The 56229-nt window shown below is 60.3% G+C and carries 53 protein-coding genes and 1 pseudogene (1 of these 54 only partly in view); 23 read left to right on the top strand and 31 right to left on the bottom strand.

Features of this window, described 5'->3' with window-relative positions; genetic code table 11:
• Window positions 1-13 carry the 3' end of a DUF4123 domain-containing protein gene (locus IB250_RS24020; protein ID WP_192345840.1) on the top strand. 785 nt of this gene lie to the left of the window's left edge, so 13 of the gene's 798 nt are visible here — the last part of the coding sequence; its start codon lies beyond the left edge, outside the window; it ends in the stop codon at window positions 11-13.
• A 19-nt stretch (window positions 14-32) separates the two neighbouring features.
• On the opposite strand, the gene IB250_RS24015 is transcribed toward IB250_RS24020, so the two are convergent.
• Both IB250_RS24015 and IB250_RS24010 read right to left on the bottom strand, forming a co-directional pair.
• A complete protein-coding gene (locus tag IB250_RS24015; RefSeq protein WP_192345838.1) occupies window positions 33-1373 on the bottom strand; it encodes an MATE family efflux transporter in 1341 nt (446 codons plus the stop codon).
• A gap of 162 nt (window positions 1374-1535) precedes the next feature.
• On the bottom strand, window positions 1536-1829 hold the full coding sequence (locus IB250_RS24010; protein WP_063341672.1) for a hypothetical protein: 294 nt from the start codon (window positions 1827-1829) through the stop codon (window positions 1536-1538).
• 292 nt (window positions 1830-2121) lie between these two features.
• Between IB250_RS24010 and IB250_RS24005 the strand changes: the two genes are divergently transcribed.
• The 5 genes from IB250_RS24005 to IB250_RS23985 all read left to right on the top strand — a co-directional run bounded on the left by IB250_RS24005 (window position 2122) and on the right by IB250_RS23985 (window position 6667).
• Window positions 2122-2424 carry a MazG-like family protein gene (locus tag IB250_RS24005; protein ID WP_095634107.1) on the top strand — a complete coding sequence of 101 codons (303 nt, stop codon included), beginning with the start codon at window positions 2122-2124 and terminating at the stop codon, window positions 2422-2424.
• Window positions 2424-3173, top strand: coding sequence for a methyltransferase domain-containing protein (locus IB250_RS24000; protein ID WP_030128232.1), 750 nt, complete (start codon window positions 2424-2426; stop codon window positions 3171-3173). The genes IB250_RS24005 and IB250_RS24000 overlap by 1 nt, the downstream gene beginning before the upstream one ends.
• 12 nt (window positions 3174-3185) lie before the next feature.
• Window positions 3186-3803: a DUF4136 domain-containing protein gene (locus IB250_RS23995; RefSeq protein WP_192345836.1), complete on the top strand. Its 618-nt coding sequence runs from the start codon at window positions 3186-3188 to the stop codon at window positions 3801-3803.
• Window positions 3804-3856: 53 nt separating this feature from the next.
• On the top strand, window positions 3857-4420 hold the full coding sequence (locus IB250_RS23990; protein ID WP_192345834.1) for a DUF4136 domain-containing protein: 564 nt from the start codon (window positions 3857-3859) through the stop codon (window positions 4418-4420).
• 264 nt (window positions 4421-4684) lie between these two features.
• Window positions 4685-6667, top strand: coding sequence for a pilus assembly protein TadG-related protein (locus IB250_RS23985; RefSeq protein WP_192345832.1), 1983 nt, complete (start codon window positions 4685-4687; stop codon window positions 6665-6667).
• Here the strand turns inward: IB250_RS23985 and IB250_RS23980 are convergent.
• Window positions 6637-9405: an ATP-binding protein gene (locus IB250_RS23980; RefSeq protein ID WP_192345831.1), complete on the bottom strand. Its 2769-nt coding sequence runs from the start codon at window positions 9403-9405 to the stop codon at window positions 6637-6639. The two genes, IB250_RS23985 and IB250_RS23980, sit on opposite strands and share 31 nt — an antisense overlap.
• Window positions 9402-9842 carry a TadE/TadG family type IV pilus assembly protein gene (locus tag IB250_RS23975; protein ID WP_192345830.1) on the bottom strand — a complete coding sequence of 147 codons (441 nt, stop codon included), beginning with the start codon at window positions 9840-9842 and terminating at the stop codon, window positions 9402-9404. Before IB250_RS23975 ends, IB250_RS23980 begins: the two co-directional genes overlap by 4 nt.
• Window positions 9843-9917: 75 nt before the next feature.
• Between IB250_RS23975 and IB250_RS23970 the strand changes: the two genes are divergently transcribed.
• The 3 genes from IB250_RS23970 to IB250_RS23960 all read left to right on the top strand — a co-directional run bounded on the left by IB250_RS23970 (window position 9918) and on the right by IB250_RS23960 (window position 12196).
• Window positions 9918-10388, top strand: coding sequence for a prepilin peptidase (locus tag IB250_RS23970; protein WP_192345829.1), 471 nt, complete (start codon window positions 9918-9920; stop codon window positions 10386-10388).
• Between the two features lie 113 nt (window positions 10389-10501).
• A complete protein-coding gene (locus IB250_RS23965) occupies window positions 10502-11290 on the top strand; it encodes a response regulator (RefSeq protein WP_192345828.1) in 789 nt (262 codons plus the stop codon).
• A gap of 528 nt (window positions 11291-11818) precedes the next feature.
• Window positions 11819-12196, top strand: coding sequence for a DUF6124 family protein (locus IB250_RS23960; RefSeq protein WP_192345827.1), 378 nt, complete (start codon window positions 11819-11821; stop codon window positions 12194-12196).
• A 177-nt stretch (window positions 12197-12373) separates the two neighbouring features.
• Here the strand turns inward: IB250_RS23960 and IB250_RS23955 are convergent, their stop codons facing one another.
• The 5 genes from IB250_RS23955 to cpaB all read right to left on the bottom strand — a co-directional run bounded on the left by IB250_RS23955 (window position 12374) and on the right by cpaB (window position 17661).
• A complete protein-coding gene (locus IB250_RS23955) occupies window positions 12374-13267 on the bottom strand; it encodes a type II secretion system F family protein (protein WP_192345826.1) in 894 nt (297 codons plus the stop codon).
• Complete coding sequence (locus IB250_RS23950) at window positions 13264-14148, bottom strand: type II secretion system F family protein (protein WP_063341665.1); 885 nt, start codon at window positions 14146-14148, stop codon at window positions 13264-13266. The genes IB250_RS23955 and IB250_RS23950 overlap by 4 nt, the downstream gene beginning before the upstream one ends.
• 11 nt (window positions 14149-14159) lie before the next feature.
• Window positions 14160-15440, bottom strand: coding sequence for a CpaF family protein (locus tag IB250_RS23945; protein WP_192345825.1), 1281 nt, complete (start codon window positions 15438-15440; stop codon window positions 14160-14162).
• Complete coding sequence (locus tag IB250_RS23940; protein WP_123500938.1) at window positions 15437-16642, bottom strand: AAA family ATPase; 1206 nt, start codon at window positions 16640-16642, stop codon at window positions 15437-15439. Before IB250_RS23940 ends, IB250_RS23945 begins: the two co-directional genes overlap by 4 nt.
• A gap of 89 nt (window positions 16643-16731) precedes the next feature.
• Window positions 16732-17661, bottom strand: coding sequence for a Flp pilus assembly protein CpaB (cpaB, locus tag IB250_RS23935; protein ID WP_192345824.1), 930 nt, complete (start codon window positions 17659-17661; stop codon window positions 16732-16734).
• A gap of 324 nt (window positions 17662-17985) precedes the next feature.
• Between cpaB and IB250_RS23930 the strand changes: the two genes are divergently transcribed.
• Window positions 17986-18183: a Flp family type IVb pilin gene (locus IB250_RS23930; protein ID WP_192345823.1), complete on the top strand. Its 198-nt coding sequence runs from the start codon at window positions 17986-17988 to the stop codon at window positions 18181-18183.
• 84 nt (window positions 18184-18267) lie between these two features.
• Window positions 18268-18678, top strand: coding sequence for a response regulator (locus tag IB250_RS23925; protein WP_192345822.1), 411 nt, complete (start codon window positions 18268-18270; stop codon window positions 18676-18678).
• 142 nt (window positions 18679-18820) lie between these two features.
• On the opposite strand, the gene IB250_RS23920 is transcribed toward IB250_RS23925, so the two are convergent.
• Both IB250_RS23920 and IB250_RS23915 read right to left on the bottom strand, forming a co-directional pair.
• Window positions 18821-19675: a MaoC family dehydratase gene (locus IB250_RS23920; RefSeq protein WP_192345821.1), complete on the bottom strand. Its 855-nt coding sequence runs from the start codon at window positions 19673-19675 to the stop codon at window positions 18821-18823.
• Between the two features lie 2 nt (window positions 19676-19677).
• On the bottom strand, window positions 19678-21030 hold the full coding sequence (locus tag IB250_RS23915; RefSeq protein ID WP_192345820.1) for a 3-oxoacyl-ACP reductase: 1353 nt from the start codon (window positions 21028-21030) through the stop codon (window positions 19678-19680).
• A 265-nt stretch (window positions 21031-21295) separates the two neighbouring features.
• Between IB250_RS23915 and IB250_RS23910 the strand changes: the two genes are divergently transcribed.
• On the top strand, window positions 21296-22573 hold the full coding sequence (locus IB250_RS23910; RefSeq protein ID WP_008069695.1) for an acetyl-CoA C-acetyltransferase: 1278 nt from the start codon (window positions 21296-21298) through the stop codon (window positions 22571-22573).
• 14 nt (window positions 22574-22587) lie between these two features.
• Here the strand turns inward: IB250_RS23910 and IB250_RS23905 are convergent, their stop codons facing one another.
• A complete protein-coding gene (locus tag IB250_RS23905; RefSeq protein WP_192345819.1) occupies window positions 22588-23616 on the bottom strand; it encodes a bile acid:sodium symporter family protein in 1029 nt (342 codons plus the stop codon).
• Window positions 23617-23700: 84 nt separating this feature from the next.
• On the opposite strand from IB250_RS23905, the gene IB250_RS23900 reads away from it, so the two are divergent.
• On the top strand, window positions 23701-24492 hold the full coding sequence (locus IB250_RS23900; protein WP_192345818.1) for an AraC family transcriptional regulator: 792 nt from the start codon (window positions 23701-23703) through the stop codon (window positions 24490-24492).
• 102 nt (window positions 24493-24594) lie between these two features.
• Here IB250_RS23900 and IB250_RS29105 read toward each other — a convergent pair whose 3' ends face one another.
• Together IB250_RS29105 and IB250_RS29100 are read right to left on the bottom strand one after the other, a co-directional pair.
• Window positions 24595-25323, bottom strand: coding sequence for a methyl-accepting chemotaxis protein (locus tag IB250_RS29105; RefSeq protein ID WP_371917492.1), 729 nt, complete (start codon window positions 25321-25323; stop codon window positions 24595-24597).
• A 129-nt stretch (window positions 25324-25452) separates the two neighbouring features.
• Window positions 25453-26541: pseudogene (locus IB250_RS29100) on the bottom strand (cache domain-containing protein); the annotation flags it as partial.
• Between the two features lie 445 nt (window positions 26542-26986).
• Here IB250_RS29100 and IB250_RS23890 point away from each other — a divergent pair.
• Window positions 26987-27880 carry a PA4780 family RIO1-like protein kinase gene (locus IB250_RS23890; protein ID WP_007907116.1) on the top strand — a complete coding sequence of 298 codons (894 nt, stop codon included), beginning with the start codon at window positions 26987-26989 and terminating at the stop codon, window positions 27878-27880.
• A 251-nt stretch (window positions 27881-28131) separates the two neighbouring features.
• Window positions 28132-29346 (top strand): MFS transporter, encoded by a 1215-nt coding sequence (locus IB250_RS23885; protein ID WP_192345816.1) that lies wholly within the window; start codon window positions 28132-28134, stop codon window positions 29344-29346.
• On the opposite strand, the gene cueR is transcribed toward IB250_RS23885, so the two are convergent.
• From cueR to IB250_RS23870, 3 genes are all read right to left on the bottom strand, one after another.
• A complete protein-coding gene (gene cueR, locus IB250_RS23880; RefSeq protein ID WP_007907120.1) occupies window positions 29300-29713 on the bottom strand; it encodes a Cu(I)-responsive transcriptional regulator in 414 nt (137 codons plus the stop codon). The genes IB250_RS23885 and cueR overlap by 47 nt on opposite strands.
• Window positions 29710-32103, bottom strand: coding sequence for a heavy metal translocating P-type ATPase (locus tag IB250_RS23875; RefSeq protein ID WP_192345815.1), 2394 nt, complete (start codon window positions 32101-32103; stop codon window positions 29710-29712). Before IB250_RS23875 ends, cueR begins: the two co-directional genes overlap by 4 nt.
• A gap of 170 nt (window positions 32104-32273) precedes the next feature.
• Complete coding sequence (locus IB250_RS23870) at window positions 32274-32657, bottom strand: hypothetical protein (RefSeq protein ID WP_192345814.1); 384 nt, start codon at window positions 32655-32657, stop codon at window positions 32274-32276.
• 148 nt (window positions 32658-32805) lie between these two features.
• On the opposite strand from IB250_RS23870, the gene IB250_RS23865 reads away from it, so the two are divergent.
• Both IB250_RS23865 and IB250_RS23860 read left to right on the top strand, forming a co-directional pair.
• A complete protein-coding gene (locus tag IB250_RS23865; protein WP_008069687.1) occupies window positions 32806-33003 on the top strand; it encodes a heavy-metal-associated domain-containing protein in 198 nt (65 codons plus the stop codon).
• 107 nt (window positions 33004-33110) lie between these two features.
• Window positions 33111-34307, top strand: coding sequence for a multidrug effflux MFS transporter (locus tag IB250_RS23860; protein WP_192345813.1), 1197 nt, complete (start codon window positions 33111-33113; stop codon window positions 34305-34307).
• Window positions 34308-34315: 8 nt separating this feature from the next.
• On the opposite strand, the gene IB250_RS23855 is transcribed toward IB250_RS23860, so the two are convergent.
• Window positions 34316-34486, bottom strand: a complete 171-nt coding sequence (locus IB250_RS23855; protein ID WP_185022254.1) for a hypothetical protein — start codon at window positions 34484-34486, stop codon at window positions 34316-34318.
• A gap of 254 nt (window positions 34487-34740) precedes the next feature.
• Complete coding sequence (locus tag IB250_RS23850; protein ID WP_192345812.1) at window positions 34741-35754, bottom strand: zinc-binding alcohol dehydrogenase family protein; 1014 nt, start codon at window positions 35752-35754, stop codon at window positions 34741-34743.
• Window positions 35755-35871: 117 nt separating this feature from the next.
• Between IB250_RS23850 and IB250_RS23845 the strand changes: the two genes are divergently transcribed.
• The 3 genes from IB250_RS23845 to IB250_RS23835 all read left to right on the top strand — a co-directional run bounded on the left by IB250_RS23845 (window position 35872) and on the right by IB250_RS23835 (window position 39368).
• On the top strand, window positions 35872-36801 hold the full coding sequence (locus tag IB250_RS23845) for a LysR family transcriptional regulator (RefSeq protein ID WP_192345811.1): 930 nt from the start codon (window positions 35872-35874) through the stop codon (window positions 36799-36801).
• A gap of 316 nt (window positions 36802-37117) precedes the next feature.
• The gene (locus IB250_RS23840) at window positions 37118-37852 is read left to right on the top strand and encodes an ArsR/SmtB family transcription factor (protein WP_192345810.1); all 735 of its coding nucleotides are present in this window, start codon (window positions 37118-37120) and stop codon (window positions 37850-37852) included.
• A 133-nt stretch (window positions 37853-37985) separates the two neighbouring features.
• Complete coding sequence (locus tag IB250_RS23835; protein WP_192345809.1) at window positions 37986-39368, top strand: MFS transporter; 1383 nt, start codon at window positions 37986-37988, stop codon at window positions 39366-39368.
• 120 nt (window positions 39369-39488) lie between these two features.
• On the opposite strand, the gene IB250_RS23830 is transcribed toward IB250_RS23835, so the two are convergent.
• From IB250_RS23830 to IB250_RS23805, 6 genes are all read right to left on the bottom strand, one after another.
• Window positions 39489-40442: an adenosine deaminase gene (locus tag IB250_RS23830; protein ID WP_007907140.1), complete on the bottom strand. Its 954-nt coding sequence runs from the start codon at window positions 40440-40442 to the stop codon at window positions 39489-39491.
• Between the two features lie 81 nt (window positions 40443-40523).
• Window positions 40524-41489, bottom strand: coding sequence for a 2-oxoglutarate and iron-dependent oxygenase domain-containing protein (locus tag IB250_RS23825; protein WP_192345808.1), 966 nt, complete (start codon window positions 41487-41489; stop codon window positions 40524-40526).
• Window positions 41490-41641: 152 nt separating this feature from the next.
• The gene (locus IB250_RS23820) at window positions 41642-42724 is read right to left on the bottom strand and encodes a BMP family ABC transporter substrate-binding protein (RefSeq protein ID WP_192345807.1); all 1083 of its coding nucleotides are present in this window, start codon (window positions 42722-42724) and stop codon (window positions 41642-41644) included.
• Window positions 42725-43068: 344 nt separating this feature from the next.
• Window positions 43069-44427 carry an 8-oxoguanine deaminase gene (locus IB250_RS23815; RefSeq protein ID WP_192345806.1) on the bottom strand — a complete coding sequence of 453 codons (1359 nt, stop codon included), beginning with the start codon at window positions 44425-44427 and terminating at the stop codon, window positions 43069-43071.
• Between the two features lie 254 nt (window positions 44428-44681).
• Complete coding sequence (locus tag IB250_RS23810) at window positions 44682-45368, bottom strand: SDR family oxidoreductase (RefSeq protein ID WP_192345805.1); 687 nt, start codon at window positions 45366-45368, stop codon at window positions 44682-44684.
• A gap of 25 nt (window positions 45369-45393) precedes the next feature.
• Window positions 45394-45744 (bottom strand): MerR family transcriptional regulator, encoded by a 351-nt coding sequence (locus IB250_RS23805; RefSeq protein WP_192345804.1) that lies wholly within the window; start codon window positions 45742-45744, stop codon window positions 45394-45396.
• A gap of 82 nt (window positions 45745-45826) precedes the next feature.
• Here IB250_RS23805 and IB250_RS23800 point away from each other — a divergent pair, with 82 nt between their 5' ends.
• Window positions 45827-46258 (top strand): hypothetical protein, encoded by a 432-nt coding sequence (locus IB250_RS23800; RefSeq protein ID WP_192345803.1) that lies wholly within the window; start codon window positions 45827-45829, stop codon window positions 46256-46258.
• A 73-nt stretch (window positions 46259-46331) separates the two neighbouring features.
• Here the strand turns inward: IB250_RS23800 and IB250_RS23795 are convergent, their stop codons facing one another.
• The 6 genes from IB250_RS23795 to IB250_RS23770 all read right to left on the bottom strand — a co-directional run bounded on the left by IB250_RS23795 (window position 46332) and on the right by IB250_RS23770 (window position 52882).
• Window positions 46332-47258, bottom strand: a complete 927-nt coding sequence (locus tag IB250_RS23795; protein ID WP_192345802.1) for an ABC transporter permease — start codon at window positions 47256-47258, stop codon at window positions 46332-46334.
• On the bottom strand, window positions 47258-48364 hold the full coding sequence (locus IB250_RS23790) for an ABC transporter permease (RefSeq protein WP_192345801.1): 1107 nt from the start codon (window positions 48362-48364) through the stop codon (window positions 47258-47260). The genes IB250_RS23795 and IB250_RS23790 overlap by 1 nt, the downstream gene beginning before the upstream one ends.
• Before the next feature lie 11 nt (window positions 48365-48375).
• Window positions 48376-49941 (bottom strand): ABC transporter ATP-binding protein, encoded by a 1566-nt coding sequence (locus IB250_RS23785; protein ID WP_192345800.1) that lies wholly within the window; start codon window positions 49939-49941, stop codon window positions 48376-48378.
• 584 nt (window positions 49942-50525) lie between these two features.
• Window positions 50526-51107 carry an IMPACT family protein gene (locus IB250_RS23780; protein WP_192345799.1) on the bottom strand — a complete coding sequence of 194 codons (582 nt, stop codon included), beginning with the start codon at window positions 51105-51107 and terminating at the stop codon, window positions 50526-50528.
• Window positions 51108-51114: 7 nt separating this feature from the next.
• Entirely contained in the window at window positions 51115-51765 is a 651-nt protein-coding gene (locus IB250_RS23775) for a TetR/AcrR family transcriptional regulator (protein ID WP_192345798.1), read from the bottom strand.
• A 196-nt stretch (window positions 51766-51961) separates the two neighbouring features.
• Window positions 51962-52882, bottom strand: a complete 921-nt coding sequence (locus IB250_RS23770; RefSeq protein ID WP_192345797.1) for a LysR family transcriptional regulator — start codon at window positions 52880-52882, stop codon at window positions 51962-51964.
• 124 nt (window positions 52883-53006) lie between these two features.
• On the opposite strand from IB250_RS23770, the gene IB250_RS23765 reads away from it, so the two are divergent.
• Window positions 53007-54356, top strand: a complete 1350-nt coding sequence (locus tag IB250_RS23765) for an aspartate aminotransferase family protein (protein ID WP_192345796.1) — start codon at window positions 53007-53009, stop codon at window positions 54354-54356.
• Between the two features lie 68 nt (window positions 54357-54424).
• Entirely contained in the window at window positions 54425-55918 is a 1494-nt protein-coding gene (locus IB250_RS23760) for a CoA-acylating methylmalonate-semialdehyde dehydrogenase (RefSeq protein ID WP_192345795.1), read from the top strand.
• Window positions 55919-56229: the final 311 nt, after the last annotated feature.

Here is a 56229-nt window from a genome sequence, read left to right as displayed (position 1 = left end):
CGATCAACCCTGAACGTGAAGGCCGGCCCTCGTTATCCTTTGAACCAGCCATCGTGCTTGCGCAAGTACCAGGCGAATGCACCAAGGGTCAGGCTGCGCAGCAACATGAACAACAGGAAGGTTATCCACAGTCCATGATTGCCCAAGCCTTGCAGCGCCCAGGCGAAGGGCAGCAGCAGGATCACCGTCAGCAGCATACCGTTGCGCATTTCCCGGGCGCGGGTGGCGCCGATGAACAGACCGTCGAGCAGATAGCTCCAGACGGCAATCAGCGGCAGCACCGCGAGGTAAGGCAAGTAAAGGAATGCGGTATCGCGCACGCTCTGGATGTCCGTCTGCATCTGGATGAACAGGTGCCCGGCGAACAGAAACAGCAAGGCAAACCCCACACTCGCCAGCAACGACCAACCGCAGGCCACCACCAATGAGCGACGCATGGCTTCTCGGTCGCGAGCACCGATGGCGTGTCCACACAGGGCTTCTACGGCATGAGCCAGACCGTCCAGCGCATGGGCGGTCAGCAGCAGACCGTTGAGCAGCAACGCGTTGGCGGCGACCGTGGCATCGCCCAGCCGCGCGCCTTGCACGGTGATCAGGAAAAACACTGACTGCAATGCCAGGCTGCGGATGAAGATGTCGCGATTGACCGCCAGCAATGGGCGCCAGCTCTGCCACAACGCCAGCGCTGCCCAGGCGATATGGCCGGGATAGGCGCGCAGAGCCTTGCGGGTCATGAACAGGCCGATCAGCGCGCCGGTCCATTCGGCGATCACCGAGGCCCGGGCCGCGCCGACCACGCCCCACTCCAGGCCGAGGACGAACCAGAGGTTCAGCGCGATGTTGACCAGGTTGGTGCTCAGCAGAATCGCCAGCGGAGCCCGAGCGTTCTGAGTGCCGAGGAACCAGCCCACCAGCGCGTAGCTGGCCAGTGCCGCCGGCAAGCCAAACAGCCGCGTGTGGAAGAACTCGCGGGTTAGCTGATCCAGCTCGGCCGACGGTTGCATGAAATGCAACGCGACCCCGCTCAACGGCACGCCCACTGCGCCCAAGACGATGGCCAGGCCCATGGCCAACAACAGACCCTGGAGCAAAATCTGCCGCAACGCTGCGCCATCCCCGCGCCCGGCAGCCTGGGCGGCGAACCCGGTGGAGCCCATGCGTAGAAAGCCCATGGCCCAGGCAAGAAAGGTATACAGACTGGCGCCCACCGCGACAGCGCCGAGTTGATGAGCATGGGGCAGGTGGCCGATGACAGTACTGTCGACCAGCGCTACCAGCGGTACGGAAATGTTCGAGAGAATCATCGGGGCGGCGAGCGCCCAGACTCGACGATGGGTCGGACGGTCGCGCCAGTCGGCAATCAGGTTGGACATGCAGGCTCCTTGGGGGCGCCTGCATTGTAGCGACACATTCGCAATCTACATCGATCCATTGTGGGAGCGAGCCTGCTCGCGATAGCGGACTGACAGTCAACTTGGATGTTGAATGTGCCGGCGTTATCGCGAGCAGGCTCGCTCCCACAGGGGATGGTGGGGTTAGTGAACAATCCAGCTCAGCAACCACAATCCCAGCAGCAACCAGATAATCCCCATGATGATCGACGCGTTCATGAAGGCGCGGATCGCTGCCCACAGCAACATCAGCCCGATGATCAGCGTGATGATGCTGATGATCGAAGTGTCCATGCCCAGCGCCTGGGCCAACCCTTCGACAAAATTGCTGCCGGCGTTGCTCAACAGGTTGAACAGACCACTGAGGGCATCGATGATGAACCGGATGGCCGAACCGATTATCTGGCCGAGCCATTCGAAAAAGCTTTCTACCTGCATGTGTACGTCCTGATGGAGTGGTGGCGTGGTTGCCGGATCCGAGCATTGGGCTATTGATCGTGCTGCCGAGTTCCCGACCGTCCAAGTATGGCGCAAACATCTCTGTAGCAGCTGCCGAAGGCTGCGTTCGGCTGCGAAGCAGTCGTCAAACCGGAAATTGCGGTACGTCAGGCAGAGCGCGTCAGCCATATTCACGACTGCTGCGCAGCCGAACGCAGCCTTCGGCAGCTGCTACATAGATCTTGCCTTCACCCGCCATCCCCCTGAAGCTATACGACTTCAGGAGAGCCCGATGAACCTTGTTGAACTGACCGAACGCCTGCACGCCATTCGCGACCGCAATGACTGGCGGCAATTTCACAGCCCGAAAAACCTGGCCATGGCCGCGAGCGTGGAAATGTCCGAGCTGGTGGAGATTTTCCAGTGGCTGACCGAAGACCAGTCACGCCAGTTGCCGGCGGACAAGCTCGCCCATGTCGGGCAGGAAGTCGGCGACATCGTGTTGTATCTACTGCTGCTGTGCAGCGAGTTGGGGTTGGACATGAATGAAGTGGTGCGCAGCAAGCTTGCGGACAGCGAACGGCGGTTCAGCTGATGAGCGACCGTCATTTCGATCAACTGGCGACCCGTTTCGCCGAAAAAATCTACGGTGGCGCCAAAGGTGCGATCCGGCTCGCGGTGCTGCAAGCCGACCTGGCCGAAACCCTGCCGGACCGCCCGTTGCGCGTCCTGGACATCGGCGCTGGCCTGGGCCACATGTCGTTGTGGCTGGCCGAGCGAGGTCATCAGGTGACCCTCGCCGAACCTGCCGAACCGATGCTTGAAGGTGCCCGCCAACGCTTCGCCGAAGCCGGGCAGACGGCGACGTTCATCCAGGCGCCGTGGCAGGATCTGCTCGGTCAGCTCACTGAACCTTACGACCTTGTGCTGTGCCACGCCGTGCTGGAATGGCTGGCTGAACCCCATGCGATTTTACCGGTACTGCATCAGTTGACGAAGCCGGACGGCTGGTTGTCCCTGGCGTTCTACAACCGCGATGCGTTGATCTACCGCAACCTGCTCAAGGGGCATTTCCGCAAGATGCGCAAGAACGACATGGCCGGCGAAAAGCAGAGCCTGACGCCGCAGCAGCCACTGGATCCACGGGAACTGGCGGCGCAACTTGAGAGCATGTGGCAGGTCGAAACCCAGAGTGGGGTGCGGGTTTTTTATGACTACATGCCAGTGGAATTCCAGGCCCGCGTCGAACTGCCGGACTTGCTGGAAATGGAACTGGCCCACCGCCGTCACCCAAGCTTCGCCGGGCTTGGGCGCTACCTGCACTGGATCTGTCGGCCGATCTGAGCGGAGCGCGAAATGAAAAGTCGTTCAGGGTTACTGGTGATCTGTCTCGGGTTGGCGGCCTGCCAAGGCAGCAACCCTTATGTCGCGACGTCCAATCCCCTGCCGCCGGCACCGCCCCAGGCCGCCACCACCTTCGACCGCAGCGCCTACCCGGCGCCGCCACGCGATTACGGCCGCTATCGCAGCTGGGCCTGGCTCAACGGGCGTCTGCCACCGGACACTGCCTGGGCCGACTCGGCGCAGGTGGCCGAAGCGGTCAGCAATGCCCTGGATCAACGCGGCTTGCGCCCTCTGCACGATAACCGCCCGGCGGACCTGTTGGTCAGCGCCGATTTGCATCTGGAAACCCGCTTGCGTCAGGTGCAGGACGACTATGGTTACGGCGGGGGTTATTACGGCGGCGGTTACAACCGCTACGGCAACGGTTATGGCATGTACAACACGGTGCCGGTCATTCGTACCTATCAGGTACAAGTCGTGGTGGTGCGTGTTGAACTGTTCGACGCGAGTACTGGCCAGCCGGTATGGAGTGCCAGTGCTGAAACCAGCAGCCAGGGCAGCCAGAGCGAACGTGCCGATGCCATACGCAAAGCTGTCGAAAAGGCTATGTCGGCGTATCCTCCTAGTTAGCTTCCCATACAGGAAGCCTCCCGCAGGTGCATGTCTTCTTTCGGAGAAAAATCATGTTCCGCCGTCTCGCTTTACTGGCCATGGCCGCGCTGCTCACTGCCTGCGCCGCCAACCAGGTCAATCATGACTTCGATGCCAGCCGCGACTTTGCTGCCTATCGTAGCTGGAGCTGGAAAGAGCCCGCCGTGCAATACCGTCCCGATGATCCACGGATCAAGAGTGACCTGACCGAACAACGCATCCGTCAGTCCATCGCCGATCAGCTGGATCAGCGCGGTTTGCGTCCGGCCGCCGCCGGCGCCAGTCCGGATCTGAAGGTGCAGGCTTACCTGATCGTCGAAGATCGTCAGCAGCAGGTGACCACTCACTATGGCGGTGGTTATGGTGGCCCATGGTACGGCTACTGGGGCGGGCCGATGTACAACGAAACGCGCAACATCAGCTACAAGGTGGCGACCATTCAGGTCGACCTGCTCGATGGCAAGGACGGCAAACTGGTGTGGCGCGGCAGCGACGAGCAGACGCTCAGCCGCACACCGAACCCGCAGGATCGTAGCAATAAAATCCACGAGACGGTCGGGCGGATATTGGCTAACTATCCACCGCGCTTGAACTAACCGACACCACAGCCCCTGTAGGAGCGAGGCTTGCCCGCGAAGAACGATAACGCGTAATGAATGAAAAACTGCGGTGTTTTATTCGCGGGCAAGCCTCGCTCCTACAGGATCTTCGTCGTCACACAAGCCCACAATAAGCCCATTCCGACATTGGGTTTTTGTTGTCTCGGATGGCTAGTTGCCAGCAATCTGGCCAACCCTTGTCTACACTGCTTCTCACCAATGGAGGTAACCCTCGCCAGTGCGCCGGCAAAGGAGTGCGCCATGTCTCCCTGCTTGCAGTTTCGTAGCCCGGCCCGGCAACGGGGAGCGATTGGTTTGATGGCGGTGCTGACCTTGGGCATGGCCTTGGTGTTTCTGCTGATCTTGGTCGACAGCGGCCGCCTGTACCTGGAAAAGCGCAGCTTGCAGCGGGTGGCGGATATGGCCGCGCTGGAGGCTGCCACGCGCAACGGTGATTGCGCCGTGGGTGCCACCGCTACCGTCTATGCCACCGCCAGTGCCAACCGCAACAACTTCTCCCTTCCTGACTCCACCCGCAGCTTGGCGGTAGCCTGTGGCACCTTGAGTCTGGACGCCAATAATCTTCGGGTTTTTACGGCTGATCCGAGCAGCAGCGAAGCCATTCGGGTGACCGTCAGCCATTCGATCCTGCAGAGTTTCGCGGGTGGTATTGGTGCCGTGTTCGGCGGTGCTCCAGCCGGTGCGACCCTCAACCTGACCGCGACCGCCGTCGCAGCGTTGCCACCTCCGCTGGCATCGCTGACCATTCGCAGTACGGTGCTGACTATCGATACCAGCAAGTCGGCCACCCTCAATGGACTGTTCGGTGGTTTGCTGGGCGGCAATCTGAACCTCTCCGTGGCGGGCTGGAACGGTTTGGTGAATACCAACATCAGCCTGCTCGGTTACCTCGATCGATTGAAGGTCGACCTCGGCCTCAACGCCGCCGGGTATAGCCAGGTGTTGGGCACTTCGGTGGCCGTCAGCCAGTTGATCCAGACTGCCGTCAACGTGCTGGACCCCGGCGGCACTCTCGGCGCGACGGCGACCATCGTCGGTCTGCAAGCACTCAAGGTTGCCGCAGGCTCCACGACCGTGGTGCTGGGCAATTTGTTGCACGTCGAGAATGGCAGCAACATGTCGGCGTTCGCGACTAACGTGAGCGTGTTCAACCTGATCGAAGGCATTGTGCAACTGGCCAACAAGAAAAACGGTCTGGTGGCGACGCTGCCGATCAATCTGGCGGGGCTGGCGCAAATCACGGCCCGGGTGCAGGTCCTGGAGCCGCCGCAACTCTCGGCAATCGGCAACCCGAAAAACGCGGCGCTGGATCCACTGGGCCCCAATCGGATCTACGTGAGAACTGCGCAGGTTCGCACATTGCTGTCGATCGACTTGCCGGCACTCGACGCCATCGTGGCGCTGGTCAATGCGGTAACCGATCTGGCAGGACCGCTGACCAACACCCTCAACGCCTTACTCAATCTCAACCTGGTGGCGGTGCTCAATTCACTGACTTGTGCCTTGGGCGTGCCCTGCCAGACGCCTGACATCATCGTGTTGCCGGGGCCGATACGGCTCGACGTGGCGCTGGAGGTCGCCAGCGCCAGCAGTTACGTCACGGCCTACAGCTGCGTCAGTAACACCAGTAAAACCCTGACCACCAACACCAGTACATCGCTGGTGAACCTGAAAATCGGCCGGATCGATGCGGCCAGCATGTTCGGCAGCAACACCACACCGCCGGCGGTCACGGTGCAGCCGTTGAAGGTGATCGATATCGGGATCAAAACCTGTCGCAGGCTTTTGTTCTTGCCCATCACTTGCGATCCGCGGGTGCCCGGTGTCGGTGGCGGCATCGATATCGTTGCCGACACCAGCGTGGCGGCGAACGCCAACATTTCCCACGTCTACTCCGCACCACCCGCCAGCAGCCTGCCGGAAATCAATCAGCCGCCGTTCTACTACTCGTTTACCACCAGCAGCATCGTCAGCAGCCTGCTCAATACCCCGCTTAATATTCACGTGGACATGTATGGCCCATCGGGCAGTCTCGTCAGCGGTCTGGGGGCGATCCTGAGCAATGTGACCACTTTGCTGGTCAGCGCGATCAACAGCGTGCTCAGCTCGTTGCTCGACAGCTTGATCAACACCGTGCTGGTAAGCCTGGGGATCGATTTGAACAAGGTCGACGTCGGCGCCAACCTCAGCTGTCACTCGGGGCGTGCGACGCTGGTGATCTGATCGTCTGTGGCAATCGGCAACTCGATACAAAACCGCGCGCCCTCGGTCGAGTTTCTTACACTCAACTTACCGCCCATGTTTTCGACGATGCCGTAACTCACCGACAACCCGAGCCCGGTGCCGATACCCACCGGTTTGGTGGTGAAAAACGGTTCGAAAATCCGCTCCAGCAGCCGTGGATCGATACCGCCGCCGTTATCCTCGACCCACAGTCGCACCGAGTATTCATCACGTTCGGCGTACACCGAGATCCACGGTTTGAACTCCCGGTCGGCCTCGCGCTTACTCAGCAGCGCATCCCTTGCATTGACCATCAGATTGATCAACACCTGTTCCAGCTGATCGACGTAACCACGCACCTGCACCTCGAATCCGGTCTGGCTCACCCGCAGCTCGACCCCTTTGCCGCGCATGCCTTCGGACAGCAGCGACAGCGTGCCCTCGATGGCTTGCGCCGGATTGAACGGGTGTTGCTCGATCTCCGAGCGCCGACCGAATACCCGCATGTGATCCACCACCCGCGCGGCGCGCTGGACTTGCGCGTCGATGCGGTTGAGCTTGTCTGTCAGGTAATCGATTTGCGCATTGCCGTTGCTCAGACGCTTGAGCACATTGACGATGGCCATGCGCATTACGTTCAGTGGCTGGTTGATTTCATGGGCCAGCCCAGTGGCCATTTCGCCGAGGGTGGCCATTTTCGCGCTCTGGGTGAGCTGTTGCTGGGCGCGCCGGACTTCGGTGTTGTCACGGCCCACGGCTTGAATCTCCAGCAAGCGACCCTGCTCGTCGAACACCCCGCGATCCGACCAGACCCACCAGGCGTGTTCCCGTCCCGGCAGTTGCAGGTTGATTTCCGCAGTGCTGACCGGGAACTCCGGGCTCAGGTGACTGAGCCGCTGGAGGAACGCTTCGCGCTGTTCCGGCGACATCCAGCTGCCCAGGTTCACCCCAGGCAGTTGCTCGGGCTGGCATTCCAGGTAGGTCGCCAGCGGGCGGTTGCCGAAGGTCAGCGTCAGGTCTGGAAGGTAGCGGCAGATCATCGCCGGGGAATCTTCCACCAGGATCCGATAGCGCTCTTCACTCTGTTTTACTTGCTCGGCGGCCAGGGTCGCTTCGGTGACATCCAGCCACAGGCCCACAGCTTCTACCGGCAGCCCGAGGTCATCGCGCAGCAGTTTGGCTTCGTCGAGCAGCCAGTGGTAATCGCCGCGACTGTCGCGCAGCCGATAACGGGCTCGCACCGAACCTTCGCGCAACAGTTGCCGGGTGCGCTCGAAATAGCCGTCGCGGTCCTCGGGATGGACCCGTTCCACCAGCGCGCCGGCGGCACAATCGGCGAGCGACCAACCGAGTAGCGGCAACAGGCTGTCGCTGAAAAATGTCGGTTGCAGCGCACCTTCGACATAGCGCTGTACGTAGATCACCGCCGGTGAACTGGCGATCAGGTTGTCCAGCCGGGCATGGGCGGCAGCGGCGTTCTGCTCCTGATTTTTGATGTCGCTGATGTCGAGCATGAAACCCACCAGCCGCCGGTTTCTGCCGATGCCCAGGGCCTGACCTTGCAGTCGATACCAGATCGGCGTTTGTGCCGCGTCGGGACGATGCAGGCGTACGCACAGCAGCAACGGCGCGCCTTCATCCTGCAAGGTTTGCAGGCGAATCGTCAGCTCTTCACGGTCGGCGGGGTGGATCTGTTCGAGCCAGTCGTGCAGCGGCAAACGCGTGCTCGCAAGGTTCAACGTACCGGCCAGCGATGGCGCCAATTGCACCTCGGCGTTGTCACTGAAGACCTCCCACCAGCCGGTGCCGAGCAAGGCTTGCAGAGACTCCAGCCGCTCCAGTTGCAGATGGTGCTGATGCTCGCGCAAGCGCTCAAGCAGCGGGCCGGCCAGGGCGGCGGTGAGTTGCAACCAGTCGCGCTCGCTCAGGTCGGGAGCACGCTGTTGCACCGGGTAGAAACCACAGAGCAACCAGGCCACCACGCCCAGGGCATTGTGGTAAGGCACCGCGAACCCTTCGGCATTGCCGAAGATGCCTTGCAGGCGCGGGTGTTCGCTGGGAATCAGTTGCTGAGGGGCGGAGCCATTCAAACTGTCGAGACCGGTGCCCAGGCGTTGATCAATTTCCCACAATTGTGGCGCATCGAAGGCTGCGTAATGCTGGTGAATCAGCCAACCCTCGGCCTGTTCATCGAGCAAAGCCATGGCGATGCAGGGGATCTGAAAGCGCTGGGCCAGACCTTGCAGTTGCTCCGCCAGCACCTCGGGCAAGCGCGTCAGGCTGCAGAGGCGCAACTGTTCACTGACCTGCGCCGCGAGCAACTGGCATTGTTCACGGCTGCGCGCTTGTCGACGTTCGAGCAGCAGGTCGCCGATGTCGATCAACTGCAACAGCCAGTTTTCGCCCAACGGCTGCACCCAGCCACGCAGATGCAGCGGTTGTTCGCCGAGGCTGAAAAAATCCAGGTCCAGGCTTTGTCCCTGCCACTCGGCAGGCGCGCCTTCGACCGACAGGCCGCTATGGGGCATGAGGTAATCGAGCAGATGCGGTGTCTGCGCGCCGGGCATCTGTTGCGCCAGCAGATGCCGCAGCGGGCCGGTCAACTGAATCACCCGGCCTTCGTCATCCAGATGCAGCTGCAAACCGACACGTTGCACGCTCGGAGGGTCAGCACTGGTCGAGGGCTGCTGCGGTTGGCGATTGAGCAGGCGCCCGAAGAGTTTGTCCCCGGAACTCAAAATTGCAGGCTCGAGCGGGCGGTAAGGGTCGCCGGCAGATTGGGCACCGAGCCGATCCCCGGCAGCACCAGGAACGGCAGGACCTGATTCAGTTTGCTGGTGGGGTAATGGATGGTGACCGTCAGCACGCCACCGATGTAGGTGGCACTGGCGTCAGTGGCCACGTTGAAGTTCAGCGCGGCAGGAATCCAGGCCAGCTGCCGGGTCAGTTCGGTGGTCGCTATGTTTCTGACGGCGGTGTCGTAATTGGCGGTGCTTGGGTCCAGCGCCACACTGCGGCGCACCGCTTCGGCCGTCGATTGATTGAATGATTGCATCAGCAGCAGTGGCAGGCTGTAACTCACCAGCCCATAAAATACGGCGAAAAAGATGATGAACACCAAAGCGAACTCAATCGCCACGGCACCTTTTTGTTTGCGGGGGAGGCCTGTTTTCATGAGTGCGTCTACCCTGACCATCACGACGTAGTATCAGCATAGAATCATTCAGCCAAAACGGACGTTTTTTACCGGATGCAGAACTTTGTCCTACTTATCTGGCTGACGCTCTGCGCAGCACAGGATGTCCGAGAGCGGCACATCGCCAATGGCCTGACCCTTGGCGTGGGTGTATTGGCGCTGACGTATCTGTTGTGGACGGGCACCACATGGTTGGGGGCCGAGGCGGTGCAGGGCGGCTGGGCTTTGTTGTTGGCATTGGCCTTCACCTTGCCTGGTTATGCATTGAAACGCCTGGGGGCGGGCGACGTGAAACTGATGGCGACGCTGGGCCTTGCGACGGACGGTATGCACCTGCTCGGCGGTTTCATAGGCGCCGGATTGGCCAGTGCGTTCTGGCTGCTGTTGGCGCCAAGACTCTGGCTGTATATGGGGCAGGGGCTTAGGGAACGTCTTCGTTACCTGGGACCAGGAACGTCAAAAAAGCAGCCCTTTGCGCCGTTCGTGCTGGTGGGCATGTTGCTTACTCTGGTCTGGCTGCATTAGTCGCCGGGCGCCACTCGTTCTATGTACATAGTTGGAAAGTGCGTCTACTTTCAAAACAGTTGTTGTACAGCCTTCGGAAATGGGTACAGGAACGGTCAAGCCTGGAGTGACACGTGAACAAGCGTATCTCGGCAATAAAAGTCCTTGTGGTCGATGACGAGCCATTGATTGTCGAAGAACTGTGCGAGTTCATCGAGCGCAATGGTTATCGCTGTGTTCCTTGCCAGTCCGGCAAGCAGGCGATCGAGCGTTTCACTGAACACGAGAATATTGGCCTGGTGCTCTGCGATTTGCAGATGCCTGACATGGATGGCATTCAGCTCGTTCAGACGCTGCAACAGTTGTCCGGCAAGCATCGGGCGTTCGAGGCGATCATGCTCACCGGCCGCGCAGACAAGCAGGACGTGATCAAGGCCTTGCGCGCCGGGTTCGCTGACTACTATCAGAAACCGATTGATCTGGCTGAGTTGCTCGAAGGTTTGCAGCGCCAGGAAGTGGTCTTGCAGGAGCGGCAGAAAAACCTGCAGTTGGGGCATTTGAGTCAGAAGCTGCAATACCTTTGTGAGTCGATCGACGAGTTGTATCAGGATCTGGACAAGGTTCGTCGGGGGCCGTCCTCTGTGCCTTTGCCGGATTCGGCTGGCGGTGCATTCAGTGAGGCGGAGCGGGTGGAGATGCCGGCGGTTTTCAATCAGCTGTCGCCGCGGCAGCTGGAGGTGGCGCGGTTGGTGGGCAAGGGGCAGACCAATTATCAGATTGCCTGTGAGTTGGGGATTACCGAGAACACGGTGAAGCTTTATGTGTCGCAGGTGTTGCGGTTGACGCATATGCATAATCGCACGCAAGTGGCGTTGGCGTTGTCGCCTGGTAATGCTGGTGTGCGGCGGCTTACTGCGCACTAGTCGAGTACGCTGATCAACTGCGGGCTTGCCCGCGATGGCGGCCTGACAGCCGCCCGATCCCTCGCGGGTATACACAACCCCACGTAGGAGCTGCCGAAGGCTGCGATCTTTTGATCTTGGCGGCCTGACAGCCGATCAATCTCCCCCAGACATACGCTGACCCACTGTGGGAGCGAGCCTGCTCGCGATGGCTGCCTCAAAGGCAGCGATGTTTATCGATCAGTAAAAACATCAGAACCTTCCCACATGTTTTTCAGGTTGCCCGTCGGACGCTGCGTCTCTAGCCTTTGTCCGTCGCTGACAATTCAGCGACCGGGCGTCGCGGCTCGATTCTTGAGGCATAATCGCTCCACCAAACCACAACACTTTTGGGTGTCTGTCGTTTCGTGTCATGGCGACTGTGCGCGGGATACCTTCGGGTATGCCGAGCTGCCTCGGGGATCGGTCCGCGAACCCGCGTACAGCTGCCACCCCAAATTGCGTCGCGGCAATTTGGAAGTGGCTCCATTTCATCCCAGAGGTGTAATCATGTTCAAAGCAACCCCGAATCCCCCAGAAACTGACAACGTTTCCCCTTACGAATCTGCTGATTCAAAAAAACTCCACGACGCCGCTAACCGCGCGCTCGATCACTACCTCAACCCCTCCGCCCTCAAATCCCCCGCGGCCCGCAAGCCGAGCACGATGTATATGGTCGCGCCGGATATCAAAGACGAAGACCTGTTGGCCCACACCTGTGAATCGTTGGCCCAGGCCAGTGTGATGGCGAGTGATTTTGCGGGGTATCTGGAAGGGCCGAACCGGCACATGGCGATGGCGATTCAACAGATCGTCATGCTGGCAGAACTGGCGGTGAACCGGATGCTGGATAACGTGGCCATACCAAAACCCGCGCCACACAGCTGATCCCTGTAGGAGCGAGGCTTGCCCGCGAAGACATTCAACATTGATGTCGACTGACACGCCGCTTTCGCGAGCAAGCCCGCTCCCACAGTTGAATCGTGTGCATCTGCGAGGGATTGGTTGGCTGTCAGGCCGCCTTCGCGGGCAAGCCTCGCTCCTACGGGATCGCCGCTGTGCCTTTCAATGATGAAAGGCCCGGGCCAACGCGCTGAAGCTGGGGCCGGCCAGTACGATCAGCAGCGCCGGGAACAGAAACAACATCATCACCACGGACATTTTCGCGGACATCTTGGAGATGTATTCCTGCAAGCGTGTCAGGCGCCGGTCATCGAGCAGCAGTTTGAGCCCCAGCAGTGATTTCATGGCGCCGCCGCCCTGGTGGATCAATTGCTGAAGTATCACGCAGGTGTCGGTGAATTCGTCCACTGCCAGTAACTGGGTGGCCTTGTTCAGTTCTTCGCCCAGTTCCAGGCCGGAATCGACCCGGGTCAGTATCAGGCGCAGTTCATGGGTCAGGGCCGGCAGTAATTGTTTGCCTTCGATGCTCAGTACTCGCAGCGACTGCTCCACCGCCATGCCGGATTCGAACAGGATGCGCAGCAGTGGAATGAAGGTCGAAATCTCGATCGCCAGTTGTCTTTGCCGACGGTGTGCGGCAGCGGCCAGCAAGCGTTTGGGCAGCAAGTAACCAAGAGCGGTGGCGAAGGCCGGAGTGATCCAGTGGTTGTTCACCTGCGGGAAGAACACGCTCTGGATCAACAGACTCAGGACCAACGCAAGCACCGGTGTGCCGATCTGGCAGGCGGCGAACAGAGAGCGTTGCCGGGCGCTGCGCCAGCCGAGGCGGTTGAGCAATAGTTGGGTTTCGTTGTCCAGTTTGACCGAGCGCTGACCGATGCGGCTGTCACCCAGCACTTGCAACCAGTGACGAACGCGATGGTCGTTCAGCGGTTTGCTGCCGTCCAGTCGTTGAGCCACTTGGCGAGCACGCCGATGTTGGTCCAGCAGCCCACTGAGCAGCAACAGCGTGGCCGCCAGAAACAACAGTGCGCTGATCATCAGGGCTATTTTCATACGCTACGCAACATGCGCCACAGCGCCAGGCAACCCACGACCTGCAGGCCAAACGCGGTCGCGAGCATCATTTGCCCCGAGCTGCTGTTCCACATGGCGAGCAGGTATTTCGGATTGGACAGCAAGAAGTAGCCGGCGAGCCCCACAGGCATCAGGGCCAGCACCATCGCTGTGATGCGGGTTTCGCCCGTCATGGCGCGCAGTTGGCGCGCAGCCTGGTCGCGTTCACGGACCATTTTGATCAGGTTCTCAAACAGCTCACTGGCATTACCGCCGTAGCGGTGATTGACCTTCAGGCCCAGCGCAAACAAGCGAAACTCGTCTTTCTCGTACAGCTCGGCGAAGTCCGTGACAGCGTCAGGCAGGCTGACGCCCAGGTGCACATTGCGCTGAACCCGGCCCATGGCGTTCTTCAGTGGGTCTTCGGCGGCGTCGATGGCGACCAGCACCGCATCGGCCAGGGTGCGTCCGGACTTCAGACTTCGCACGGTGTGATCGAGCAACGGCGGCAGTTGTTCGATCATGCGCTTGAGCCGGCGCTGGTAGCACCAACTGATGTACAGCCGCAGAGCCAGAGGTGGCATCAGCAACAACGCCAGCAAACCGATCCAGCTGGCGAGGGCAAACCCCAGCAAAATGCCCACGGCCCAGAGCAACAGCCACAACCTCAGGCGCTCGGTGGGGCGACCGAGGCCGGCGCGTAGAAAGGCCCGTTCCAGGCCAGCCCAGGATGATTTCGCCACCGCCAGTTGCGGTTGCCCCTGCATCAAGCGACCGAGGGTTCGATCGATGCCGGTCTGGCGCAGACCGTTGTAGAACAAACGGATCGACAGGCCCAGCAATGTCAGGCAAATCAGGATGAGCAGCGCCGGTTTGAGCATGCAGTGATCCTTTAGTGCGACAAGGGAGAGAGCGCCGACTCGCGACGCAGCTTTTCGCCGGCGGGGTTGACCGCCTCGCGCAGAAAACCGAAACCGGTGCGTCGGTCGAAGCGGAACAGCGTATTGGTCACATAGATGTCATCACGAATACCCACGACCTCCACCACTTCACTGACGCAGCGGCGGCCATCGGGCAGGCGCGTCAGTTGGATCACCACGTCCAGCGCCGCACAGATCATTTGCCGCAGTGTGCGCTCAGCGATGGTGCGTCCGGTCAGGCCCACCAGGGTCTCCAGGCGCAATAGCGCATCCTGGGCATTGTTGGCGTGCACGGTGCTCATGGAGCCGTCGTGCCCGGTGTTCATCGCCGTGAGCACGTCGACCACTTCGACGCCGCGAATCTCGCCGAGGATGATCCGGTCCGGGCGCATCCGCAGTGCGTTGCGAATCAGATCGCTGGCCTTCACTTCGCCGTGGCCTTCGGCATTCGGCGGTCGGGTTTCCAGGCGTACCACGTGAGGATGACCGAGTTGCAGTTCGGCGACGTCTTCAATGGTGACCAGGCGTTCGTGAGGCGCGATCAACTGGCTGAGAATATTCAGCAACGTGGTCTTGCCGGTGCCGGTACCGCCGCTGACAAGGATGTTGCAGCGCTTGCCCACGGCCTCCTGAATAAATTCAAAGATCGCCTGATCGATGGTTTGCATCGCCATCAGGTCGGAGCTTTTGAGCATGTCCTTGCGGAATTTTCGAATCGACAGGCACGGGCCATCGAGGGCAATGGGCGGGATGATCGCATTGACCCGGCTGCCATCTGGCAAGCGCGCATCGACCATCGGTGAAGACTCGTCGAGCCGTCGGCCCAGGGGCGCGAGAATCCGTTGCATCACCCGCTCGACGTGGTGGTCGTCGATGAATCGCAGGTCACTCAGGTGCAACACACCCTCGCGTTCGACGAACACCCGGTGCGGGCCGTTGACCAGAATTTCGGTCACCGTCGAATCACGCAGCAACACCTCCAGCGGACCGAAACCGGTGAGCTCGTCGACGATTTCCTCAGCCAGTCGCTCCATCTCGTAACGGGAAATCGCCAGGTGCAGACGGGCGATGTACTCGGCAACTTTGTCGATGACGAACTGCGACAGCATTGGCCGCGAACCTTCCAGCAGGTTTTTTCCGGACTCTTCGATGGCGTCGATGATGTAGCGGTGCAGCACCAGTTTCAGGCCTTCGTGGTCGGTATTGCCGGCCGGCCCGTGGGAGGGCGCACCGAAAAGTTTTTCCCCGCTCATGGCGCGCCCCTCAATCGGTCGAACCAGCCAGCCTTGGGTTTGTCCAGGTCTTCGGAGCGTTTGGCCAGGCGTTCACCGAGTGCGCGCAGGCTTTGGGTCAGGTTTTCGCGCGGGGCCAGCTCGAACAGGCTCACCCCCTGATTCTTGGCGTTGAGCCGTACTTCCGGGCTGTAGGCAAGGACCGCCATAACCTCCATGCCGAAGCTTTTGCTCAAGGTATCGGAGTCTGGCGCGACGTTGCGCAGATAGCGGTCCACCAGCAACCTGGCGTGGTCGAGCTTGAGGCCTTTTTCGCGCCAGCGGCCGAGCACCTCAAGGTTGCGTCGGCAGTCGAGCACATTCTGATCGGTGTACCACAGCAACTTGTCGCAATGGCTGACGAAGGTGCGCAACGCTTCGCTGTCCGACTGGCCCGTGAGGTTCACCACGATGTGCTGGAAATGCTGACGCAAGGCGCTGAGCAGCATGTACAGCTCGGCGGCACTGGTCTGTTCCAGTGGTTCGTCGTTGCTGGCGTAGGCGAGAATCCGCAGCCCGGCGTCACACGTGGTGAAGGCACTGTCGATCAGCGTCGCGTCCAGGCGCCGCAGATGGCGCAACGCATCGCCAAAATGAAACGAGCTCTCCAGCCCCAGCAACGCAAGGCTGTCGCCGCGCGGCAGGCCCAGATCCAGCAACAGCGTCTGCTGACCGCTCTTTTGCACCACGTGCGCCAGGTGGTTGGCGAGCAATGCGCCGTCGGCATTGCTCTGCGCACCGTAAAGCACGGTCAGGCCACCCTGTTGACTCTGTTGCATATTCGGCGTCACGGTCGGCAGGCGTTTGCTCAGGCGTCGCACCAGCCCGGCAACTTCACTGGAACGCGAGCCGTAAGAGACGAAATCCCGCGCACCGGCGCGCATGGCATTGAGCACGAGTTGGTTGTCCATGCCGTCGCCCAAGGCAACGATTGCCAGCATCGGTTTGGCTTCCAGAGCACCCTCGATCAACGCGCTCTGGGCCACCACATGCTCCCGGTCCAGACCCACGAACACCAGGTTGGCGAAGGTCACGTCCACCAGCGTCAAGAGTTCATCGAGGTTGCCGCCACCGGCGCTGATCACCCGGCCCAAAGGGGCAAGCGCACCTTGCAGCCACTCGAAGTCGGTGCTGTTGCGCGTGATCGCGAGGAACGTCTGACTCAGGTTCTGGGGTTGGCTCATAGCGATAATCCGCCGCGTTTATCGAAGTGGCCGTTGTCGAGGAAGTACCGCGTGAAGCGTCTGCGCATGGAGAAGCGTCCTCGCTGGTTTCAGGGCGTTTGTTGGGTGACTTCATTGCCGCGGATGACCTCCACACTCGTCTTGCGCGGTGCTGCGCCGCCGCTTATGGGTTTTGGTGTGCCGGCCAGGGCCAGTTGACTGAACTGCACCAGTTCGCGATTGGCACTGGCCAGGCTCGCCTTTGAATCGCGGTTGCCGGCCCAGTATTGGTTCAGGCGTTTTTCATCGGCGCTGCGCACGGCCAGGCGCAAAACCCCGACCTGAGCCGCGAGCATCAGGCGACTCAATAGGGCTTCGGGGACGGCGAGCAAAACGGTGCGGGCGCTGGCGCGCTGCTGTTCCTGCTTGAGTCTTTCTTCGTTGCTGCGCGCCGGGTTGGCAGGCTGCCCATCGTTCATCAGTCCCAACTGGTCGCCGACACCCAGCACCCGCAACGCCGGGACCACGACCTGGGCCGATTGCTGGAGGTTGTTGGTGTCCATGCGCAAAAACAGCAGGACGTCGACATAGTCGCCGGGGCTCAGTTGACCGCCGACATTGATCACGTCATCCGCTGCCACAGCGAGGGCGCGCTCATCAGGGCGGATCATTCGCGCCAGCGCCCCGCCGGTTTCGAAACTTTCATCATTGAGCCAACTGCCGGCAGTCAGCGTGCGCCAAGGCATACGGCCAATGGCTTGATCGAGATGGGACAGGCTGCCGGCCGGAGCGGTACGGAGTTTTTCCAGGGTCACGTCGGCGGCGGTGATTTGTTCGTACGGTGCTATGTCACGCAGCAACACAACCACTGGCTGGCGGGTCGGGTCGTCCGCCGACGCCAGTATTGGGGTCGATGATGTGCCGGGTTGCGCAACGGATTCGGGTGCCGGTTGGCGACTCAACGCTAGCCCCCAATAACCGGCAATGATGGCGCCTACCAGAAACAGCCCGGCCAGGCCCATGGTGACGCGACTGTTCATGAAGGCTCTCCCTTTCCTGCTGCGTAACGCCCCCCAAGAGTTCTAACGAGATGACTTCGCAATCAGGCAGCTATGAACATCGAACTATTTCGCTATTTGACGGTAGCGCAGGTAGAGCAAAAAGCCATTACAGAGCAGTAAATATCTGACAAAAGTAACGGGCTGAAGCCAAAAGCACTGTTTTATGACGTCAGTGAACCGGTTACTACTTAAGTATTAATAGGTTTTTACAGTTGTTGGTCTTGGGTTTGCCGACAATGCTGATGCTGGCATAGGGGAATCATGTTGCGGCCGTGCAACATCCGCTGTCATAGGAGACACGTCATGTCCATTATTAAAGTTGTTCAGAAGATCAAATCCGAATTCGTTTTTTACAGAGGTCTGGCCAAAGACACTGAAGGTGCTTCGGGTATCGAGTACGCGATTATTGCGGGTATGGTGGCCGTTGCGCTGGCAGCATTTGCGACACCCATCGCCACGAGTGTCACCGCCATGTTCACCACCATTTCAGCCGCGCTTTGATTTTAAGGCTGGCAATAGGCAGTCATTTGCCAATCCCGCAAAGGGCTTCTAACGTCAAGGCTTAGTCCATTGCAGGTGTTACCCATGAACGCTCCAGCGCTCCTTCGCCAACAGCTTCTTCTGGTCGACGATGAGGAGGATGCGTTACTGGAACTGGCCGAGTTGCTGGAGGGCGAGGGCTTTACTTGTTTTACGGCAACGTCGGTCAAACTCGCCCTTCATCATTTGACTTGTCATCCTGATATCGCGCTGGTGATTACTGATTTGCGGATGCCGGAGGAGAGTGGCATGTCGTTGATCAAGCGGTTGCGTGAGCATACGGCTCGCCAGCATTTACCGGTGATCGTGACGTCGGGGCATGCGGATATGGATGATGTGAGTGATATGTTGCGGTTGCAGGTGCTGGATTTGTTTCGCAAGCCGATTTATCACGTGCGGTTGTTGGAAACGTTGAATAATTTGTTTCCCCAGCCTCGGGATTTGGTCAGTTCCTGATCTTCACCCAAGATCAAAAGATTTGATCGTTCCCACGCTCTGCGTGGCAACGCCTCTACGGACGCTCTGCGTTCGGCTCTTGGGACGCGGAGCGTCCCGGCTGCATTCCCACGCAGAGCGTGGGAACGATCAGACCGAACCATCAGGCAACAGGCCGCCACTGCCCCACCATATGTTCAATCTCCCCCGCACCCATCAACTGAAAATCCCCGCTGGACCCCGCCGCGCAGGACATCAGCGTCACTTCACTGGGAAGGCGCACCGGTTTCCTGAACTGCACCGCAATCTCGACGTTGGCCATCGGCAAATGATCGGTCAGGGCTGCCAGCGTACGCGCCTTGTTCCACAGGCCATGGGCGATGGCGCTAGGGAAACCGAAGAGTTTCGCGCTGATCGCACTCAGGTGGATCGGGTTGTAGTCCCCGGACACCTTGGCGTATCGGCGGCCAATGTCCGTGGGTGCTTTCCAGTGGGCCACTTCGGTCAGCGACAGCGTCGATGCCAACGCTTCCTCGACCGGCTCGCCTTCCAGTTTGACGCCGCGACAGAGCATCTGGCTTTCCGCCTCCCACAGCACGCCCAACTGATCGTCGAGTGTCGTCACCAAATCGAACGTCGCCCCCTTGGCATGAGGTTGCAGGTTCTGCACGTTCACGCTGACCCGCACCCGGTGTACGCCGCCCATGGGGCGCAAGACGCGGATGCGATTGCTCAAGTGAATCAGCCCCAGCAGCGGGAAAGGAAACGCTTTGGCGGTAAGCAATTGCATCTGCAAGGCAAACGCCAGGATGTGTGGATACGTCGGTGGTAGCAGCCCGTTGTCGGCGAAACCACAGACCTTGCTATAAGCCTCCAGGCGTTTCGGATCGACATTGACCCAGCAGTGATAACCCAGGTCAGGCAGCGTGGTGCCGGTGATTTTGCGGCGCGTTGCCGCCTTCACATACAGCGTTTGCAGGCCCGGTTCGCTATCGAGTGTTTGCCAGTGGGTGGTCATGGTCAGGCTCCCAAAACGCTTTGCCCGCAGACGCGCAACGCCTGCCCGGTAAACGCTCCGGTGCCCGGTTGTGCCAGCCAGGCCACGGCTTCGGCGACGTCTTGCGGCAGGCCGCCCTGGCCCAGCGAACTCATGCGCCGCCCGGCTTCGCGCAGGCCGAAGGGCAGGTGCGCAGTCATCTGGGTTTCGATGAACCCTGGCGCCACTGCGTTGATGCTGATGCCGCGCTCACTCAGCAGCGGCGCCCAGGCCTGGGCCAGGCCGATCAATCCGGCCTTGCTCGCGGCATAGTTGGTTTGCCCGCGATTGCCGGCGATGCCGCTGATGGACGCCAGCAGAATCACTCGGCCGTTGTCGCGCAAGGTGCCACTGTCGAGTAACGCCTTGGTCAGTACTTGCGGCGCGTTGAGGTTGACCGCCAGCACCGCGTCCCAGAATTCCGGGGTCATGTTGGCCAGGGTTTTGTCCCGCGTAATGCCTGCGTTGTGGACCACGATGTCGATGCCGTCGGGCAAGTGTTCAATCAATTGTGCTGCGGCGTCTTCGGCGCAAATGTCCAGGGTGATGCCGCGCCCGCCGAGGCGTGCGGCCAGGGCCTCTAGATCGTTCTTGGCTGGTGGCACGTCGAGCAGGATTACCTCGGCGCCGTCGCGGGCCAGGGTTTCGGCGATCGAGGCGCCGATGCCGCGCGCCGCGCCCGTCACCAGTGCCTTGCGTCCCGACAAGGGGCGACTCCAGTCCATCACCTGCACCTCACACGCTTTCAGGCGAATGACTTGCCCGGAAATGAACGCGCTTTTGGGCGAGAGGAAAAACCGCAGTGGGCCTTCCAGTTGATCTTCGGCACCTTCGCCGACATAGATCAGCTGCAACGTGCCGCCGCTGCGCAGTTCCTTGGCCAGCGAACGGCTGAAACCTTCAAGGGCGCGTTGGGCACTGGCGGCGAACGGGTCGCTCAAGGTCTCCGGCGCCCGGCCAAGGATCACCACATGCGCATGGTGGTCGAGGTTTTTCATCAGCGGCTGGAAGAACTCGCGCAGCTGTTTCAACTGATCGACCTGCACCAGGTCACTGGCGTCGTACACCACGGCTTTGAGTTTCTGGCCGTGGCCGGGAATCCACGCGGTGGCCAGGGTCGGATCGGTGCCGTAGCTGTAGATCGTGTCGGTCAGGCGGTTGGCGAGGGTGCTGACTTTTTCCGCCAGCGGGCCACCGCCAATCAACAGCGCCCCCTCGATAGGCCGCAGCCGGCCTGCTTGCCAGCGTTCCAGTCGTACCGGCGACGGCAGACCCAGGGCACCGACCACACGATGGCCGATGGACGAATTGGCGAAGTCGATATAGCGGTCAGACATGGATCACGCTCCAGCAGCTGGGGTTAAAAGTGTGGACCAGGAATGGCAATTAGTCGTTCGACCCACGAGATACGGCCTACGCTTGATCATTGCAGGTTAGTTTGTAATGGGACTTTCGGGGAGCGCAGACCTGTGGGAGCGGGCTTGCCCGCGATAGCGGTGTGTCAGTCAGCAGAGATGTTGAATGAGCCGGCCCCTTCGCGGGCAAGCCCGCTCCCACAGGGGTATGTGTTCACAATTGAATATCAGGAAGGAGAGCTTTTTCATGACTCAGCTGCGTCGCGTCGCGATTATCGGTGGTAACCGTATCCCCTTTGCCCGGTCCAACGGGCCATACGCCACTGCCAGTAACCAGGCGATGTTCACCGCAGCGCTGGAAGGCTTGATCGAGCGCTATAACCTGCACGGTGTGCGCATGGGTGAAGTGGCGGCTGGAGCGCTGCTCAAGTATTTGCGTGATTACGGCCTGACCCGCGAATGCGTGCTCGGCTCGCGGTTGTCGCCGATGACGCCGGCCTATGACATCCAGCAAGCCTGCGGCACGGGGCTGGAGGCGACGTTGTTGGTGGCGAACAAAATCGCCCTGGGTCAGATCGAATGTGGCATTGCCGGCGGCGTCGACACCGCCTCGGACGTGCCGATCGGGGTCAACGAAAGCCTGCGCAAGATCCTCTTGCAGGCCAACCGCGCCCGAAGCACCGCCGACAAACTGAAAACCTTCCTGCAACTGCGTCCCCGCCACTTGATGCCCGACTTTCCAAGCATCGGCGAGCCGCGCACCGGCCGGTCGATGGGCGAACACTGTGAAATGATGGCCCAAACCTGGAGCATCCCGCGTGACGAGCAGGATCAGCTGACCCAGCAAAGCCATCAGAAACTGGCCGCGTCCTACGCCGAAGGCTGGCATAACGATTTGATGACACCGTTCCTCGGCCTGACCCGGGACAACAACCTGCGCCCGGACCTGACCCTGGAAAAACTCGCCTCACTGAAACCGGCCTTCGAGAAAAGCGCCAAGGGCACCCTGACCGCGGGCAACTCCACGCCACTCACCGATGGCGCGTCGGTGGTGTTGCTGGGCAGTGAAGAATGGGCGAAAGAGCGCGGCTTGCCGATCCTCGCTTATTGGCGTGACGGCGAAGCGGCGGCGGTGGATTTCGTCAACGGTGCCGAAGGCCTGCTGATGGCGCCGGCTTATGCCGTGCCGCGGTTACTGGCGCGCAATGGCCTGACCTTGCAGGACTTCGATTACTACGAAATCCATGAAGCGTTTGCCGCGCAAGTGCTCTGCACACTCAAGGCCTGGGAAGATCCGGAGTTCTGCAAAACCCGCCTCGGCCTCGACGCACCGTTGGGCTCCATCGACCGCAGCCGCCTCAACGTCAAGGGCAGCTCACTGGCCGCCGGGCATCCGTTTGCCGCCACCGGTGCGCGCATCGTCGCCAACCTCGCGAAGTTGCTGGACGCGGCGGGCAAGGGCCGAGGGTTGATTTCGATCTGCGCAGCGGGCGGTCAGGGCGTGACGGCGATTATCGAGCGCTGATTGCTGATTGCTGATTACTGGGGGGTGAGCACTGCCGCGCGTTGCTGCGCGGCCATTTCCCGGTTGCGGTTGGCGTAACCCTCTGCCATCACCGAGCAGACGATCAGCTGCAACGGGTGATAGATCATGATCGGCAGCAGGATCAAGCCAAGGCCGGGGTTGGCGCCGAAGATCAGCGCCGCCATCGGTGCGCCGGCCGCCAGGGATTTCTTGCTGGCGCAGAACACCGCGGCAATCTCATCGGCAGGGCTGAACTTCAGCACCCGAGCGGTGCGGGTGGTCATCCACAGGATGATTGCCAGCAAAATCGCACTGCCCATCAGTGCAGTCAGAATCACGCTGTTGCCCTGTTGCTGCCACATCCCCGACACCATCGAGTTGCAGAACGCCGAGTACACCAGCAGCAGAATCACCAGTTTGTCGGCGATGTTGGTGTAGCGCTTGTGCCGAGCGAAAAACTTGCCCAGTAACGGCCGCAGCAATTGCCCGAGCACCAGCGGCAATAGCAGCATGGCGCACAAGTCGAGCAGGGTTGCACCGAGGTCGATACCGCCAGCGCCGCTGCCGACCACGAAACTCAGCAGCAACGGTGTCAGAAAAATCCCCAGCACGCTGGACAGGCTCGCGTTGAGAATCGCTGCCGGTACGTTGCCGCCCGCGCTGCCGGTGAGCGCCACGGACGAGGAAATGGTCGAGGGCAGGGCGCAGAGGTAGAGGAAGCCAAGCATCAGCAGCGATGGAAGGTGCGAGCCCAGCAGTTTGTCGCTCAGCAGCCAAATCAACGGAAACACCGCAAAGGTGAAGGCCTGAACCATCATGTGCAGCTTCCAGTTCTTCAGCCCGTGGCGGATCTGCTCGCTGGAGAGGTTGATCCCATGGAGGAAGAACACCAGAAACACGCCGATGTTAATCACATACTCCGCGTGCATCCCGCCGCCGGTGGCGCCGAAGGTCGGGAAGACATACGCCAGCAGCGTGGCGAGCAGCATGCCGCACAAGAACCAGTCGGTGACCACGCGTTTGAGGTGTTTGAAGGCATGCATGATGGGCACCGAATACGTTTGTAAGAATTGATGACTTAGCCTAACGTCGGCTCCATCAGCCGTCTTGCGACATAAGGCCAATCAATGCCGACTAACGGACAACTTTCCCTCGAGCGGACCATCCCGGCACTGACGGCGTTGCCGCGTCCGTTGTATGCGCGGGCGGAAAGTCTGAACGCCGGTTCATGGACGTCGCCGCATCGTCACGATTGGGTGCAGTTTTCCTACGCCATCAGCGGCGTTCTCGGTGTGCATACCGCCGAGGGCAGCTTCTTTGCGCCGCCGCAGTGGGGGATCTGGATTCCGGCGGATCTCGAGCATCAGGTCGTGACGTCGATGCGTGCCGAGATGCGCAGCCTTTACGTGCGCCGCGAGGACTGCGAATGGGCGGAGGGGCGTTGCCGAGTGCTGGAAGTCACGCCATTGGCGCGGGAGCTGATCAAGCGCTTTTGCCTGCTTCCCGTGGAATATCCACAGGGCGACAGCCAGGAAGCGCGATTGGTGGGCGTGCTGCTGGATCAGTTGGCGAGTCTGCCGGAGGTGGGGTTTTCCCTGCCGCTGCCCCGGCATGAACGTTTGCTGGGTTTATGCAACGAGCTGATCGACAGCCCTGAGCGCAATGCGACCTTGCAGGAATGGGCCGAGCGTTTGGGTACGTCGGAAAAAACCCTGATGCGCTTGTTCCAGCGTGAAACCGGCTTGAGCTTCCGCGGTTGGCGCCAGCGCATGCGGCTGCTGTCGTCGCTGAGTTTGCTGGAGGAGGGGAACAGCGTGACCAATGCCGCGCTGTCTTGCGGGTATGACTCGACGTCGGCGTTTATTGCGGCGTTCAAGGGGTTGTTCGGGTTTACCCCGGGGGAGTTGTTTAGACAGTGACGGCCTCATCGCGAGCAGGCACGCTCCCACAGGGTTTTGCGCTGTCCTTGTGGGAGCGAGCCTGCTCGCGATTGGCCGCGAAGCGGCCACCGGGATTCTGGATCAGGTTCTGAACCGCCGAACCAACCCATCCAGCTCATTCGACAACCCCGCCAGACTCTGCGAATCCAGGCGCGCCGAGTTCGCCAGTTCTGCCACCAACTGCGCATCGCCATGAATCTGGCTGATGTGGCGATTGATGTCTTCCGCCACTTGGTGCTGTTGCTCCGCCGCCGTGGCGATTTGAGTGTTCATGTCGCGAATCACATCCACCGATTCACGAATCTGCCCGAAGCTGCTGCGCGCCTCGCCGATACGCGTCACCGATTGCTGCGACACTTCCAGGCTGGCATGCATCTGCTGCGTCACCTGGCTGGTACGCTTGGCCAGGTTGCCCAGCAGGCCGTCGATTTCCGCCGTGGAGTCGGCAGTCCGTTTGGCCAGGGCGCGAACTTCATCCGCCACCACCGCAAAACCACGACCCTGTTCACCGGCCCGGGCCGCTTCGATGGCCGCGTTCAGGGCTAGCAGGTTGGTCTGTTCAGCGATGGAACGAATGGTCCCGAGGATCGACTGAATGTCGTTGCTATCGCGCTCAAGCTGTTGCATCGATTGCGCCGACTGTTCGATTTCCTGGCTCAAGCGATCAACACTGCTCACTGCGGCATCGATCTGCTGCTGACCTTCGCGCGCCTGGCGCTGGCCGCTGTCGGCCGACTCGGCGGCCTGGCTGCAGGAGCGTGCGACTTCGTTGGCGGTGGCGACCATTTCGTGGAATGCCGTGGACACCATGTCCACCGCTTCACGCTGGCGCCCGGCGGCTTCGGCCATGTCGCTGGACACCTGCGTCGAACTTTGGGAGGTGGCGAGGATCTTGGTCGCGGCGCCGCCGATGCTTTGAATCAGGTTGCGAATCGCCGCCAGAAACTGGTTGAACCAGTTGGCCAATTGAGCCGTTTCGTCGCTGCCACGGATTTGCAGGTTCTTGGTCAGGTCGCCTTCACCCTGGGCGATGCCTTCCAGACCGCTGGCCACGCTGCGGATCGGCCGCACGATCAAGCTGGCGAAACTGGCGCCGACGATGGCGAAGAACACCGCCAGTACCGCCGCGATGATCGCGATCAGCCAGGTCAGTTGAGTGGCCGAGCTCATTACGTCGGTCTGCTTGATCAGGCCGATAAAGGTCCAGCCCAGTTGTTCCGACGGCCAGACGTTGGCCATGTAACGCTCGCCATTGAGCTCGACTTCTACCAGGCCTTTGCCGGCCTTGGCCAGTTGCGCGTAACCGTCGCCGAGACTGGTCAGGGCTTTGAAGTTGTTTGCTGGTTGCTTCGGATCGACCAGTACCGTGCCGGTGTTTTCCACCAGCATCAGGTAGCCGGTTTCTCCGAGTTTGATCTGTTTGACGATTTCAGTGAGCTGCTTGAGCGTCACATCAATGCTGACCACGCCGCCGTTGGTGCCCAGTTTGTTGTCGATGGTGCGCACGGTGCTGACGTAAGTCGCGTCATCCTGAGCCCAGTAATAGGCCTCGGTGCGAAATGGTTTGCCGGGTTTGGCCTGCGCGGCTTTGTACCAAGGGCGCTGGCGCGGATCGTAATTGCTCAGCTTCGCATCGTCCGGCCAGGACACGTAACCGCCCGCCGCCGTACCGAGGATGGCATAGGCGTAGGCCGGGTGGCTGTTGCCCAGGTCCTGAAGGAGGGCAAAAACCTTTTTGTCCGACTCGCCTTGGGGAATACTTTCGGCGTTGGCGCTCATGTAGGTCTTGAGGCTGTCGTCGGAGTTCTTGATCAGCGGTTGGGTGGCCAGGTAATCGACGTTCTGGCTGATGCCGTCAAAAAACAACTGCATGGCATTGCTGACCTGACGAATCTCGCGGCCGCTGCCGTCGACAAAATTATCCTTGGCATCGCTGCGCAAGTTCAGCACCACGAGGGTGGCGACCAGCACCACGGGCAAGCAGGCGATGATTGCAAACGCCCAGGTCAACTTCTGTTTGATGTTCATCCGCGCTCCAGTTTTTTCTTGTAGGCCCACGCAGTGCAGATGACTCGCGGATTATTGGCAGCCGAAAACGTTCGATACCCCGATCCTTGAGTGCGCCCTCGTTATCATTGTCGGGGCGATTGTCGGACAATTCCTTTTCTCTCTCATGACTTCGGCTGAGGAACGTGGAAATTGAGGCCTGTTGAGAAAAATCCGGCGAAGGGTAGGGATCTACGTGTCAGATTCTGTCGCAAATGCCCTTGTAGCCCTTCGTCAACAAGTGGCGCAGGCTCAGCTATGATCCTGAGCGGTCGATGAGTTGTGTCTGATTAATCCGGCACATTGTGTGCTTCTTGATGTTCATGGGAACGTTCATAGGTCGGCAACCCCTCCCGCGAATGAGTGGATTGCCGTATAACGAATGACTTTCGCGTGTTTGGTAATAAAGGACCCACAATAAAAGCTGATGAAGACTCCAAAACGCATTGAACCCCTGATCGAGGACGGTCTGGTCGACGAGGTGCTGCGCCCACTCATGAGTGGTAAAGAAGCAGCTGTTTATGTGGTGCGCTGCGGCAACGAGCTGCGTTGTGCCAAGGTCTACAAGGAGGCGAATAAACGCAGTTTTCGTCAGGCGGCCGAGTATCAGGAAGGCCGTAAGGTGCGCAACAGCCGGCAGGCTCGAGCGATGGCCAAGGGCTCCAAGTTCGGCAAGAAAGAAACCGAAGACGCCTGGCAGAATGCCGAAGTGGCGGCGTTGTTCCGCCTGGCCGGTGCCGGTGTGCGAGTCCCCAAGCCGTATGACTTCCTCGAAGGCGTGCTGCTGATGGAGCTGGTGGCCGACGAGTACGGCGATGCCGCGCCGCGTCTGAACGATGTGGTGCTGGAGCCGGACCAGGCGCGCGAATATCACGCGTTTCTGATTTCGCAGATCGTGCTGATGCTGTGTACCGGTCTGGTGCATGGTGACCTGTCCGAGTTCAACGTGCTGCTGACGCCGACCGGCCCGGTCATCATCGACCTGCCGCAAGCGGTGGATGCGGCGGGCAACAACCACGCGTTCAACATGCTGGAGCGGGACGTGGGCAACATGGCGTCGTACTTCGGTCGTTTTGCACCGGAGTTGAAACGCACCAAGTACGCCAAGGAAATGTGGGCATTGTACGAAGCGGGCACTTTGCACCCGGCCAGTGTGTTGACCGGCGAGTTCGACGAGCCGGAAGAACTGGCAGACGTCGGCGGGATCATGCGCGAGATCGAGGCGGCCCGTCTTGATGAAGAGCGTAAGCAAGCGATCCGCGCTGCGGACGACGCGCCACCGAGCAAAGCCGAAGAACCTCCTCCACCCTGGATGCAGTGATCGGTTGACCCATAACCCGGCTTCGGCCGGGTTTTTGTTCATAGGATCACCGAATACCAAAACTTGACGAAGATCCAATGTGGGAGCGGGCTTGCTCGCGAAGGCGGTATGTCAGCCGACATCACCGTTGACTGACATACCGCTTTCGCGAGCAAGCCCGCTCCCACAGTAGATTTTTGGTGTAAGTGAAACAGTGCTCACACCCTGCCCACATGCAGGTATCTTCAAACCCCCACACTCAAGGACTGAATGTGAACTCCACCTGCAATGCCCGACTGATCATCGCCGCCCGGCTGATTTCGGACTTCGGCGCTTTCCTCAACATGGTTGCCCTGGCCACCTACGTCTATCTGCTCAGCAACAGCGCGATGAGCGTCGGCATCTTCCTCGCCAGCCGTGTCGCCGGGGGGATTTTTGCCAGTTTGATCGGCACCCGGTTCTATCGCTGCTGGGCCGGGCGTCTGCCGCTGATTGCCTTCGACCTGCTGCGCGCCGGTTTGCTGGGCCTGCTGTTGGTGCTACCGGTCACCCAACAAACGCTGCTGTTACCGCTGATCGCGTTCGGCCTGGGGTTCGGCAATTCGATGTTCGCCATCGGCCTCAACAGCCAATTGCCGCACATGATCGATAAGGCGCAACTGCTCACGACCAACGCCTGGATAACCTCTGCATCGTCTGCGGCGATGGTCGGTGGGAGTCTGGTGGCGGGATTGTTGGTGGCGGGGTTTGGCTTTGAAACGGTGTTTGCCCTGAACGTGGCCACTTACCTGTTGGCGGCGTTGTTGATTGTGCCGCTGCGGTTTTCCAGACCAGCACCCAGTGATGAACCCCTTCACCAACAAGGCGAATGGTCAGCCCTGCGTCAGGGCTTGCGTACGGCGCCGGTGCTGACGGCGATGCTGGCCGTTGCCATGGCCGACACTTTGGGCAGCGCCGCGCACAACGTCGGCCTCCCGATCATTTCAAAACTGCTGACACCCGAGTCGCCCAGCACCACCCTGGGCCTGATGCTGGCGGTCTGGGCCATCGGAAAACTCATCGGAGCGCGGATCGCCAGTCGCCTGAAAGGTACGGACAACGCGCACCTTGAACGGCGATTTTTCTTCGGCGTGTTGCTGATGTCCTGCGGCTTCATCCTGATGTTCCAACAGCAAACCCTTTATGGCTTGCTGCTGTTTTCGTTGCCCGCAGGCTTGGGCGACGGGTTCTCGGAAGTCGGCCTGATGTCGCGTCTGCAACGTGAACCGGACAACCTGCGCCTGCCGATTTTCAGCTTTTTGACGCTGCTGCAAATGACCGGGTTCGGCGTTGGCATGTTGATCGCCGCGCCGTTCTATTCCTGGTGGACGCCCGGCGCGGTGGTGTTGTTGTTCCATGGCATTCCCCTCACCACGTTGCTGGTGGCGAAGGGGTTGGCGCTCAGGAATGGGCGGGTTCGGCGCAGCAGCCTGACGCCAGCTCCTTGAGGATCGGGCAGTCCGGACGGTGGTCGCCGTGGCAATGTTCTACCAGGTCTTGCAGGGTGTCGCGCAGTTGGCCGAGTTCGCGAATCTTCTGGTTCAGCTCGTCGATGTGTTGACGGGCCAGCGCCTTCACATCAGCGCTGGCTCGCTGACGGTCCTGCCAGAGGGTCAGCAGTTTGCCGACCTCTTCCAGCGAAAACCCCAGATCCCGAGAGCGCTTGATGAACGCCAGGGTGTGCAGATCGTCGTCGCCATAAACCCGATAGCCACTGTCGGTGCGATGGGCCGCCTTGAGCAGGCCGATGGATTCGTAGTAACGAATCATCTTCGCGCTCAGACCGCTCTGGCGGGCCGCTTGGCCAATGTTCATCGGTGATCCTCCAGGTCTTTGGGTTTCCAGGTTTTCAACAGTAACGCATTGCTCACCACGCTGACGCTCGACAGCGCCATGGCGGCGCCGGCCAGCACCGGGTTGAGAAAGCCGAACGCCGCCAGTGGCAGGCCGATCAGGTTATAGACGAAGGCCCAGAACAGGTTTTGGCGAATCTTCGCGTAGGTCTTGCGGCTGATCTCCAGCGCCGCCGGCACCAGCCGTGGATCGCCGCGCATCAGGGTGATCCCGGCAGCGTGCATGGCGACGTCGGTGCCGCCACCCATGGCGATGCCGATGTCTGCCGCGGCAAGGGCCGGTGCATCGTTGATGCCGTCGCCGACCATTGCCACCACACCGGTTTTTTTCAGTGCGGCGACGGTGGCGGCTTTGTCCGCCGGCAATACTTCGGCGTGGACATCGCTGATGCCCAGCGCCTCGGCGACCACCTTGGCGCTGCCGCGGTTATCGCCGGTCAGCAGGTGGCTGCTGATGTTTCGTGCGCTCAGTTGTTGCACCGCTTGCAAGGCGCCGGGTTTGAGCGTGTCCCCGAAGGCGAACAGGCCGAGCACTCGCGGTTCAGGGCTTTGTTCGATCAGCCAGGACAGGGTCCGGCCTTCGGTTTCCCAAGTGGTTGCGGAGTCAGCCAATGGCCCGGCGCTCAGGCCACTTTCTTCCAGCAGGCGCCGATTGCCCAAAGCCAGTCGCCGACCATCGAGACTGCCGGCAATGCCGCGTCCGGTCAGCGATTGACTGTCGCTGACATCCGCCACGGTCAGGCCGCGCTCGGTGCAGGCATCCAGCATCGCCTTGGCCAGCGGGTGTTCACTGCCGCGTTGCAGCGCACCAGCCATTTGCAGCAAGGCGGCTTCGTCACCTTCGAGGGCACTCAGGTGCGCGATGCGCGGCGTACCTGACGTCAGCGTGCCGGTCTTGTCGAACACCACGGCGCTGACTTCATGAGCGCGCTCCAACGCTTCGGCGTCCTTGATCAAAATCCCGTAGCGCGCCGCCACACCGGTACCGGCCATGATTGCCGTTGGCGTGGCCAGCCCGAGTGCGCAAGGGCAGGCGATCACCAACACTGCGACGGCGTTGATCAACGCGGTTTCCAGAGGCGCGCCGTACAGCCACCAACCGAGCAGGGTCGCCAGGGCGATCAGCAGAACCACAGGCACGAACACCTGGCTGACTTTATCCACCAGTTTCTGGATCGGTGCTTTCGCCGCCTGCGCGTCTTCGACCAGGCGGATGATCCGCGCCAGCACGGTTTCTGCGCCGAGCGCCAAGGTCCGAACCAGCAACCGACCTTCGCCATTGATGGCGCCGCCGGTGACCTTGTCACCTGGTTGTTTTGGCACCGGCAGGCTCTCGCCGCTGATCAATGCTTCGTCGGCGTGACTCTGGCCTTCCACAACGATGCCATCCACCGGGAAGCGTTCGCCGGGTTTGACCATCACCAGATCGTTGAGGCGCAAAGCGCTGATCGCAACGTCCTGCTCGCGGCCATCGATCACCTGAATGGCCCGCTCCGGACGCAAGGCTTCAAGGGCGCGGATGGCGCTGGCGGTCTGGCGCTTGGCGCGGCTTTCCAGGTATTTGCCCAACAGCACCAGAGCGATCACCACCGCCGAGGCTTCGAAATACAGGTGCGGCATGCGACCGGCAGCGGTGGCCCACTCGTAAACGCTTAGGCCATAGCCGGCGCTGGTGCCCAGGGCTACCAGCAAATCCATGTTGCCGGCACCTGCGCGCACGGCTTTCCACGCAGCGACATAGAAGCGCGCGCCGAAGATGAACTGCACCGGCGTGGCCAACGCAAACTGCACCCATGCCGGGAGCATCCAGTGCACACCGAAAGGTTGCAGCACCATCGGCAGCACCAGCGGCAAAGCGAGGGCGATGGCCGCCAGCAAGGCCCAGCGTTCGCGATGCAGGCGTTGCTGTTGAATGTCGGCTTGCGGGTGTTCGACTTCCCAGACGCTGGCGGAGTAACCGGCCTTGGTCACGGCGTCGATCAGGGTTTGCGGATCGACCTGGCCGAGCAGTTCTAGGTGCGCACGTTCGTTGGCCAGGTTAACGCTGACACTTTTGACCCCCGGCACTTTGGCCAGCGCCCGTTCGACGCGGCCGACGCAGGACGCGCAAGTCATGCCGTCGATGCTCAATTCCAGGGTCTGCTGTGGCACGCTGTAACCGGCCTGCTGCACCGCGTCCATCAAGGCAGGCAGGCTGTCACTGGGCGCTTGAACCCGAGCCTGTTCGGTGGCCAGATTGACGCTGACGGCCGTGGCGCCGATGACTTTGCTCAAGGCACGCTCGACACGTCCGGCGCAACTGGCGCAGGTCATGCCGGCAATCGGCAGATCGAAAGTGGTGGATTCGGACATCGGTCACGCTCCCTGTAGAAATTACCTACAGGATCAACCTTGCCATGCGGGCAAGGTCAAGCGCCATGTTTCAGATCAAAAGATCGCAGCCTTCGGCAGCTCCTACGGGATCGGGTTAACACGCGGTCAATGTAGGAGCTGCCGAAGGCTGCGATCTTTTTACAGACGACTCAATACTCGAGGGCGGCAGGCTTGAGGTACATCCCTTCCTGCGTCATTGCAATCCGGAACTTCAACACATCCCCGGCTTTGAGCGTGATGTCCTGCGAACCCGGCGCGAGCATGCCCGGGTTGCAACCCGGCACCTGGCCCGGCAGCAGTTTGAGGCGCAGGGACACATTGCCCGGCGGCAGGTTGAACGAGGTGCTCTGTTCCTGGAACAGTCGCGCCGATAGCTGATCCTGGATGTACACGCCGATCTCGCAGGAAGTCGAAACCTCCAGGCGCTCGCGGGAAATGATCAGCACGCCGTAGTCCTCCCCGGCGGCTTGAACCGAAGGTGTCGCGGCAAATAGGCTGAGGAAGCCAAACAGGCTGAGAGCTGACCAGCGCATGGCTGAATCTCCTGATGTCGAGTCATAGATGGACGCAGCTTGGCCGAGCACGACGCCGATTGCCAGCCCGGCAGCTTGCTTGAGAACTTGACCTTGCCATGGTGGCAAGCTCGAGACTGACCTCAACCCTCATTAAAGGAGTTGTCCCATGCAAGTGTTCAATGTTGAAGGCATGTCCTGCGGTCACTGCGTCAAGGCCATCACTCAGGCGCTGCAAGCCAAGGATCCCGCGGCCAGCGTGCGCATTGATCTGGCGGCAAAAGAAGTCGGCGTTGAAAGTGCGCTGACGGCCGATCAGGTGATCGCCGCGATCAGCGAAGAGGGTTATGGCGTCAAACTGGCCTGAGTTTTTTAATAGTTAGCGACCTAACGGAATGTTCAAGGCGTCCACGCAAGGCTAGACTGTCGGCCTGCCGATCCATGGCCAACCCGCATGCCTAACCTGGACGCCTGATGAACTTGCGCGCAATCCTGATTCTCGGCGCCTTGAGCGCTTTCGGTCCGCTGGCGATCGATTTCTATCTGCCGGCGTTCCCGGCGATGGCGTTCGCTTTCGGCACCGACGAAAAACACGTTCAACTAACCCTTGCGGCCTATTTCCTTGGCCTGTCCATCGGCCAACTGGCGTACGGCCCGGTGGCGGATCGCTTTGGACGACGGATTCCCTTGCTGACAGGTGTCGGCTTGTTCACCGTCGCTTCATTGGTCTGTGCCTATGCGCCGACGCTGGAGTGGCTGATTGGCGCACGTTTCGTCCAGGCGCTGGGCGGGTGCGCGGGCATGGTGATTTCGCGGGCGGTGGTCAGCGATAAATGCGATGCGGTGGGGTCGGCGAAGGTCTTTTCGCAGTTGATGCTGGTGATGGGCCTGGCGCCGATTCTTGCGCCGATGCTGGGCGGGTTGCTGGTCAATACGACGGGCTGGCAATCGATCTTTCTGGTGCTGACCGGTTTCAGTGCGCTGGCAGGGTTGGCAGTGGCCCTCGGGCTGCCGGAAAGTCTGCCGGCCCATGTGCCGCGCCAACCGTTGTCGGGCGCGCTGCGTCAGTATGGGCGGTTACTGGCGGACCCGATCTTCCTCGGCCATGCCCTGACCGGCGGTGTCGCCATCGCCGGGATGTTTGCCTACATCGCCGGTTCACCGTTCGTCTTCATCAAACTCTATGGCGTGCCGGCCGAGCATTTTGGCTGGCTGTTTGGCATTAACGCGGCGGGTTTCATTCTGGTGGCCCAGGTCAATGCCCGGATGCTGGCCAAGCGTGGTCCAGCCTTTTTATTGGCGCGTACCGTCTGGCTCTATCTGGCGGGTGGTCTGGCCCTATTGGCGGTGAGTGCGTTGCACACGGCGCAGTTGTGGCCGTTGCTGATTCCGCTTTTCCTCTGCATCGCCAGCCTGGGTTGTATTGTGCCCAACGCCTCGGCCTGCGCCATGAACGGTCAGGGCGCGCGGGCGGGCAGTGCCTCGGCGATGCTCGGTTGCCTGCAGTTCAGCGTTGCCGCCGGGGCCGCAGCATTGGTGGGGGTTTTGCATGATGGCAGCGCCATGCCGATGGCCATGGTCATCAGCCTGTGCGGGATTCTGGTGGTGAGCGCGGCGACGCTCACCCGACGTTTGCAAACTGCCCGGGCGCTGACGCAAGCCCAGGTCTGAGGACGGACTCAGCCAGCAGCGCGATGCTGACGGTCGGGAATCTGATGGGGCGCGTGCAAGCGCGCTTCAAGCGTTTTAGTGAAAGCCAGGGCTTCGGCCTCACTGCGGAACGTCACAGCGTGTTGATCCAGTCGGACCTGCCAGCAGGATGTTGCCACTTCTTTTATCAGGATCTTCATTGCTGAACTCCTTTCGTAAAAGACGTCTCGTAAAAGACATCACGTAAATGATTGTTCGCAGAGTTTTCGATTGTAGACCCGAATACGATCGCAATTGTGACAACGGTCAATTCTCTGACTGACGGCAACAGGGATCGACGTACATCCCGGATATTTCGGCCGTACCCTGTAGGAGCTGCCGAAGGCTGCGATCTTTTGATTTTGCTTTTAAAACACAAGATCAAAAGATCGCAGCCTCCGGCAGCTCCTACTCTTCAGAACCCTTCAAGCACAATTTTGCCCTTGGACTTGCCGCTCTCCAGCAGAGCATGGGCACGCCGCAGGTTGGCCGCGTTGATGGTCCCGAAGTGCTCGCCGACCGTGGTTTTCAGCGTGCCCGCATCGATCAGCCCGGCGACGCGGTTGAGCAGGTTGTGCTGCTCGATCATGTCTGCTGTTTCGAACAGCGAGCGGGTGTACATGAACTCCCAGTGCAGCGACAGGCTCTTGCGCTTGAGCTTGGTCACGTCCAGCGACTTCGGATCATCGATCAGCGCCAGTTTGCCTTGCGGCGCCAACGCCTCCACCAATTGATCCAGGTGTTGATCGGTCTGGGTCAGGCTGGCGACGTGGGTCACCTGCTCGAACCCCGCACGTTTGAGTTCTTCACTCAGCGGCTGGCTATGATCGATCACCTGATCGGCGCCCAGGTCACGCACCCAGCTCTGGGTCTGTGCACGGGAAGCGCTGCCGATGACCTTCAGCCCGGTGAGCTGGCTGGCCAATTGCGTGAGGATCGAACCCACACCGCCAGCGGCACCCACGATCAGCAGGCTCTGGCCCTCATCGGTTTTGCCTTCGCGCACTTGCAGGCGTTCGAACAGCAGTTCCCACGCGGTGATGGCAGTCAGCGGCAGGGCGGCAGCTTCGGCGAAACCGAGGGTTTTCGGCATATGACCGACGATTCGCTCATCCACCACATGCAACTCGCTGTTGCCGCCGGCACGGGCGATGGAGCCGGCGTAGAACACCTTGTCGCCAGCCTTGAACAAGGTCACTTCGCTGCCGACAGCCTTGACTACACCGGCCACGTCCCAGCCCAGCACCTTTGCCGCGCCGCCTTCCGGCTGGACGTTCTGGCGAACCTTGGTATCCACCGGGTTGACCGAGATGGCTTTGACCTCCACCAACAGGTCGCGCGGGCCGGCGACCGGTTCTGGCAGTTCGATGTCTTGCAGGGATTTTTCGTCGCTGATGGGCAGGGAGTCGTAGTAGGCGATGGCTTTCATATGGGTTCCTGAGCGGGAATAATTTCGATGGGGCAGATGATTGGTTATTTCCCGGCAAGATAAAACCCGCTAAAAGAGCAGTCTCTTTCAATATTTTTTTGATAATCGAGGCTGACGATGTTGCGTTTCGATGACTTGCAGTTGTTCGTTCGGGCTGCAGACCTGGGCAGCCTGTCGGCGGCGGCGCGGGTGATGGATATGTCGGCGGCGGTGGCCAGTGCGGCGTTGAAGCGCATCGAACAGCAACTCGGCGCCCGCTTGCTCGCCCGTTCTACCCGCAGCCTGCGCCTGACCGCTGAAGGCGAGGGCTTTCTGGAGTACGCCCGGGCAGCCTTGAGCAATCTCGATGAGGGCCGCCGCTTGCTGGCCAGCGGGCAGGATCAGGTCAGCGGGATTTTGCAGTTGTCGGCGCCTTCGGATTTCGGTCGCAACCTGCTGTTGCCATGGCTCGACGAGTTCCAGCGCGAGCATCCGAAGCTCACGGTCCGGTTGCTGCTGGGCGACCGCATCGCCGACCTGTTCCGCCAACCGGTGGACATTGCCCTGCGATATGGCGAGCCGGAAGACTCGAGCCTGGTGGCGTTGCCCATCGCCCCGCAGAACCGTCGTGTACTCTGCGCGGCGCCGAGTTACCTGGCCCGGCATGGCGAACCTCGGTATCTGGAGCAATTGGCTCAGCACAATTGCCTGTTATTCATGCTTGGTAGTCGGGTTCACGATCACTGGAGTTTCCACGATGGCAAACGCGAAATGAGCCTGACGGTCAGTGGTGATCGCTTCAGCGACGACGCCGATGTTGTGCGTCTGTGGGCCGTCGCGGGGGCGGGGATTGCGTATAAGTCCTGGCTCGATGTCGCCGCCGATGTGCTGGCCGGTCGGCTGAAAGTGCTGATGCCGGAGCTGCTCTGTGAGCGCGCCCCGCTGAATTTGCTGTGCGCCCATCGCGCACAATTGAGTAAGCCGGTGAACCTTTTGCGGGAAATGCTTGCCAGCCGATGCGCTCGAATAAGCAGTCAATTTCCGACGATTTCGGGTGTCGATCATTAGTCGCAGGCAAATAGCGAAATTTCTGTCAGGAACTATCACCACCAATGGATTCCCAAGGGCAGGAACCAGCGGTTAACCCGCTTATACTAGCGCCCGCCTCATGTACGCACCGTCGACCTCGCAATGGCGAGTCCAGGTTCGATTCGGTCATACCCGATGGTCATCACCGGACCTTCGTTGCCCCCACGAAGCAATGGCTTGGGTGAGTGGGTGGCTTTGCCCGGTCCATGGCGGTTTTCGCGTCTTGGCCGACGACACATTACTGGTCAAGATATCTCTGAGCAGTAGACGAAACGATTCAACAGGGAGTGAATACATGGAACATGCACCTTGCATCAGCCAGATCGCCACATTGCTGGCTGACCCCAAGCGCAGCGCGATGATGTGGGCCTTGATGGACGGCTCGGCGCGGCAAACCGAAGAGCTGGCGTTGCTGGCCGGCCTGTCGCCGTCTTCGGCCAGTGCGCATTTAGGGCGTTTGTCCGCCGGAGGTCTGTTGAAAGTCGAAACCCGTGGCCGCAAACGGTTTTTCCGGCTTGCCGCGCCCGAAGTCGGCGCCGCGATAGAGGCCCTGGCCAGCGCGACCCTGGCCAGCGCGCCTCAGGACATTCCAGAGGTTTTCAAACGCACGAGCCCTATCGCCAAACCTCAGGCGGCGCCTTCGTCATTGTTGCGGGCCAGGCTCTGCGACGACCATCTGGGCGGCACCCTGGCCGCCGACCTCTACCAGCGCCTGCTGGATGCGGGCTGGATAGAGCAATTCGATCAGCGGGTCATGATCACTCACAAGGGCGCCACACAATTGGCAACGCGCGGTGTGTTCATCCAGGCGCTGGCTCATCGCAACAGCAGAGTCGCCTGCGCTTGCCCGGACTGGAGCGAAAGACGCCCGCACATGGGTGGTTCATTGGGCGCGGCGTTGTTGCAGCTGTTCATGCAATCGGGCTGGTTGAGCCTGCCCAACGATTCGCGAGCGTTGCAAATCACCGCTGTGGGGCAACAGGAAATCCATCGCTTCGCCAAGGAAACCGAACTGGAAATGGCGTTTTAGAGTCATTGAGGGCGACGTCCGGGATTTGTTTCAGGCGTCGTTCAGAGCTGTGGACAGGTCGCATCCAGCAATAACCCCCAGCCACTATCGCGCACACTCGATCCGGGGACTTTCAGGATTGGGGGAATGTGGCATGGAAACACGAAGCTTCAGCGCGGCAGAACGATTGGAACGGCTGCCCATCAGCGGTTATCACCGCATCATTTTCATCATCATTGCCCTGGCGTTTTTCTTCGACTCCATGGACCTGGCGATGATGACCTTTCTGCTCGGCTCGATCAAAACCGAGTTCGGCCTGAGCACGGCGCAGGCCGGGTTGCTGGCCAGTTCGAGTTTTTTCGGCATGGTTCTGGGCGCATCGCTGTCGGGTATGCTGGCCGACCGCTTCGGGCGCAAACCAGTGTTCCAGTGGAGCATTGTGCTGTGGGGCATCGCCAGCTACCTGTGCTCCACGGCGCAAAACGTTGAAACGCTGACGCTGTTCCGAATCCTGCTGGGGATCGGCATGGGCATGGAGTTTCCGATTGCTCAGTCGATGCTGTCGGAGCTGATTCCGGCAAAGCGACGTGGGCGTTACATCGCGTTGATGGATGGTTTTTGGCCGCTCGGCTTCGTCGCGGCCGGGGTGCTGTCGTACTTCCTGTTGCCGGTGGTTGGCTGGCGCGACATCTTTCTGGTGTTGGCGGTGCCGGCGGTGTTCGTCCTGGCGATTCGTTTTTTCATTCCCGAGTCTCCGCGCTGGCTGGAGCAGGCCGGACATCATGACGCGGCGGATAAGGTCTTGCTCGGCATCGAAGATCGAGTCCGGGCTTCATTGGGCCGTGCGGATTTGCCTGAACCGATTCGTCTGCCCCGGGTGGCGAGTCAACCGGGCACTTTCTTCTCGGCGCTAGGGGAGATCTGGTCGCCGCAGTATCGCCAGCGCACGATGATGATCTGGAGCGTGTGGTTCTTCGCCTTGCTGGGTTTCTATGGCCTGACGTCCTGGCTCAGTGCGTTGTTGCAACAATCGGGTTTCGCGGTGACCCAGTCGGTGTATTACACGGTGCTGATTTCCCTCGGCGGGATTCCCGGTTTCCTCATGGCTGCCTGGCTGGTGGAGCGCTGGGGGCGTAAACCGGTGTGCGTCGTGACATTGCTCGGCGGCGGCATCATGGCGTTTCTTTATGGCCAGAGTGCAGTGTTCGGCGGCAACGTCAGTCTGTTGATTACCTCGGGGCTGCTGATGCAGTTCTTTCTGTTCGGCATGTGGGCGGTGCTCTACACCTATACCCCTGAGTTGTACCCGACGTCGGCACGCGCCACGGGCTCGGGGTTCGCGTCCGCCATCGGCCGCGTGGGGTCGTTGCTCGGGCCATTAGTGACCGGGTTGGTGTTCCCGATGACCGGGCAAGGCGGGGTGTTTGCGCTGGGGGCGATGTGTTTTGCGATTGCGGCGGGGGTGGTGTGGATGTTCGGGATGGAGACCCGGGGCAAGACGTTGGAAGAGTTGAGTGAGCCGGTGATCGTCCGTTAATCACCGAACGAATGTGGGAGCGGGCTTGCTCGCGAAAGCGGTATGCCAGTCGACATCATCGTTGACTGACACGCCGCCTTCGCGAGCAAGCCCGCTCCCACATGGGTTGTGCGGTGAACCTTAAGGTTTCACCAACCGCGCATCCAGGCTGTTCTGCGCCAGGCGCTTGGCCTGATCCTGGGTCATGCCCAGATCGGTGTACAGCGCGTGGAAGTTCTCGGTGACATACCCGCCGAAATACGCCGGGTCATCGGAGTTCACCGTGACTTTCACACCGCGCTCGAGCATGTCGAGGATGTTGTGCTGGGACATGTGATCGAACACGCAGAGTTTGGTGTTCGACAACGGGCACACGGTCAGCGGGATCTGCTCGTCGATGATCCGCTGCATCAAACGCTCGTCTTCGATGGCGCGTACGCCATGGTCGATGCGCTGGATTTTCAGCAGGTCGAGGGCTTCCCAGATGTACTCGGGCGGGCCTTCTTCACCGGCGTGGGCCACGGTCAGGAAACCTTCGCTGCGTGCACGATCGAACACCCGCTGGAACTTGCTCGGTGGGTGGCCCATCTCCGAACTGTCCAGGCCCACGGCGACAAATGCATCGCGGAACGGCAGCGCCTGGTCGAGGGTTTTCTGCGCTTCGTCTTCGCTCAAATGACGCAGGAAACTGAGGATCAAACCACTGGTGATGCCCAGTTGCTGCTCGCCATCCTTCAGTGCGGCGGCGATGCCGTTGAGCACTACTTCGAACGGGATGCCACGGTCGGTGTGGGTTTGCGGGTCAAAGAACGGTTCGGTGTGAATCACGTTCTGCGCCTTGCAGCGCAACAGGTAGGCCCAGGTCAGGTCGTAGAAATCCTGAGACGTGCGCAACACATCGGCGCCCTGGTAATACAGGTCGAGAAACTCTTGCAGGTTATTGAAGGCGTAAGCCTTGCGCAGCGTTTCAACGTCGCTCCACGGCAGGGCGATCTTGTTGCGTTCGGCCAGGGCGAACAGCAGCTCAGGCTCCAGCGAACCTTCCAGGTGCAAGTGCAATTCTGCCTTGGGCAGAGCGTTCAGCCAGTCGTACATTTTTGAAATCTCATCAGGTGCAATGAGGGCATTCTACAGATGCCCGCAGAAACAATGAGCAAAACCTGACCAGCCGGTTCATTACACGGCTTCCTGTTGCCGTCGATAGGCGTAGGTATCAGCGAAGCGCGACAACAGGAATTCGGCGCAGGTGGTGGCCGGATACTTGGCCGGATGCCCTTCGTCCTGACAACCGGGCAGGCATTCAATGACGGTGTCGGGGTGCGGTTCGGCAAAGAACGGCATCGAGTAACGATCCACTCCCAACGGGCTGATTACCCGGTGCGGCGTCGACAGGTAACGGTCGTTGCTCCAGCGCGCCATCATGTCGCCGAGGTTGACCACGAACGTGCCTTCGATAGGCGGCGCATCGATCCATTCGCCCCGCACATTGCGCACTTGCAGTCCGCCAGCGGCATCCTGATAAAGCAGGGTGATGCAGCCGTAATCGGTGTGAGCGCCGGCACCTTGCTGTTCTTCGGAGCTCGCAGTGTGGCGTGGCGGGTAATGGATCATCCGCAGCACGCTGACCGGTTCTTTGAAACGGCTATCGAAGAAATCGCGCTCAATGCCCAGCGCCAGGGTCATGGCCCGCAACAGGGTTTGAGCGAGCGCCTGCATGTCGATGTAGTGTTGCTCCATCAGCGATTCCCAACCGGGCATCGACGGATGACGGTTAGGCCCGCGCAAAGGTTTTTCCGCCAGCACCTCGGGATGATCAGCCGGCAGGTGCAGGCCCATGTCGAAGGTTTCTTTCAGGTCGCTGGGTTTACTCGGGTCGAGTTGCTCGGTGGCGATGGCGCCATACCCGCGGTGGTGGCGGGTTTGGGTGATGTCGATCTTGAGTTTTTCGGCGGCGGGTAGGGCGAAAAAACGTTGGGCATGCTCGAGCACGGCGGCGATACGCAACGGGGCGATCGGGTGGCCCTTGATATAGAAAAAGCCCCATTCGCGGCAGGCATGGTCGATTTGTGTGGCGATGGATTGCCAGGCGTTTTGGTCATCGCTGTAGAGTGGGGCGATGTCGATGATCGGGAGTTGGTTCATGTTGCTGTCCTACGCTGGCTGAAGAGTACCGAAGATCCATTGTGGGAGCGGGCTTGCTCGCGAAGGCGGTGTGTCAGTCGACATCAATATCGCATGACACACCGCCTTCGCGAGCAAGCCCGCTCCCACAGGGTTTTGTGTTCGCGCCGGAATTACTTCGGTATCTCGGCCTTCATGCCTTCGACGTAGTAGTTCATCGACGCCAGCTCCGCATGGGTTGCCGTCGCGCCCGCCGGGATTTTCTCCACGCCGGCCTGGTCCTTGATCGGTCCGGTGAACGGATGCAACGCACCGCTCTTGATGTCGGCAATGATCTGCTCGGCTTCGGTTTTTACCGCAGGCGGCACCAGGTCGCTGATCGGCAGCTCAACCGTACCTTCCTTCAGACCGCCCCAGTAATCCTGGGATTTCCATGTGTGGTCGAGCACGCTTTGAGTCGCCTGAATGTAATGCGGCCCCCAGTCATTGACGATAGACGTCAGCACCGCTTTCGGCCCGAAATGCGCCATGTCCGATGCATAACCGACGGCATACACGCCACGCCGTTCGGCCGCCTGGATCGGTGCCGGGCTGTCGGTGTGCTGGAACACCACGTCCACGCCCTGGTCGATCAGCGCATTGGCCGCGTCGGCTTCCTTGCCCGGGTCGAACCAGGAATTGACCCACACCACTTTGATCTCGGTGCCCGGGTTGTACTTGTTCAGGGCCAGTTGAATGGCGTTGATGTCGCGGATCACTTCCGGGATCGGGAACGAGGCGACGTAGCCGACTTTCTTGGTCTTGGTCATCTTCGCCGCGAGAAAACCGCCGACGTAGCGGCCCTCATAAGTGCGCGCCAGGTAAGTGCCAAGGTTCTTGTCTTGCTTGTAGCCGGTGGCATGTTCGAAGGTCACCTTGGGAAATTGCTTGGCGACTTTCAGGGTCGGGTTCATGTAGCCGAAAGACGTGGTGAAAATCAGGTCGTACTTGTCCTTGGCCATGTTGCGGATCACCCGCTCGGCATCGGCACCCTCGGCGACGTTTTCCACGTAGTTGGTGGTGATCTGCTCGCCGAATTTTTCTGCCAGCACCTTGCGTCCCTGTTCATGCTGATACGTCCAGCCGTGGTCACCGATCGGGCCGATATAGACGAAGCCGACTTTCAGCGGGTCGGCAGCACTGGCGGTCAGGCTGGCGCTCAGACCGATGGCTGCGGCGACAGCGCAGAGCAGCTTTTTCAACGGACGTTTATGCATGAACGGGAACTCCATTTTGTTGTGAGGTAGGTCAGGGCAATGCAAATTACTGACCAACAGGACAACTAATGGATCGGAATCGCGTAGCGGCCATCGCGGGCAAGCCCGCACAAGACCTGCGCAAATCCCGTAGGAGCGAGGCTTGCCCGCGAAGAGTCCCTGACGACCACCACAGAACCATCCCGGTGCACCGTCTCGAATCCACGCCATCCACTGGTGCGGGCGCCTCACACAAAACTGTGGGAGCGGGCTTGCTCGCGAAGACGGTATGTCAGCCGACATCAATGTTGCATGACACACCGCTTTCGCGAGCAAGCCCGCTCCCACATTTGTTTGGTGTTGTGTCAGGTGCCGGCGATCAACTGCCGAGCGGCCTGGCTGTGATCGGCAATCAACCCTTTCAGATCCAGCCCCTCAACCTGACCGTCGATCACCCGCCACTTTCCGCCGACCATCACCCGGTCCGCCCGATCCGCGCCGCACAGCAGCAGCGCCGACACCGGATCATGGCTGCCGGAGAAGCGCAGTTCATCCAGTTTGAACAGCGCCAGATCCGCCTGCTTGCCCACCGCCAGTTCACCGATATCGGTGCGCCCGAGCAAACTCGCCGAACCCTTGGTCGCCCAGCCCAGTACCAATTCTGGGGTAATCTTTTCCGCGCCATAACGCAGCCGCTGGATGTACAACGCCTGACGGGTTTCGAGGATCATGTTCGACGCATCGTTGGACGCCGAACCGTCCACGCCCAGACCCAGCAGCGCCCCCGCAGCGGTCAGGTCCAGCGTCGGGCAAATGCCGGAAGCCAGGCGCATGTTTGAACTCGGGCAATGGCAAATGCCCGTGCCGGCCGCGCCGAGGCGCGCGATTTCGTCGGGGTTGAAATGAATGCCGTGGGCCAGCCAGGTACGCGGCCCGAGCCAGCCGACGCTGTCCAGGTAATCAACGGTACGCAGGCCGAAACGTTGCAGACAGAAGTCTTCTTCGTCGAGGGTTTCCGCCAGGTGCGTGTGCAGGCGCACGTCGAGGGTGTTCGCCAGTTCGGCGCTGGCGGACATGATTTGCGGGGTCACCGAGAACGGTGAACACGGTGCCAGGGCGATTTGAATCTGCGCCCCATCACCGCGCTCGTGGTATGCGGCAATCAAACGTTGGCTGTCATCGAGGATCACTTCACCTTCCTGGACGGTCTGCTGCGGTGGCAGGCCGCCGTCTTTTTCGCCAAGGCTCATGGAACCGCGAGTGAGCATGGCGCGCATGCTCAGTTCGCGGACGCTCTCGACCTGCACGTCGATCGCATTTTCCAGACCTTCCGGAAACAGGTAATGGTGATCGGCCGCAGTGGTGCAACCGGACAGCAGCAACTCGGCCAATGCGACCTTGGTGGCGAGGGCGAGTTTTTCAGGGGTGAGACGAGCCCAGACCGGATAGAGGGTTTTCAGCCACGGGAACAACGGCTGATTTACCACCGGCGCCCAGGCACGGGTCAGGGTTTGATAGAAGTGGTGATGGGTGTTGATCAGCCCTGGCAGGATCACGTGTTCGCGTGCATCGAAAACGTGGTCACAGGGCGCGGCCGGTTGCTGGCCGGCGCTGAGCACTTCGACGATCAAACCGTCTTGCAGCACCAGACCGCCACGGGCATCGAGCGCGTTGGCCGTGAAAATGGCGAGGGGGTTTTTTAACCAGGTACGGATCGCAGGCATGGTGGCCGGCTCCTCTGAAAGTTGGGTTCAGGGTTGCCAGCTCAGTGTTGCCCTGTCTGCTGATCCAGGGTCGCCGCGGGGGCGAGGTGCGGAGTTTCGAACAAAAAAGCTTCGCGGGCAAGCCCGGCCCGACAGGACAACGCAAGACCCCTGTGGGAGCGGGCTTGCTCGCGAAGGCGGTGTGTCATTCACATCAATGCCGACTGACACTCCCTCTTCGCGAGCAAGCCCGCTCCCACACTCGATCTGTGGTGTTACCAGGGAATGGTCTCACCCCTGTAGTTCACAAAATGATGCCCGCCCTTGCCGGCATACGCATTCACCTGATCGATCAACCCCCGGGTGCTGGTTTCCACATCAATGTCCGCGCCTTCACCGCCCATATCAGTTTTCACCCAACCCGGATGCAGCGACAGCACGGTGAGTTTCTGTTCGCCCAGTTGCGTGACGAAGCTGTTGGTCATGGAGTTCAGCGCCGCTTTGCTGGCCTTGTACAGTGCCAGCTCCGGCGCGTCGGGCATGGTCACGCTGCCCAGCACCGAACTCATGAAGGCCAGCACGCCGCTGCCATCGCGAATCTGCCCGACGAAGCGCTGGGCCAGATTGATCGGCGCAACGGCATTGGTGAAGAACAATTGCCCCACCTCGGCCAACGTCGCGCCGCCCGGCGTCTGGACCTCCGGGCCCTTGACTCCGGCATTCACAAACAACAAGTCGAAGACTTCCCCCTTGAGTTGTTGGCTAAGGGCAATGACCGCTTGCTGATCGTCCATGTCGAGTTTTTCGATCCGCACCTTGCCCAGCGCTTGCAAGGCTTCGGCGCCCTGCGGGTTGCGCAGGGTGGCGGTGACTTGCCAGCCGTCGGCCAGCAGGGTTTTCACCAGACCGAGGCCCAAGCCTCGGGAGGCACCGATGATGAGTGCGGTTTTTGCCTTGGACATGAATGGCTTCCTTGATGGATGAAAATCACGGATTTAATGGACAACGTTGACCGAGCCGATGTTGCAGTTCCTGACGCAAGACATCGAGTTCGGCGATGCGGGTTTCGATCAGGTTCAGTTTGTCTTGCAGCAGTTGGGTCACGGCATTGGCTGGGTCGGGCGCCTGCCACAGCGCAGCGACGCTGCTGCCGATCTCGCCAAGGGTAAAGCCCAGTCGCTGAGCGGTCTTGATGTACAGCACCAGTTGCACCATCTCCGCCGGATAGTCGCGATAGCCATTGGCGCTGCGTTGCGCGGCGATCAACCCGCGCTGCTCGTAAAAGCGCAATGTGTCGCGGCTGACGACGCTGGCCTGGGCTAATTCACCGATGCGCATCTTGATGTCTCGAGAGGGCTTGACCCTGGAGCATACTCCAGGCTTTAGCCTTGTTGCTCCCTGAATTTATGGAGCAAGACGGATGTGGACTTCAACGCAATATCGTCAAGTGGTGCGTGGCAGTGCGTGGTACGACCTGATCGTGACCGCTGCTTTTGTAACGCCGTGGAGTTTTGCGGCGTTGCATGGCGTGTTGTTGAGTCTGAGTCAGACTTTCAATGTGCCTGGCGAGCTACCGCCGTTCGAGCCGATGCACATGCTGATGGCGAATTTGTTGGGTTCGATTGTGTGCGTGTGGGCCGTGCTGCGGATTCGTGATCCGCAGCAGGTGTTTGGGCGGTATGACGCGGTGGGGCGGTTTCTGTTTTCGGCTTGGCAGCTGTATGCCTTGCTCCACGGCGCCAGCTTATTGCTGGTTATTTTTCTGGTCTTTGAATTGGTGTGGGGCGTTGTTCAAGTGTTGCCTGTTCGGGCGCCTTCGCGGGCAAGCCTCGCTCCTACAGGTTTTGTGTAGTTCGCCGATGACGTGAACGACTCAAATCCGTAGGAGCGAGGCTTGCCCGCGAAGAGGCCCGAACGACCAACACCTAATGCCCGGCCTGCCACGGCTGCCCCAACGACACCGGCGCATACAACCGTGTGCGCACGGCATCCTGGGACAGCAGCACCAACACCACAATGGTCGCGACATACGGCAGCATCGCCAGCAGGCTCGACGCAATTGCCAGCCCCAACCCCTGCGCCACCAAATGCAGGATGCTGGCGAGACCGAACAGATACGCCCCGAGCAGCAATCGCCACACCCGCCAACTGGCAAATACCACCAGTGCCAGGGCAATCCAGCCGCGACCGGCACTCATGTTTTCCGCCCACATCGGTGTGTAGGCCAGGGACAAATAAGCCCCGGCCAACCCCGCCATCGCGCCGCCAAACAGCACCGCCAGCGTGCGCACGCGCAACACCGGCAAGCCCATGGCACTGGCGGCATCCGGGTTTTCGCCGACCGCCTGAATGATCAACCCGACGCGACTTTTCAGAATCACCCAGGCCACTAACGTGAACAGCGCGAACGACAAGTACACCAACAAGTCCTGGGCAAACAGCATCCGCCCGATCAGCGGGATGTCACTCAACAACGGAATCGCCACCGGCTCAAAACCCGCCAACGGTTTACCAACCCACGCTGCGCCGACAAAGGTCGACAGGCCCACGCCGAAGATCGTCAACGCCAACCCGGTCGCCACCTGATTGGCGTTGAACACCAGTGCCACCAAGGCAAACAGCGACGACAACAGCATCCCGGCGAGCATCGCCAGCAACACGCCAAGCCATAGGTTGCCGCTGTTCAGCGCGACGATGAAACCGATCACCGCGCCAAACAGCATCATGCCTTCCTGCCCCAGATTGAGGACGCCACTCTTCTCGCAGATCAGCTCGCCCAGCGCCACCAGCAACAACGGCGTACCGCAGCGAACCATGGCGTAGAAAATATTGCTCAGCAGATCGATATCCATCACAAGGCTCCTGCGTGTACGGCGGTGGTTGGTGCACGGCGAGCCCAGCGCAGGTTCAAACGCGGTCGGTAGAGAATCAGCACGTCACTGGCCAGCAGGAAAAACAGCATCATCCCCTGGAACAATTGAGTGATGGCTTGCGGCAGGTTCATGCTCATCTGTGCGCTTTCGCCGCCGATGTACAGCAGCGCCATCAACAGGCTGGAAAACAGAATGCCGATGGGATTCAGCCGCCCGAGAAACGCCACGGTGATCGCCGCATAGCCGTAACCCGGCGAGACTTGCGGCACCAGTTGGCCGATCGGCCCGGTGACTTCGCACACTCCGGCCAACCCCGCCAAACCGCCGCTGATCAACAACGCCAGCCAGATCAGCCGCTTCTCGCGAAAGCCGACGAAACCGGCGGCGCGCTTGTCCAGCCCGAGCACTTTGATCTGGAAGCCGACGAAGCTTTTCTGCAGCAATACCCACACCGCCACGAGCGCGAGCAAGGCGAAGTACACACCGGCATGAACCCGGCCGTCCTCCATCAACAGTGGCAGTCGACTGGTATCGCCGAACATTGCCGACTCTGGAAAGTTGAACCCCGCCGGGTCCTTCAGCGGCCCGTGGACGCAGAACAGCAGCAGGTTCAGGGCGATGTAATTGAGCATGATGCTGGTGAGGATTTCATTGGCGTTGAAGCGCGTGCGCAACCACGCCGTCAGCCCGGCCCATGCAGCACCGGCCAAAGTGCCGGTGAGCAGGATCAACACCAGCGCCCAGCGGCTTTGCCAGCCAATGATGTTCACTGCCAACGCACTGCCGGCGAGGGCGCCGAGCAGCAACTGACCTTCGGCGCCGATGTTCCAGATCCGCGCCTGATACGCCACCGCCAGGCCCAATGCGCAGAGCAGAATCGGCAGTGCTTTGACCAACAATTCGGAGACACCGTACAAGTCGCTGATCGGTGCAATCAGCAACGTGTGCAAGGTCAGTAACGGATCGTGGTCCAGGGCGATAAACAGCAATGAGCCACAGCCCAGCGTCAACACGGCCGCCAGCAAGGGCGAGCACCACAACATCAGGCGCGATTGCTGGCCACGGGGTTCGAGAGAAAGCAGCATGTGAAACTCCGTTAAAGCGCTACGGGGGCAGGTGATTGAGGCGCGTCGAACTGGCCGGCCATCCAGCCGCCGACGTCGCTCAGATGGGTGTCGACGGTGGCCTGCAAAGGCGACAGCCGACCGCCGCACAGGGCGCCGAGGCGATCGCAGATCTGGAACAATTCGTCGAGGTCTTCGGAGATCACCAGGATCGCCGCGCCGGCATCGCGCAAGGCAATCAACGCCCGGTGAATGGTCGCGGCCGCTCCGACGTCCACGCCCCAGGTCGGGTGCGCGGCCACCAGTAATTCAGGCTGTTGAAGGATTTCCCGGCCGAGGATGAATTTTTGCAAGTTGCCGCCGGACAGACTGCGAGCAGGCGCCTGGGCATCAGGTGTCTTGACCCCGAAGCGGCGAATGATGTCTTCGGCCAGCGCTTCGACCTTGCCGCGCTGGATCAGCCCGTTGCTGACAAGCCCCTGTTGAAACGCAGTGAGCAGGGCGTTATCCGCCAGGCTCAGTTCCGGCACCGCGCCATGCCCCAGACGCTCGGCGGGGACGAACGCCAGGCCAAGTTTGCGTCGAGCATCCGGCCGCAAATGCGCCACCGGTTGCCCGCCGAAACTGATCGTCGCGCTGTCATCGCGGGGCAGCCGTTCTTCACCACTGAGCAAGGCCAGCAACTCATCCTGACCATTGCCGGCCACTCCGGCGACTCCCACGATTTCGCCGCTGCGCACGTCGAAATCAATGTCCTTCAGCGAGCAGCCGAACGGGTCCGGGTTGTGCCAGGACAACCCCGTCACGTTCAAAAACGCATCAGCCCCCATGACCTTTGGATAGTCGGTGATCAGCTCGGCGGCTTCACCGACCATCAACTGCGCCAGTTGCCGATCCGAGCACTGCGCCGGTACGCAATGCCCGGCCACCCGACCGCCGCGCAACACCGTGGCGCTGTGGCACAACGCACGCACTTCGCCGAGCTTGTGGCTGATAAACAGAATGCTGCAGCCCTCGCTCGCCAGCCGGCGCAATGTGACAAACAGTTCGTCGGCTTCTTGCGGGGTCAGTACAGATGTCGGCTCATCGAGAATCAACAGGCGGATGTCTTGCATCAGGCAGCGAATGATTTCCACCCGCTGACGCTCGCCGATGGACAGGCTGTGGACAAGTCGCTCCGGTTCCAGCGCCATGCCGTAGCGTTGGGACACTTCACGAATCTTCGGCTCAAGCTGCTTCGGCGTACCCGCCGCAGCGCCCATGGCCAGCGCAATGTTCTGCGCCACGCTCAGGGTTTCGAACAGCGAGAAATGCTGGAACACCATGCCAATCCCGAGGCCGCGAGCCTGGGCCGGATTGCGCATGGTCACGCGCTGGCCCTGCCAGATCATTTCCCCTGAGTCGGCGTGAGTGACGCCGTAGATGATCTTCATCAGGGTACTTTTTCCCGCACCGTTTTCGCCGAGCAGGGCGTGAATTTCACCGGGCGCAATGCTCAAGTCGATGGCATCGTTGGCCAGGCAACCGGGGTAACGTTTGCTGATTCTGCGCAATTGCAGGCGGGGTATTTGATCGGGGATCGGCACGGGGTTGGACATGACAGGCTCAGGTCGACAGAAGTTATACCTGGGGATAAAGCAATTTCCTGGCCATTGAGTCAGGAAATCGGCAAGGCCTTGCTGGTTTAGGGTTGTGGGCGGTGCCTCGCCTTATTCCAACTCCGAATCAGGCACCACTTGAGGGCACGTTCTTTGATCAGGCTCTGGTTTTGCGCGCGGTGAATTGATCAAGAAACGACCAATACCCTGCAAGCTATGTCGGACATGGGGCTGCGCCAGCCATGAACGGGTTATCCACAGGTTGTTCCACAGTATTTGTGCGCAAGCCGAGCGGAGGGGCATAAGCACTGAGGGGCTTTCTTCTAATGGCGATAAACCGCTCTAACTGTTTGTTTTTACGTGAAATAAATGTTGCTACTGGGGATTTGGATGAAAAATGAACAAAGCCCGCAAAGCCGCATGACAGAAGGGTTACAGGGGAATGTGCTCAGGTTATCCACAGCCGGGTGCACAGCAGATGTGGGCAAGTATCGAGAATAAAGAAAACCGGGGTGCCCCAAAAGATCGCAGCGCCCACAGGCGCGTAGGAGCTGCCGAAGGCTGCGATCTTTTGATCTTTCTTTTTATCGCTGCAACAAAATGCGCCCGCGACTCAAATCCGCCAGCTGCATCTGCAAGGTCTCTATTTGCCCCTCGCCGATCGCCAATTGCAATTCCACGCCATTGGCCGTGAAGATTTCCTCCACGACCAAACCGCCCAGTTCCGCCACCCGAAGTTTCACCAGCGCCAATTCACTAAATGCGCAGGCACAACTCACCGGCACCCGACTGATCAGCTCGACCTTCGACGCCCCTTGCAGGCATTTGTTGGCGCCGCCGCCATAGGCCCGGGCGAGGCCGCCGGTGCCCAGTTGAATGCCGCCATACCAGCGGGTCACCAGCACCGCGACCTGATCGCAATCCTGCGCTTCGATCGCTGCGAGAATCGGCCGGCCAGCGGTGCCGCCGGGTTCGCCATCATCGTTGCTGCGATATTGATCGCCGAGTTTCCAGGCCCAGCAATTGTGCGAGGCGTTCAAATCACTGTGCTGCTCGATGAACGCTTGGGCATCAGCTGCGCTAGTGATTGGTCCGGCGAGGGTGATGAAGCGGCTTTTGCGAATCTCTTCGCGGTATTCGCAAAAGCCGCTGAGGGTAAAAGGCATAAGTGTCTTAGATAGCAGGCGTCAGGCCGCAGCCTTTGAGAATGATGCGGATCAGGTTGTTGCCGGCGTCTTCCATGTCTTGCTTGGTCAACTTGGTGCGCCCGGTGACACGGCAGATCTGCGTGGCAAAATCGGCGTAATGCTGGGTGCTGCCCCACAGCAGGAAGATCAGGTGCACCGGGTCGACCGGGTCCATTTTGCCGGCGTCGATCCATGCTTGAAACACCGCGGCCCGGTCCTGAAACCAGATGCGATAGTCCTGGTTGAAATGCGCGCTCAGGCATTCGCCGCCGCTGATGACCTCCATGGCGAAGACCCGCGAAGCTTGTGGCTGGCGCCGGGAGAACTCCATTTTTGCGCGAATGTATCGCGTCAATGCTTCTGCCGGATCATCCTCGACGGTCAGGGTATTGAAAGTACTGTCCCAGAGTTCAAGGATGTTGCTCAGCACCGCCACATACAAACCGAGTTTGTTAGTGAAGTAGTAATGCAGGTTCGCTTTGGGCAACCCGGCCTTCTGCGCGATGGTGTTCATGCTGGTGCCTTTGAATCCGTGACGGGCGAATTCGTCTTCGGCGGCTTTGATGATGGTCTCTTCGTTCTTCTGACGAATGCGGCTGGCGGGTTTGCCGCCGTGGGCTGGGACTTCAAAGGTCATAGGCACTTCCGAACAGGTAAATGGGTGCAACCAGATGCGTTGATAGCGCACCCGCAGGTCGCAGACAAGTCCTGTTGCGATAAAACCTGAACACCATAATCCCTGTGGGAGCGGGCTTGCTCGCGAAGGCGGTGTGTCAGTTGCATTAATGTCGACTGATACTCCCTCTTCGCGAGCAAGCCCGCTCCCACAGGTTTCAGCGTGTTGCGGCCAGGCTCTCCAGAAAACTCTCCAGCACCAAGTGGGGTCGACGGCCCTTGCGTGTGACAGATGCCAGGCTCAGGTCATAAAAACGTGCCTTGGGTTTCAGCGCACGCAATCGGCCTTGTTGCACCCAGAGGCTGGCGTAATGATCCGGCAGATAACCGATGTAACGCCCGGTCAGAATCAGAAATGCCATGCCTTCGCGATCCGATGCACTAGCGGTGCAGTTGAGCGTCTGATAGTGGGCCTGAATCTCGGCAGGCAAACGGAAGGTCGGAGCGATGGCGTCCTGGCTGTTGAGACGCTCATCGTCCAGTTGTTTGTCGTCGACATAAAATAACGGATGCCCGACTGCGCAATACAGCAGCGAACGTTCGCTGTAGAGCGGCTGATATTCCAGACCCGACAGCGCACTGGCCTGCGGCACTACGCCGACATGCAAGCGACCGTCGAGCACGCCTTGTTCGACTTCATTGGGCGCGATCATGCGGATCTGGATCTGTACATCCGGACCACGCTCCTTCAACTGCGCCAGGGCATGGGTGATGCGCATATGGGGCAGGGTGACCAGGTTGTCGGTCAGGCCGATGGTCAACTCACCGCGCAAGTGTTGGTGGAGGCCGTTGACCTCGGTGCGGAAACTTTCCAGCGCACTTAATAGCTGCAGCGCTGATTGGTAGACCTCGCGGCCTTCTTCGGTCAGGGAAAAACCGGCGCGACCGCGTTGGCACAGACGCAGGCCGAGGCGTTGCTCCAGATCGCTCATCTGCTGGCTGATCGCCGAGCGACCGATCCCCAGCACCGATTCCGCCGCAGAGAAGCCGCCGCATTCCACGACGCTGCGAAAAATCCGCAACAGGCGGATATCAAAGTCACTGACTTGCGCCAGTGGATCGGGGCGGCGGGTACTCATAGTTTAGTCCGGGCCTGACTGAAGGTTAGAAAAGTTGGATTTCACCGACTTTATCTCCGTGGCAATTTAGCTGCAAGAACGCTTTTCATCTCCACGCCGCTTATTGCCCTGCGAGGTTTTGCCCATGAACGTGCCTGAAAACGCCCCGACTTCCCTGGCCAGCCAGCTCAAGCTCGATGCTCACTGGATGCCCTACACCGCGAACCGCAATTTCCAGCGCGACCCGCGACTGATCGTGGCTGCCGAGGGCAGTTGGCTGACAGACGACAAGGGCCGCAAGGTCTACGATTCGCTCTCGGGTCTTTGGACCTGCGGCGCCGGACACACCCGCAAGGAAATTCAGGACGCGGTGGCCAAGCAGTTGGGTACCCTGGATTACTCGCCGGGCTTTCAGTACGGTCACCCGCTGTCGTTCCAGTTGGCCGAGAAAATCACCGATCTGACCCCGGGCAATCTGAATCACGTGTTCTTCACCGACTCGGGTTCCGAGTGCGCAGACACGGCGGTGAAAATGGTGCGCGCTTACTGGCGCCTGAAAGGCCAGGCCACCAAGACCAAAATGATCGGCCGCGCTCGTGGCTATCACGGCGTGAACATCGCCGGCACCAGCCTCGGTGGCGTGAACGGCAACCGCAAACTGTTCGGTCAGGCGATGATGGACGTCGATCACCTGCCGCACACTTTGCTGGCGAGCAATGCTTTCACTCGTGGCATGCCGGAGCAGGGCGGTATCGCGCTGGCGGATGAATTGCTCAAGTTGATCGAACTGCACGATGCCTCGAACATCGCAGCGGTATTCGTCGAGCCATTGGCTGGTTCCGCTGGCGTGCTGGTTCCGCCGCAGGGTTATCTCAAGCGTCTGCGCGAGATCTGCGATCAGCACAACATCCTGCTGGTGTTCGACGAAGTAATCACCGGTTTTGGTCGTACCGGTTCGATGTTCGGTGCCGACAGTTTTGGCGTGACGCCGGACCTGATGTGCATTGCCAAGCAAGTCACCAACGGCGCGATCCCGATGGGCGCGGTGATTGCCAGCTCCGAGATCTACCAGACCTTCATGAACCAGGCGACGCCTGAGTACGCGGTGGAATTCCCGCACGGCTACACCTATTCCGCCCACCCGGTGGCTTGCGCTGCGGGCCTGGCGGCACTCGATCTGCTGCAAAAGGAAAACCTGGTGCAGAGCGTGGCGGAAGTGGCGCCGCATTTCGAAAATGCATTGCATGGTTTGAAGGGCTCGAAAAACGTCATCGACATTCGTAACTACGGGTTAGCCGGTGCCATCCAGATTGCGCCTCGCGACGGCGATGCCATCGTGCGTCCGTTCGAAGCCGGCATGGCTCTGTGGAAAGCCGGGTTCTACGTGCGCTTCGGCGGCGACACCCTGCAGTTCGGCCCAACCTTCAACAGCAAGCCGCAAGACCTCGATCGTCTGTTCGACGCGGTCGGCGAAGTGCTGAACAAAATCGACTGATTTTTCCCCTCTCTCTCTATATAGGCGTCCTTTCGCGGGCGCCTGTGGACAACTTTCAGGAGCCCTGCATGAGCCTTATCCCGCATTTGATCAATGGCGAACTGGTGACCGAAGACGGTCGTACGGCCGACGTATTCAACCCGTCCACCGGTCAGGCGATCCACAAACTGCCATTGGCCAGCCGTGAAACCATTCAAAAAGCCATCAACTCGGCCAAAGCTGCGTTCCCGGCTTGGCGTAACACTCCGCCGGCCAAGCGTGCGCAGGTGATGTTCCGCTTCAAGCAATTGCTGGAGCAGAACGAAGCCCGCATCGCCCAACTGATCAGTGAAGAGCATGGCAAGACCCTGGAGGATGCGGCCGGTGAATTGAAGCGCGGGATCGAGAACGTCGAGTTCGCCTGCGCGGCACCGGAAATTCTCAAGGGTGAGTACAGCCGTAATGTCGGGCCAAACATTGATGCCTGGTCGGATTTCCAGCCATTGGGCGTGGTGGCTGGTATTACCCCGTTCAACTTCCCGGCCATGGTGCCGTTGTGGATGTACCCGTTGGCGATCGTCTGCGGCAACTGCTTTATTCTGAAACCCTCCGAGCGTGATCCAAGCTCGACGCTGCTGATTGCTCAGCTGCTGTTGGAAGCCGGCCTGCCGAAAGGCGTGCTGAGTGTGGTGCATGGCGACAAGGCTGCGGTGGATGCCTTGATTGAAGCGCCGGAAGTCAAAGCGCTGAGTTTCGTCGGCTCGACACCGATTGCCGAATACATTTACGCCGAAGGCTCCAAGCGCGGCAAACGCGTCCAGGCGCTGGGCGGGGCGAAGAACCACGCGGTATTGATGCCGGATGCGGATCTGGATAACGCAGTCAGCGCACTGATGGGCGCGGCGTATGGTTCGTGCGGTGAGCGTTGCATGGCGATCTCGGTGGCTGTATGCGTCGGCGATCAGGTGGCGGATGCGCTGGTGGCCAAACTTGTACCGCAGGTCAAAGCGCTGAAAATCGGTGCGGGTACGACCTGTGGCCTGGACATGGGGCCGCTGGTTTCCGGTCAGGCTCGCGATAAAGTCAGTGGCTATATAGAAGACGGTGTTTCAGCAGGGGCGACCTTGGTGGTGGATGGTCGTGGTCTGAGCGTGACCGGTCATGAGGAAGGTTTCTTCCTGGGCGGCTGCCTGTTCGATAACGTCACGCCAGAGATGCGTATCTATAAAGAAGAGATCTTCGGCCCGGTACTGTGCGTCGTTCGGGTCAACAGCCTGGAAGAGGCGATGCAGCTGATCAACGATCACGAGTATGGCAACGGCACCTGTATCTTCACGCGTGATGGGGAAGCGGCGCGGTTGTTCTGCGATGAGATTGAAGTGGGCATGGTCGGCGTCAACGTGCCTTTACCGGTGCCGGTGGCTTATCACAGCTTTGGCGGTTGGAAGCGTTCGCTGTTTGGCGATCTGCATGCGTATGGTCCGGATGGCGTACGTTTCTATACTCGTCGCAAAGCTATTACCCAGCGCTGGCCGCAACGGGCGAGCCATGAGGCTTCGCAATTCGCATTCCCTAGTTTGTAAGTAGAAGGGAAGAAGGCCGGCCCCTAGGGGCCGGCCTTCGTGTTTTCGGGGCTTCTTTGCCTTATATGACAGAATTGTGAAATCAGGGCTTGACGGCAGATTCTGGACGTCTATAATTCGCCCCACTTCCGGCGCAGTCGAAACGGAAAACTCCTTGGTAAACAAAGAGTTAAGCAGTTTTCGACAGCGGTTACGCTTCAGTTCATCGAGGCCAGAAGGAGTTGAAAGAGCGGTGTTGTTTGGCTCTTTTGACGGTTCGATCTTCTCGGTCGAAAGCGGAGAAAAAGAGGTGTTGACAGCAGCGAGTAACG

The organism is Pseudomonas sp. PDM09 (genome assembly GCF_014852305.1).
GTDB lineage: Bacteria > Pseudomonadota > Gammaproteobacteria > Pseudomonadales > Pseudomonadaceae > Aquipseudomonas.
This window is presented reverse-complemented; position numbering and strand designations above follow the sequence as displayed.

Coding starts and splice junctions, on each gene's coding strand:
- IB250_RS24015 (WP_192345838.1), bottom strand. CDS start 1,373: ATGTCCAACCTGATTGCCGACTGGCGCGACCGTCCGACCCATCGTCGA.
- IB250_RS24010 (WP_063341672.1), bottom strand. CDS start 1,829: ATGCAGGTAGAAAGCTTTTTCGAATGGCTCGGCCAGATAATCGGTTCG.
- IB250_RS24005 (WP_095634107.1), top strand. CDS start 2,122: ATGAACCTTGTTGAACTGACCGAACGCCTGCACGCCATTCGCGACCGC.
- IB250_RS24000 (WP_030128232.1), top strand. CDS start 2,424: ATGAGCGACCGTCATTTCGATCAACTGGCGACCCGTTTCGCCGAAAAA.
- IB250_RS23995 (WP_192345836.1), top strand. CDS start 3,186: ATGAAAAGTCGTTCAGGGTTACTGGTGATCTGTCTCGGGTTGGCGGCC.
- IB250_RS23990 (WP_192345834.1), top strand. CDS start 3,857: ATGTTCCGCCGTCTCGCTTTACTGGCCATGGCCGCGCTGCTCACTGCC.
- IB250_RS23985 (WP_192345832.1), top strand. CDS start 4,685: ATGTCTCCCTGCTTGCAGTTTCGTAGCCCGGCCCGGCAACGGGGAGCG.
- IB250_RS23975 (WP_192345830.1), bottom strand. CDS start 9,842: ATGAAAACAGGCCTCCCCCGCAAACAAAAAGGTGCCGTGGCGATTGAG.
- IB250_RS23970 (WP_192345829.1), top strand. CDS start 9,918: ATGCAGAACTTTGTCCTACTTATCTGGCTGACGCTCTGCGCAGCACAG.
- IB250_RS23960 (WP_192345827.1), top strand. CDS start 11,819: ATGTTCAAAGCAACCCCGAATCCCCCAGAAACTGACAACGTTTCCCCT.
- IB250_RS23955 (WP_192345826.1), bottom strand. CDS start 13,267: ATGAAAATAGCCCTGATGATCAGCGCACTGTTGTTTCTGGCGGCCACG.
- IB250_RS23950 (WP_063341665.1), bottom strand. CDS start 14,148: ATGCTCAAACCGGCGCTGCTCATCCTGATTTGCCTGACATTGCTGGGC.
- IB250_RS23945 (WP_192345825.1), bottom strand. CDS start 15,440: ATGAGCGGGGAAAAACTTTTCGGTGCGCCCTCCCACGGGCCGGCCGGC.
- IB250_RS23940 (WP_123500938.1), bottom strand. CDS start 16,642: ATGAGCCAACCCCAGAACCTGAGTCAGACGTTCCTCGCGATCACGCGC.
- cpaB (WP_192345824.1), bottom strand. CDS start 17,661: ATGAACAGTCGCGTCACCATGGGCCTGGCCGGGCTGTTTCTGGTAGGC.
- IB250_RS23930 (WP_192345823.1), top strand. CDS start 17,986: ATGTCCATTATTAAAGTTGTTCAGAAGATCAAATCCGAATTCGTTTTT.
- IB250_RS23925 (WP_192345822.1), top strand. CDS start 18,268: ATGAACGCTCCAGCGCTCCTTCGCCAACAGCTTCTTCTGGTCGACGAT.
- IB250_RS23920 (WP_192345821.1), bottom strand. CDS start 19,675: ATGACCACCCACTGGCAAACACTCGATAGCGAACCGGGCCTGCAAACG.
- IB250_RS23915 (WP_192345820.1), bottom strand. CDS start 21,030: ATGTCTGACCGCTATATCGACTTCGCCAATTCGTCCATCGGCCATCGT.
- IB250_RS23910 (WP_008069695.1), top strand. CDS start 21,296: ATGACTCAGCTGCGTCGCGTCGCGATTATCGGTGGTAACCGTATCCCC.
- IB250_RS23905 (WP_192345819.1), bottom strand. CDS start 23,616: ATGCATGCCTTCAAACACCTCAAACGCGTGGTCACCGACTGGTTCTTG.
- IB250_RS23900 (WP_192345818.1), top strand. CDS start 23,701: ATGCCGACTAACGGACAACTTTCCCTCGAGCGGACCATCCCGGCACTG.
- IB250_RS29105 (WP_371917492.1), bottom strand. CDS start 25,323: ATGGTGTCCACGGCATTCCACGAAATGGTCGCCACCGCCAACGAAGTC.
- IB250_RS23890 (WP_007907116.1), top strand. CDS start 26,987: ATGAAGACTCCAAAACGCATTGAACCCCTGATCGAGGACGGTCTGGTC.
- cueR (WP_007907120.1), bottom strand. CDS start 29,713: ATGAACATTGGCCAAGCGGCCCGCCAGAGCGGTCTGAGCGCGAAGATG.
- IB250_RS23875 (WP_192345815.1), bottom strand. CDS start 32,103: ATGTCCGAATCCACCACTTTCGATCTGCCGATTGCCGGCATGACCTGC.
- IB250_RS23870 (WP_192345814.1), bottom strand. CDS start 32,657: ATGCGCTGGTCAGCTCTCAGCCTGTTTGGCTTCCTCAGCCTATTTGCC.
- IB250_RS23865 (WP_008069687.1), top strand. CDS start 32,806: ATGCAAGTGTTCAATGTTGAAGGCATGTCCTGCGGTCACTGCGTCAAG.
- IB250_RS23860 (WP_192345813.1), top strand. CDS start 33,111: ATGAACTTGCGCGCAATCCTGATTCTCGGCGCCTTGAGCGCTTTCGGT.
- IB250_RS23855 (WP_185022254.1), bottom strand. CDS start 34,486: ATGAAGATCCTGATAAAAGAAGTGGCAACATCCTGCTGGCAGGTCCGA.
- IB250_RS23850 (WP_192345812.1), bottom strand. CDS start 35,754: ATGAAAGCCATCGCCTACTACGACTCCCTGCCCATCAGCGACGAAAAA.
- IB250_RS23845 (WP_192345811.1), top strand. CDS start 35,872: ATGTTGCGTTTCGATGACTTGCAGTTGTTCGTTCGGGCTGCAGACCTG.
- IB250_RS23840 (WP_192345810.1), top strand. CDS start 37,118: ATGGAACATGCACCTTGCATCAGCCAGATCGCCACATTGCTGGCTGAC.
- IB250_RS23835 (WP_192345809.1), top strand. CDS start 37,986: ATGGAAACACGAAGCTTCAGCGCGGCAGAACGATTGGAACGGCTGCCC.
- IB250_RS23830 (WP_007907140.1), bottom strand. CDS start 40,442: ATGTACGACTGGCTGAACGCTCTGCCCAAGGCAGAATTGCACTTGCAC.
- IB250_RS23825 (WP_192345808.1), bottom strand. CDS start 41,489: ATGAACCAACTCCCGATCATCGACATCGCCCCACTCTACAGCGATGAC.
- IB250_RS23820 (WP_192345807.1), bottom strand. CDS start 42,724: ATGCATAAACGTCCGTTGAAAAAGCTGCTCTGCGCTGTCGCCGCAGCC.
- IB250_RS23815 (WP_192345806.1), bottom strand. CDS start 44,427: ATGCCTGCGATCCGTACCTGGTTAAAAAACCCCCTCGCCATTTTCACG.
- IB250_RS23810 (WP_192345805.1), bottom strand. CDS start 45,368: ATGTCCAAGGCAAAAACCGCACTCATCATCGGTGCCTCCCGAGGCTTG.
- IB250_RS23805 (WP_192345804.1), bottom strand. CDS start 45,744: ATGCGCATCGGTGAATTAGCCCAGGCCAGCGTCGTCAGCCGCGACACA.
- IB250_RS23800 (WP_192345803.1), top strand. CDS start 45,827: ATGTGGACTTCAACGCAATATCGTCAAGTGGTGCGTGGCAGTGCGTGG.
- IB250_RS23795 (WP_192345802.1), bottom strand. CDS start 47,258: ATGGATATCGATCTGCTGAGCAATATTTTCTACGCCATGGTTCGCTGC.
- IB250_RS23790 (WP_192345801.1), bottom strand. CDS start 48,364: ATGCTGCTTTCTCTCGAACCCCGTGGCCAGCAATCGCGCCTGATGTTG.
- IB250_RS23785 (WP_192345800.1), bottom strand. CDS start 49,941: ATGTCCAACCCCGTGCCGATCCCCGATCAAATACCCCGCCTGCAATTG.
- IB250_RS23780 (WP_192345799.1), bottom strand. CDS start 51,107: ATGCCTTTTACCCTCAGCGGCTTTTGCGAATACCGCGAAGAGATTCGC.
- IB250_RS23775 (WP_192345798.1), bottom strand. CDS start 51,765: ATGACCTTTGAAGTCCCAGCCCACGGCGGCAAACCCGCCAGCCGCATT.
- IB250_RS23770 (WP_192345797.1), bottom strand. CDS start 52,882: ATGAGTACCCGCCGCCCCGATCCACTGGCGCAAGTCAGTGACTTTGAT.
- IB250_RS23765 (WP_192345796.1), top strand. CDS start 53,007: ATGAACGTGCCTGAAAACGCCCCGACTTCCCTGGCCAGCCAGCTCAAG.
- IB250_RS23760 (WP_192345795.1), top strand. CDS start 54,425: ATGAGCCTTATCCCGCATTTGATCAATGGCGAACTGGTGACCGAAGAC.